Raw genomic sequence first — 57,089 nt, forward strand, 5'->3', positions numbered from 1 at the left:
AACTTCAGCTGGTCTACAACAAGGCCCGTCAGGCTGCGATTACCCAAGAGATCTCGGAAATCGTCGGCGGCGCTGCCGCGGTTTAAGAACGGTTCAAATATTCAGAGGACCAAATGATGAGTAGCGGACGTATCGTTCAAATCATCGGCGCCGTCATCGACGTGGAATTCCCGCGTGACCAGGTACCGAACGTCTACGAGGCGCTGAAAGTTCAAGGCGCCGAAACCACCCTCGAAGTTCAGCAGCAGCTGGGCGACGGCGTGGTACGTACCATTGCGATGGGTTCGACCGAAGGCCTGAAACGTGGCCTGGACGTCGGCAGCACTGGCAAGGCCATCTCCGTACCGGTGGGCAAAGCGACCCTCGGCCGGATCATGGACGTGCTGGGCAACCCGATCGACGAAGCCGGCCCCATCGGCGAAGAAGAGCAGTGGGAAATCCACCGCCCCGCGCCGTCCTACGCCGAGCAGGCTGGCTCCAACGAGCTGCTGGAAACCGGCATCAAGGTAATCGACCTGGTCTGCCCGTTCGCCAAGGGCGGCAAGGTCGGCCTGTTCGGTGGTGCCGGTGTCGGCAAGACCGTGAACATGATGGAACTGATCCGTAACATCGCCATCGAGCACAGCGGTTATTCCGTGTTCGCCGGTGTGGGTGAGCGTACCCGTGAGGGCAACGACTTCTACCACGAGATGAAGGACTCCAACGTTCTGGACAAAGTGGCGCTGGTATACGGCCAGATGAACGAGCCGCCGGGCAACCGTCTGCGCGTTGCACTGACCGGCCTGACCATGGCCGAGAAGTTCCGCGACGAAGGCCGTGACGTTCTGCTGTTCGTGGACAACATCTACCGCTACACCCTGGCCGGTACCGAAGTATCCGCGCTGCTGGGTCGTATGCCGTCCGCGGTGGGTTACCAGCCGACCCTGGCCGAGGAAATGGGCGTTCTGCAAGAGCGCATCACCTCCACCAAGACCGGTTCGATCACCTCGATCCAGGCCGTATACGTTCCTGCGGACGACCTGACCGACCCGTCCCCGGCGACCACCTTCGCCCACCTGGACGCCACCGTCGTTCTGTCCCGTGACATCGCCTCCCTGGGTATCTACCCGGCGGTCGACCCGCTGGACTCCACCTCTCGCCAGCTCGACCCGCTGGTGATCGGTCAGGACCACTACGACACCGCTCGCGGCGTCCAGTACGTCCTGCAGCGCTACAAGGAACTGAAGGACATCATCGCGATCCTGGGTATGGACGAACTGTCCGAAGCGGACAAGCAGCTCGTATCCCGTGCTCGTAAGATCCAGCGCTTCCTGTCCCAGCCGTTCTTCGTGGCCGAAGTATTCACCGGTTCGCCCGGCAAGTACGTCTCCCTGAAGGACACCATCGCTGGCTTCAAAGGCATCCTCAACGGCGACTACGATCACCTGCCCGAGCAGGCGTTCTACATGGTCGGCGGCATCGAAGAAGCCATCGAGAAAGCGAAGAAACTGTAACCCCCTGGGCGCCCGGCAACGGGCGCTTACGTGAGGCAAGCGTATGGCTATTACTGTCCATTGCGATATCGTCAGCGCCGAAGCGGAGATCTTCTCCGGTCTGGTGGAGATGGTGATTGCGCACGGCAACCTCGGCGATCTGGGTATCGCGCCGGGCCACGCCCCGCTGATCACCGACCTCAAGCCGGGCCCGATCCGCGTGGTGAAGCAGGGTGGCGAGGAGGAGGTGTACTACATCTCCGGTGGTTTCCTCGAAGTTCAGCCGAACATGGTGAAGGTCCTGGCCGACACCGTTCTGCGCGCTGGCGACCTGGACGAAGCGGCTGCTCAGGAGTCCCTCAAGGCTGCTGAGAAGGCCCTGCACGAGCAGGGCGCGGAGTTCGATTACTCCGCTGCTGCTGCTCGTCTGGCCGAGGCTGCAGCCCAGCTGCGCACCGTCCAGCAGATCCGCAAGAAGTTCGGCGGCTGATCCCGCGCTCTTCATCGCAAGCGAGTAAAAGGGTAGCCTTGGCTACCCTTTTTCTTTTCCGGCTCAGCCGGTTATCCACAGGCTCGGAAGCACCCTCCATGTCGCTCGATATCGTCATCCTCGCCGCCGGCCAGGGCACCCGCATGCGCTCGGCCCTGCCCAAGGTCCTCCACCCCGTCGCGGGCAAGCCGATGCTCGGCCATGTCATCGACAGCGCCCGCAAGCTTCAGCCCCAGGGCATCCACGTGGTGATCGGACACGGTGCCGACAGGGTCAAGGAGCGTTTGGCGGCCGACGACCTCGGTTTCGTGATCCAGGCCCAGCAACTGGGCACGGGCCATGCCGTGGCCCAGGCCTTGCCGCATGTCAGCGCCGAGCGCGTGCTGATCCTCTATGGCGACGTGCCGCTGATCGAAGTGGAAACCCTGGAGCGCCTGCTGCAGAAAGTCGGCCCCGAGCAACTGGCACTGCTCACCGTCGAGCTGGACGACCCCACCGGCTACGGCCGCATCGTGCGGGACGAGCAGGGCGTGGTGAAGGCCATCGTCGAGCACAAGGACGCCAGCCCCGAGCAGCGTGCGATCCGCGAAGGCAACACCGGCATCCTCGCCGTGCCCGGCAAGCGCCTGGCCGACTGGCTGGGGCGTCTCTCCAACGACAACGCCCAGGGCGAGTACTACCTGACCGACGTCATCGCCATGGCGGTCGCCGACGGCCTGGTGGTGGCCACCGAGCAGCCCCAGGACGCCATGGAAGTGCAGGGCGCCAACGACCGCATCCAGCTTTCCGACCTCGAACGGCACTACCAGAAGCGTGCCGCCCGCCGCCTGATGGCTCAGGGCGTGACCCTGCTGGACCCGGCGCGCTTCGACCTGCGTGGCGAGGCCATCGTGGGCCGCGACGTGCTGATCGATGTGAACGTGATCCTCGAAGGCCGTGTGGTGATCGAAGACGATGTCCAGATCGGCCCCAACTGCGTCATCAAGGACAGCACCCTGCGCCGTGGCGCCATCGTCAAGGCCAACAGCCACCTGGATAGCGCCGAGCTGGGCGAAGGCGCCGACTGCGGCCCGTTCGCCCGCCTGCGTCCTGGTGCCGTACTGGGCGCCAAGGCCCATGTGGGTAACTTCGTCGAACTGAAGAACGCCGTGATGGGCGAGGGCGCCAAGGCTGGCCACCTGAGCTACCTGGGCGATGCCGAGATCGGCGCGCGCACCAACATCGGTGCAGGCACCATCACCTGCAACTACGACGGCGCCAACAAGTCCCGCACCGTCATGGGCGAGGACGTCTTCATCGGCTCCAACAGCGCCCTGGTCGCGCCTGTGAGCCTCGGTGCCGGCGCCACCACCGGTGCCGGCTCCGTCATCACCCAGGACGTGCCCGCTCACGCCCTGGCCGTGGGCCGCGCCAAGCAGCGCAACATCGAAGGCTGGAAGCGGCCCGTGAAGAAGAAGTGAGCTGTGGATAACCAGCCTGTGGATAACCGGCAGGCCCTACGGAAGGCGACCCAGGTCGCCTTCCGTCGTTTCCGGGGTTGACGCAAAAGCTTCGTTGAGTTTTGATTCGCACACTTTTTCTTTCGAATCGAAACTTACGAGATGTCGAAGCGCAATACGCCCCAGCGCCGCCATGCCATCCTCGCCCTGCTCGCCGAACAGGGCGAAGTCAGTGTCGATGCGCTCGCCAAGGGCTTCGCCACCTCGGAAGTCACCATCCGCAAGGACCTCGCCGCCCTAGAAGCCAATGGCCTGCTCCTGCGTCGCTATGGCGGCGCCGTGCCCGTGCCCCAGGAGTTCATCGTCGAGGCCAGCCAGCCGGTGTCCCGGTACAAGCAGGCCATCGCCCGCGCCGCTGCCGCCCGCATCCGCGAGCATGCACGGATCATCGTCGACAGCGGCAGTACCACCGCCGCGCTGATTCCCGAACTGGGTCATCGCCCCGGCCTGGTGGTGATGACCAACTCTCTGAACGTCGCCACGGCCCTGCGCGACCTGGAACAGGAACCGGTGCTGTTGATGACCGGCGGCACCTGGGACCCGCATTCCGAGTCCTTCCAGGGCCAGGTGGCCGAGCAGGTGCTGCGCTCCTACGACTTCGACCAGCTGTTCATCGGTGCCGACGGCATCGACCTGGCCCGTGGCACCACCACCTTCAACGAGCTGCTGGGCCTGTCCCGGGTCATGGCCGAGGTCGCTCGCGAGGTGATCGTCATGGTCGAGGCGGACAAGGTCGGCCGGCGCATTCCCAACCTGGAGCTGCCCTGGAGCAGCGTCCATACCCTGATCACCGACGAGCGCCTGCCCCAGGACGCTCGGCAACAGATAGAGGCGCGGGGCATCACCCTGGTCTGCGCGCCTGTGGATAACTGAGGAGACAACATCATGTGTGGCATCGTCGGCGCAGTGGCTGAACGGAACATCACCGCCATCCTCGTGGAAGGCCTCAAGCGACTCGAATACCGCGGCTACGACAGCGCAGGCGTCGCCGTGCTGGACAACGAAGGCGTGCTCCAGCGTCGCCGCCGCGTCGGCAAGGTCAGCGAGCTGGAACAGGCCCTGACCGAACAGCCCCTGGCCGGCCGCCTGGGCATCGCCCACACCCGCTGGGCCACCCACGGCGCGCCCACCGAGCACAACGCCCACCCGCACTTCTCCGGCGACCTGGCCCTGGTGCACAACGGCATCATCGAGAACCACGAAGCCTTGCGAGCTCGCCTCAAGGGCCTTGGCTACGCGTTCACCTCCGACACCGACACCGAAGTCATCGTCCACCTGCTGCACCACACCCTCCAGGAGACCGGCGACCTGGCCTCCGCTCTCAAGACCGTAGTCCCGCAGCTACACGGCGCCTACGGCCTGGCGGTGATCAACCGTGCCCAACCCGACCGCCTGCTCGCCGCCCGCAGCGGCAGTCCCCTGGTCATCGGCCTCGGCCTGGGCGAGAACTTCCTCGCCTCCGACCAGTTGGCCCTGCGCCAGGTGACCGACCGCTTCATGTACCTGGAGGAGGGCGACATCGCCGAAATCCGCCGCGACAGCGTCCAGGTCTGGGACCTGCAGGGCAACGCCGTGCAACGCGAGGCCGTGCAGTACCACGAAGGCGCCGAGGCCGCCGACAAGGGCGAGTACCGCCACTTCATGCTCAAGGAAATCCACGAGCAGCCCAAGGTCGTGCAACGCACCCTCGAAGGCCGCCTGGGTACCGACCATGTGCTGGTCCAGGCCTTCGGCCCGCAGGCCGCCGAACTGTTCGCCAAGGTGCGCAACGTGCAGATCGTCGCCTGCGGCACCAGCTACCACGCCGGCATGGTCACCCGTTACTGGCTGGAAGACCTGGCCGGCATCCCCTGCCAGGTGGAAGTGGCCAGCGAGTTCCGCTACCGCAAGGTCGTGGTGCAGCCCGACACCCTGTTCGTCACCATCTCCCAGTCCGGCGAGACCGCCGACACCCTGGCCGCCCTGCGCAATGCCAACGCGTTGGGCTACCTCGCCAGCCTGGCCATCTGCAACGTCGGCACCAGCTCCCTGGTGCGCGAGTCCGACCTCACCCTGCTGACGCTGGCCGGCCCGGAGATCGGCGTCGCCTCCACCAAGGCCTTCACCACCCAGCTGGTGTCCCTGCTGCTGCTCACCCTGAGCCTCGGCCAGGTGCGTGGCAGCCTGGACAAGGCCCGTGAGGCGGAGCTGGTGGAAGCCCTGCGTCGCCTGCCGACCCACCTGGGCGAAGCCCTGGCCATGGACAAGACCGTGGAGAAGGTCGCCGAACTGTTCGCCGAGAAACACCACACCCTGTTCCTCGGTCGTGGCGCCCAGTACCCGGTGGCCATGGAAGGTGCGCTGAAGCTCAAGGAGATCTCCTACATCCACGCCGAGGCCTACCCGGCCGGTGAGCTCAAGCACGGCCCCTTGGCCCTGGTGGACAGCGACATGCCGGTGGTTACCGTCGCGCCGAACAACGAACTGGTGGAGAAGCTCAAGTCCAACCTCCAGGAAGTCCGCGCCCGGGGCGGCCAACTGATCGTCTTCGCCGACCGTGAGGCCGGCATCGACAATGGCGAGGGCACCCATGTGGTGGCCATGCCGCACATCCTCGATGCCCTGGCACCGATCCTCTACACCCTGCCGCTGCAACTGCTGTCCTACTACGTCGCCGTGCTCAAGGGCACCGACGTCGACCAGCCGCGCAACCTGGCCAAGTCCGTCACCGTGGAGTGACGGGCGGCCCGCAAGGCGCCAGCGGCGGGTTTCCGGTCGCGGGTGCCTTGGCGGGGCGAGGCACGTACCTCGGTTTCCCAGGGGCGGGCAAGCCGATCGGAACGCCCTGTGCCTTGGGCGGTGCACACCCTTCGGGACTGCATCACATCCTGTTCGATGGCGGTTGACCCGAGGGGGGCGTCACTTTCTAATCCGCAGCTCAATCTTGAACATGGACCGTTTATGTCTTCCGGCGACGCCGCCTCGGCCCCTGCTGCCGCCTCTTCCGCCCCTGTACCTGCCTCCGTCCGCCGGCAGAAGCGCGCCGGCTTGCTCACCCTCAGCCTCATGGGCGCCACTCCCCTCGTCCTGCTGGCCTGGGACCCGATGTACCGTGACGTGCGGGTCTTCGACAGCCTGGCGGTCTGCGAACAGGGCACCACCCTGACCGCCGAGCAATGCCTGCGGCTGCGCGACGAGGCGTTCCGGCGCACCGTCCTGATGGCGCCGGTCTACACCAGCTTCCTGGCCTGTGAGCGCGACTTCATTCGCATCAATGCCGACTGCAAGGTTGGCGAGTGGTGCGAGGCCGACGCCGTGCAGAGCTGCACACAGGGCGTCGATGGCCTGGCCCGCCCCCAGCCGGTGGCGTTCCTGGTCAGCGATGCCCTGGTCAGGCGCCTGCGCAGTGGTGAACCGGAGGATTGGAGCGAGGTCGGCCTCGATGAACTGCAGCCGGTCTTCGGCATGAGCGAAGACACCCTCTATGGCAGCGGCAGTAGCACCAGTGGCCATTACGGTGGCTACTACGGCGGTGGCGGCCGCAACCTGCACCTGTTCACCAGCCAGGGCCAATACCTGGGGGATGAGCGCACCCGCCAGGCCAGCGTGCATCGCAGCCAGTTGCAGGCGTCCGGTTATGCCCAGCAGTTCCAGAGCGGGCAATTGCCGACGCGCCTTCAGGGCGTTGCCAGTCGCGGCGGGTTCGGCTCGACGGCCCGCAGCAGCCTGGCCATGGCCAGCGGGTAACCGATCATGTGGATACGGATTGGCCTAGTGCTTGGCTGTCTCTTCGGCAACTCGATTGCCCAGGCAGCAGGCCTGGATAGCAGCATTGGCGAGGCCGATGCGCGTCTCAAGGAACTGCGCCGGCTCATCGCCGAAAAGCCCGACCGGCTGCGGGTGCGCCTGCCGAACAGTCGCGAATGGCAGAGCCTGGAGTCCCTCGGTCTTGCCCCTACCTGCCGGGCGCCCGTGCTGGTGCGTCTTGCGGCCCCTTTACGGGCGTTTACGCAGTGCGGCGGCATAGAGGTGACCGAGGAAGGCGTGAGGTGGATGACGACCTCGATCTTCTGGACCCATGACCGTACCTGGGAGCATGGGCGGATGCTGCACATGCAGGTCAGGAGTTTCGCCCGTCAGGGCAGACCCACCGATGACGTCGACCTGCGCGCCGAGTCGCCACTGGTCAAGGCCCTGGTGGACGCCAGGCCGCTCGAACTGGAAAAGCTCGCCGAGCTCTGGGCGACCCTGCGGCAGCAACCGTTGCCGGCCCGACCGGATGGCCAGTGGGGGGCCAGCGAGTCCTGGCCCACCGGCCTGCTGGCGTTGCATACCGATGGGCGGATCAAGCTGGCCGGCTCGAACCTGGCGGGCTTGCATGCCTGGCAGGCCTGGTGGGCGAGCCAGCCTCGGACCGATAACGTCGCTGCCCTGGTGGGGGTCGACCTGCAGCTGGGAGGCAAGTCCCCGGCCTTGCAGTTGGGCGAGTTCACGCTGGGCCAGACGCCCTTTGCGGTGGTGGTGTTGCCGGCTGACCAGCAGCCCCGCGATGAGCCTGCGCTGTGGCGTGATGACAGTTGGCAATTGCTGATGGTGCGCACCGATGGCAAATGAATACCTGAAAGCAACCCTGGTGACCGAAAATGGCGGCCCGCTCGACGTGTCGGAGCCTCGCATCGTGCGCGTCGACCCGGCCAGCGGCAGTGCCATGCTGATCGGCGCCACCCATGGGTTGACCCTGATGCTGGGCTGTATGACGCCGCTGGTGATCGGCCTGATGTTCGCCGCGCAGCTGGCCTGTGACCTGCCGCCCTGGCCCGTGGGCAACTACGAGCTGACGTTGCTGGCCTGGACCGTCCTCTGGTTGGCTTTCCTGGGCTACAGCCTGTGTGGCGGCAGCTACATGGAGACCTACCTGTTCAACCCGCAGCAGCGGCGGCTGTGGCACCTGAACAGTGGCGAGGTGCTCGACCTGAAGGCACTGGCCGAGCTGGCACGCGCCCGCCAGAAGCCAGCAGATGCCGCCGTGACCGACGCGTCACCGCAGGAGCGCCTGTTGCCCATGGCCGCCGAGCGACTGCTGGGGATCAACTGGCAACGGCTGCAAAAGCTTCAGCCCTACAGACCCAGCCCATTGCGCGCCTACTTGCGCAGTTTCTGGCCCGTGGACGCCTGGTGGATCGCGGGGGTAACGGTAGGCACCTGCCTGCTGGTCATCCTGCTGGTCGTTGGCTCGCTCGCCGGCCTGCTCCTCGCTGTAATGGCGCTGGCTGCCGCCTGGCTGGCCAGCGCCCTGGCCGGTTTCTGCCTGCAGCATCAGGCACCGAGGCGGGCCGAGGCCCTGCTGCGCGGGCGTTCAATCGAGGATGTAGTGCGGAACGAAGCGTGAGCTGTCCTGGGTGATGGCGCTGCGGTCCTCGCGAATGCCCATGCCCACGGGCCGGCCGCCGACCAGCCAGCTGCCGATGATGGGGTGCTCCCCGCCCATGCAGGGCGGCGGGCACCAGCTCTGCAGAATCGCCGGCCCCTGCTCGTAGGGGCCGGGCGTCGCCAGCTCCACACCGCCCTCGCTTTCCACCTGGATGTTCGCCCCCTCGCGGGAGAAGAACGGCTTGCGCACCCAGCGCGGGCCCAGCAGGGCCGCATCCGGCTCATCGGCGAAGCAGGCCGGGATCAGGTTGGGGTGGCCGCGATGACGCTGCCAGAGCAGCGGCAAGATCGCCTTGTTCGACAGCAGGGTCTTCCAGGCGGGCTCGATGAAGCGCGTCCGGCTGTGGGCCAGGTGGTGGGCGAAGTCCTCCTCCAGCAGCCACTCCCAGGGGTAGAGCTTGAACAGCTGGATGATCGGCTGGTCGTGCAGGTCGACGAAGCCCTTGCCGGGTACGTGGCCGATGTCGTCGATGTACAGCAGATGGGGCAGCAGGCCAGCCTGGTTGGCACAGTCGGCCAGGTAGGTGACGGTGCCCTCGTCCTCGATGTGGTCGCGGCAGCAGGCCAGGTGGAAGGGCTCACCCGCCAGGCCGATGCGCTGCAGGCGCTCGACCAGCGCATCTTGGATGAGGTTGAACTGATCGGCCCGCTCCGGCAGCACGCCACGTTCGCGGCACTGCTCCAGCCATACCCACTGGAAGAAGGCCGCCTCGTAGAGGCCGGTCGGGGTATCGGCGTTGTACTCGTAGAAACGCGCCGGGCCCTGGCCGTCGTAGGTCAGGTCCATGCGCCCGTACAGCGCCGGCTCGCGTGTACGCCAGCTGTCGCGGATCAGCGTCCAGTGCGCCTCGGGCACCGCCATGCGCCGCAACAGGGCTTCGCTCTCCACAGCATCTTCCACCAGGGCCAGGCACATGGCCTCCAGCTCGGCGCTGGGTGCCTCGATGTCGTCCTCGATCTGCTGCAGGCTGAAGCGGTAGCAGACGCTTTCATCCCAGTAGGGTTCGCCGCCGATGGAGTGGAAGTGGAAGCCGAGTGCCGCAGCTTGTTCGCACCAGTCGTGGCGCGGCGTGATGGGGTGCCTATGCATGGAACGTCCGTGTACCGCCAGGAAAATGGAGCGCCATTCTAGCGGCCAGCCAGGGCCTTGGTTGTTGATGGAGGCAGCAACCCGGTGAGGCATCCTTGTCGGCGTGCCTGCCGCAGGCTTCACCGCCGAGCTCGCCAGCGTCGGATGACCCGCAAATGGGGCGCTCATTGGGATGTCAGTCGGATGGCGTCGCGAGGCCAGGCGCCGGGCGGGGAAGGGGGCTCAGGTCCAGAGCCAGTGGATTTCCGCCACTGCGTCGTGGGCGTGCAGGCTTTCCTCGTGCTCCACGCGGACCTTGAACGCGGCCAGGCCCGGTAGCGCCCGCAGGGGCTCGGCCAGGCGCCGCGCGGCGTCCTCGCAGAACATCAGGTTGTGGCCATTGGCCAGCGCGAATGCCTGCTCGTCGGCACGCTTCACGGCTGTCTGCAGGGCCGTGCCCAGGGCGGCTTCGCAGCGGTCCACCAGCTCGATCCAGCCCGGCGCCCGCAACGGGTCCGCTGGGCGCAGCCAAAGCCGCGCCTTGCTGCGCTGGCTGTGGGGAGTGGCGGGCATGGCGGCTTCGCTGCCCAGCCATTCATGCAGTGCTTCCCAGGTGGGTGCTTGCCCGGCGAAACGTTCACTGAAGGCGCGCTGGGCCATCTGCCGTGACAGCGCCGCCGAGCACGGGCAGGTGGAGGAGTAGCCCAGTTCCAGCATGAGTTCCACGTGAAACCCCCTTGGATAGAGGCTGAGCGCGATTTCGAAGGGGTAGGCCTTGTGCCCCGACAGTGGGCTGACCAGTGCCACGCGCCTGAGCAACAGCTCGCCCGCCACCCGTAGATGCGCGGAGAGGGAGAGATTCTGGTGGCTGTCGAGGAAGCCCTGAAGCAGCGCCTGCAGGGCCGGGAGGGTCAGTTCCTCGCCGGCCAGGGCTTCCAGCGCCAGGTACAGCCGTGACATGTGGATGCCGCGTACGCCCGGGGTGTCGAGGCTGACACTGGCCTCCACTCGCGCTTGCACGGCTTGCCCGGCCACCTGCAATGGGAGACGGATGCCGGCCATGCCGACGCGGTCCAGCGGTGCGAGGGTCGCGTGGGTCTGGCTGGCCACGTCGGGTAGGGAGAGGTCGTTCATCGTCGGGCTCAGCTTGCGGAGAAAGTGATATGTTATGTTATAACACTTTAAAATCAAGCCGCCCTTGCCAAAGCCATGCACCTCATCACCAGCGAAGACGACCTGCTCAGCCAACCGGCCGAGCAGTACATGGACGACGCCCAGCAAGCTTTCTTCCAGCGCCTGCTGGAGGCCCAGCGGGACGACCTGCGCACGCGTGTCGACAACGAAATGATCGAGCTGCGGGAGATCGAGCCCGCCAGCGACGACGTCGACGTGGCCTCCCTAGAAGAACAGCGCCAGTGGCAACTGCGGCGCCTGGAGCGGGAAAAGAAGCTGCTGGACAAGATCGACAGCGCCCTGGGCCGCCTGGCCCGTGGCGAATACGGCTGGTGCCGGGAGACCGGCGAGCCCATCGGCCTGCGCCGCCTGCTGCTGCGGCCTACCGCCGAGCTGTGCATCGAGGCCAAGGAGCGCCAGGAACAACGCGAGCGCCACCGGCGCGACGCCTGATATCCCCAGAGCGGCCGCCCGAGCCGCCCAGCCTGAACCGGAGAATCCCATGACCGCCCGACTCCCCGTCACCCTGCTTTCCGGCTTCCTCGGCGCCGGCAAGAGCACCCTGCTCAACCACGTGCTGAAGAACCGCGAGAACCTGCGCGTCGCCGTGATCGTCAACGACATGAGCGAAATCAACATCGATGCCAGCGAAGTACAGCGCGACGTCAGCCTCAACCGCGCCGAAGAACGCCTGGTGGAGATGAGCAACGGCTGCATCTGCTGCACCCTGCGCGAAGACCTGCTGGAAGAAGTCAGTCGCCTGGCCGGCGAAGGGCGCTTCGACTACCTGCTGATCGAGTCCACCGGCATCTCCGAACCGCTGCCGGTGGCAGAGACCTTCACCTTCCGTGACGAGCAGGGCCAGAGCCTGTCCGATCTGGCGCGGCTGGATACGCTGGTCACCGTGGTCGACGGCGTGAACTTCCTGCGCGACTTCCACGAGGCGCAAAGCCTGGCCAGCCGCGGCGAGACATTGGGCGAGGAGGACGAGCGCTCCATCACCGACCTGCTGATCGAACAGGTGGAGTTCGCCGACGTCATCCTCATCAGCAAGATCGACCTGATCAGCCAGGCCGAGCGCGAGGAGCTCACGGCCATCCTCGCGCGCCTCAATACCCAGGCCGAGATCCTGCCCATGAGCATGGGCCGGGTGCCGCTGGAGAAGATCCTCGACACCGGCCGCTTCGACTTCGACCGCGCCGCCGAGGCGCCGGGCTGGCTCAAGGAACTGCGCGGCGAGCACGTGCCGGAAACCGAGGCCTACGGCATCGCCTCCACCGCCTACCGGGCGCGGCGGCCCTTCCACCCCGAGCGCTTCCACGCATTCCTCAATCGTGAATGGACCAACGGCCGGCTGCTGCGCTCCAAGGGCTTCTTCTGGCTGGCCAGCGCCTGGCGTGAGGCGGGCAACTGGTCCCAGGCCGGCGGCCTGATGCGTTACGGGCATGCCGGGCGCTGGTGGCGCTTCGTGCCGCGCGAGCAGTGGCCCACCGACGAAGACGGCCTGCGCGCGGTGATGAAGCATTGGGACACGGAGGTGGGCGATTGCCGCCAGGAGCTGGTGTTCATCGGCCAGGGCATCGACTTCGAGCGCCTGCATGCCGAACTGGACGCCTGCCTGCTGGATGCTGCAGAGATGGCCGTGGGGGTCGAGGGCTGGGCGCACCTGCCCGACCCCTTCGGCGGCCTGGTCGGTGAGGCGGCGTGATGGAAGCCCTGGCCCTGCGCCCGCCGCCCCGGGTGGCGATCAGCGACAACCTGGCGGTATTGGGCGAAGCACTGCGTGATGAGGTCAACCTCGCCGTGTGGGAGCGCCGTCTGCCCTTGCACATCACCGACTACGCCCAGTGCCTGCTGGGGCTCGAGGAGCCGCTTAGCGAGTCCCTGACCCTGGAGCTGGCGGACCCCGAGGCCCCCCTCGACCTGGGCAGCCTGGCCCGACGCTTCTCCGACATCGACGGGCATGCCGCCTTCCTCGCCGACGTGGCCTGGCTGGTGCGTGCCTTCGCCTGCCTGCTGGATGCCCGCCGCATCGGCCTGCGCCTGCGTCGCCTGGACCGCGCCATGTGCCCGCGCTATCACGTCGACCATGTACCGCTGCGGCTGATCACCACCTATGCCGGTGTGGGCAGCCACTGGCTGCAGGAAGGGCAGATGCCACGCAGCCGCCTGGGCGACCCCGCCGCCGAGCCGACGGCCGTGCCGGCCGGGCAGACCCTGGCGCCGGGTCATGTGGCGTTGTTCAAGGGCGAGAAGTGGCTGGGCAACGAGGGGCGAGGGGTTATCCACAGGTCGCCCGAGGTCATGCCGGGGGATGCGCGCCTGCTACTGACTCTGGACTGGCTGGCTTGACCGGCATGAAACGGGCGAAGCCATCGCGAAGCTTGGGCCGCGCAAAAAAAGGGCCACCCGAAGGCGGCCCTGTATCACCGAGGCCCTACCGGCTGTGCCGGTACGGGCGAGGTACCCAAGGCTATTGGACACCCTGGCTGTTACCGGCTGATGACGACGGGCTTTCCCAGGTGCCCTGGCTCTGCCCCTCGCAGAAGGGCTTCAGATAGCGCGCGTCGGTGGCCACGCCGTAATAGTGGATGTCCTGGCGGTAGGCGATGTTGCTCACCTGGGCGTTGCTGCACACACCGAAGGCGCCGGCCGGGCACTGGTCGGCGTAGCTCACCTCCACCTTCTGCCCAGGCATCTGCGGCTTGCAGAAGCCGTCGCGGAACAGCTGCGGCGGGATGCTGCGGTTCTGCTGGCAGACCTTCACATCGAGCTTGTCGCTCTGGCTGTGGACGATGCAGGCCTCGGCCAGCGCATCGGCGGACAGGACCAGCAGCAAGGGCAGTAGGCAGAGACGCATGAATGCAGGACCTCGGGAAAATAATGGGCGCGACTCTAGCACGAGGCTTTATTCCGAACCCGTGACGCAGCACCATAGCGCGATGCTTGCCCATATCCCCACCCACCTGGTGGCCGGCCCCCTCGGCGCCGGCAAGACCAGCCTCATCCGCCACCTCCTGGCGCAGCGCCCGAACGACGAGCGCTGGGCGGTGCTGATCAACGAATTCGGCCTGGTCGGCCTGGATGCCGCGCTGCTGGAGACCGGCGACGACGGCATCGCCCTGGCCGAGGTGGCCGGTGGCTGCCTGTGCTGCGTCAACGGCGCGCCCTTCCAGGTCGGCCTCGGCCGCCTGCTGCGCAAGGCGCGGCCGGACCGGCTGTTCATCGAGCCCTCCGGCCTCGGCCACCCCGCCGAGCTGCTGCGCCAGCTGCGCGAGCCGCCCTGGGAAGGCGTGTTGGCCCTGCAGCCGAGCCTGCTGGTGCTGGACGCCGCTGCTCTGGCCCGCGGCGATGCCCTGCCCGACAGCCAGCGCGACGCCCTCGAGGGCGCTGGCCTGCTGGTGCTGAACAAGGCCGAGAACCTCGACGCCGATAGCCGCCAGCGAGTGGCCGAGCAACTGCCCCGGTTGCCACTGAGCTGGACGGTGCAGGGCCGCCTGTCCCTGGCCGAGCTGCCGGGGCTCCATGCCAAGGCCGGCGCAGCTGTGGATAACCCGGCCTTGGCCACTGGTCAGGCGGCTCCGCCCGCGCTGTGGATAAACCCTGGGCAGCCCATTATCCAGGCACAGGGTGCGGCGGATGGCTGGACCATCGGCTGGCGCTGGCACCCCTCGCAGGCCTTCGAGCTGATGCGCGTGCAGCTGTGGCTGGCGAGCCTGCCCTGGCGCCGCGCCAAGCTGGTTATCCACAGCAACGCGGGCTGGCTCTCCGGCAATGCCCTGGACGGCGCCCCCTTCCACTGGCAGGCCAGCGAGTGGCGCAAGGACTCGCGGCTGGAACTGATCTTTGCCACGCCTCAGGACGAGGAAGCGATCAAGGCTGGATTCGAAGCCTGCCGCCTTTTCTGATCCACGAACGAAAACGGGCCCTCGCGGGCCCGTCGTCGGGAACAAAACGGCTACGGGTTAGCGCAGCCAGAGCCACGGGGGCTCAAGGGATCAATCCTGGTTCATCCGCGAGTGGGTGCGGGTGTCCTTCATGAAGACGTACACCAGCAGCGAGCAGGCGATGCAGCCGGTCACGTACCAGTAGAAGCCGCTCTCCATGCCGACGCTCTTGAACCACAGCGCCACGTACTCGGCGGTGCCGCCGAAGATGGACACGGTCAGCGCGTAGGGCAGGCCCACGCCCAGGGCGCGGATCTCGGTGGGGAACAGCTCGGCCTTCACCACGGCGTTGATCGAGGTGTAGCCGCTGACGATGATCAGCGCCGCCATGATCAGGAAGAACGCGCCCCACCAGGTCTCGATGCTGTGCAGGGTGCTGAGGATCGGGTAGGTGAACAGGGTGCCCATCACCCCGAAGGCGATCAGGATCGGACGGCGGCCGATCTTGTCCGAGAGCGCGCCCACCAGGGGCTGCAGCAGCATGAACAGGAACAGGGTGGCGGCCGAGATCATGGTCGAGTCGTTCTTGCTCATGCCGACCGTGTTGACCAGGTATTTCTGCATGTAGGTGGTGTAGGTGTAGAAGGCCAGGGTGCCGCCCATGGTCAGGCCGATCACGGTGAACACTTCCTTGGGGTGGCGCATCAGCGTGCGCAGCAGGCTTTCCTTGGGCTTGTCCTTCTTCTTGGTGAAGGACTCGGTCTCTTCCATGCCGCGTCGCAGGAACATCGCCACCACCGCGCACAGTGCGCCGATGAAGAAAGGCACGCGCCAGCCCCAGCTTTCCAGCTGTTCGGTGGACAGGGTCTGCTGCAGCAGGATCAGCACCGCCAGCGCGATGAGCTGGCCGGAGATCAGGGTCACGTACTGGAAGCTGGAGAAGAACCCGCGACGCTCCTTGGTCGCCATCTCCGACAGGTAGGTGGCCGAGGTGCCGTATTCGCCACCGACCGACAGCCCCTGCAGCAGGCGGGCGACCACCAGCAGGACGGGCGCGGCGATGCCGATGGTTTCATAGCTGGGGGTCAGCGCGATGATCAGCGAGCCGAAGCACATCAGCAGGACCGAGGCCAGCAGGGCGGCCTTGCGCCCCTTGCGGTCGGCGTAGATGCCCATCAGCCAGCCGCCGATCGGGCGCATCAGGAAGCCTACGGCGAAGATCGCGGCGGTGTTCAGGAGCTGGGCGGTCAAATCGCCCTGGGGGAAGAAGGCCTTGGCGAAGTACAGCGAGAAGGCGGCATAGACGTACCAGTCGTACCACTCGACCAGGTTGCCGACCGAGCCGCTGAAAATGGATTTGATGCGTTGGGATGTCGTGCGGGGTGCCGCTGAGGCAGTCAGGGTGCTGGTGCTTTCCATCGTGTTTCCTCGATTCATAGTTGTTGTTGTTAGGCACGGCTGTCGCCGCGCTTGGGGTGCGGGCACATAGCAGGAGCTGTGCCAGCGCCGCAAAGCGCCGGAATAGAAGGCTCGGAGGGATTTCACAGGGCATTTGTGCGCGGATTGGCGCTTATCGCGAAGGGGCCATAAGCGGGATTCCGCCTATCCGTCGATGGCCAGGTAGGGGCGAATTCATTCGTCAAGCGGTGCGCCGTGCCGCCGCCCCAACCGAGCTATCCACAATGACTTTTCTGGACAAATGAATTCGCCCCTGCATTGCCCACAATTACTGTGGAGCCAACTGTTGGCGGGCTGTGGATAAAGCGCTAATGGCCAGGTATGGCGGTGCTTTCATGGCTGTGCTCAGATATTGAGCAGTGCCACCTATTCGCGGTTGAAACCGCTCCCACAGACTGGCGCGCGCCGGTGGGAGCGAATCTACTCGCGAAGAAATCCCCAGGTGAACGGATCAGCCCCCAGTTGCCCACAATAGCTGTGGAGCCAACTGTTGGCGGGCTGTGGATAGATCGCTTGGTGCCAATGACGGCGGGGCTTGTGAGCTTGTGCTCAGATTTCGACCAGTGCCGCCCATTCGCGGTTGAAACCGCTCCTACAGGCAGGCGGGCACCCGTGGGAACGAATTCATCCGCGAAGAAATCCCCAGGCGAGCGGATCAGTCCCCAGTTGCCCACAATAGCTGTGGAGCCAACTGTTGGTTGGCTGTGGATAGATTGCTTAGGGCCAGTAACAGCGATGCTTTCAAGCTTGTGCTCAGACTTTGACCAGAGCCGCCCATTCGCGGTTGAAACCGCTCCTACAGGCAGGCGGGCACCCGTGGGAACGAATTCATCCGCGAAGAAATCCCCAGGCGAACGGATCAGTCCCCAGTTGCCCACAATAGTTGTGGAGCCAACTGTTGGTTGGCTGTGGATAGATTGCTTAGGGCCAGTAACAGCGCTGCTTTCAAGCTTGTGCTCAGATTTCGACCAGTGCCGCCTATTCGCGGTCCAGAACGCTCCTACAGGCAGCCGAGCACCCGTGGGATCGAATTCATTCGCGAAGAAATCCCCAGGCGGGCGCATTCATCCCCAGTTGCCCACAATTGCTGTGGAGCCAACTGTGAGCGGCTTGTGGATAGTTTTCTGTGCGCCAGTCGCTACGGCGCTTTCAGGGCTGTGCTCAGCTTTTGACCGCCTTCAGTCCTCATCCCCCGGCAGGAACTCGCCCCGGGCCAGGCCGTGGCGCTGCATCTTCTCGTTGAGGGTGCGGCGGGGCAGCTGCAGCAGCGCCATCACCGCCTTGATGTCGCCCTTGCAGCGGGCCAGGGCCTGGCGCAGGCACTGGGCCTCGTAGGCTTCCATCAGTTCGGCGAGGGAAGGGTCGGCGCCGTCCGGGTTCCGGACCGCTGTGGATAACCCCAGGACGTGGCGCTCTGCGGCATTGACCAGTTCACGCACGTTGCCCGGCCAATCGTGGGCCAGCAGCTGCGCCAGCTCGGCGGGGGTAAGGCTCGGAACGGGGCGGCCGAGGCGTTCGCCGGCCAGGGTGGCGAAATGCTCGAACAGCAGCGGTACGTCCTCGCGGCGTTCACGCAGGGCGGGCAGCTGCAGCTCGGCGACGTTAAGGCGGTAGAGCAGGTCCTCGCGGAAGCGCCCGGCGCGCACTTCTTCCTTGAGGTCCGGCTTGGTGGCGGCGATCACCCGCAGGTCGACGCGGATGCTCTGGTTCGAACCCAGGCGCTCCAGTTGCTGCTCCTGCAGTACGCGCAGCAGCTTCACCTGCTGGGCCAGGGGCATGCTCTCGATCTCGTCGAGGAACAGGGTGCCGCCGTCGGCGTGTTCCAGCTTGCCGATGCGCTTGCCCTGGGCGCCGGTGAAGGCGCCGCTTTCGTGGCCGAACAGTTCGCTCTCGAACAGGTTCTCCGGGATGGCCGCGCAGTTCAGCGCCACGAAGGGTTTGCCGGCGCGCGGGCCGAAGTCGTGCAGGCAGCGGGCGACCAGCTCCTTGCCGCTACCCGTGTCGCCACGCAGGAGGATGTTCACCGGCGTCTGCGCCAGGTCCAGCACCTGGCGGCGCAGGTTTTCGATGGGGCGGGAGAAACCCATCAGCCGCGCATCGAGGCGGGCGCGGTCGTCCACCTGGCGGCGCAGGCGGCGGTTCTCCTGGGTCAGGCGGCGCTTGTCCAGGGCCCGGCGCAGGCTGCCCAGCAGGCGTTCGGGGGTGAAGGGCTTCTCGATGAAGTCATAGGCACCCAGGCGCATGGCCTCCACCGCCTGGGGCACATCGCCGTGGCCGGTGACCAGCAGGAAGGGCAGCTCGCGGTCCAGCGCCTGCACCGCTTCCAGCAGCGCCATGCCATCCATGCCGGGCATGCGCAGGTCGCTGATCACCACGCCCTCGAAGTCGGCGTCGAGCCCGTCCAGGCATTCCGCCGCGCTGGCGCACAGGCGCACGGTGAAGCCCGAGAGCTCCAGCCACTCGCGCACCGCTTCGCGGATCGCGGCCTCGTCGTCGACAAAGATCAGGTTCGGGGTCATGGCTGCTCCTCGGCAGGCTCGAAGATGGGCAGGCACAGGCGGAACACCGCGCCGGCGCCGCGGTTGCCGGCGCTCAGCCGGCCACCCAGTTCATGGACGATGGCATAGGAAACCGCCAGGCCGAGGCCGAGCCCTTCGCCCACCGGCTTGGTGGTGAAGAAGGGGTCGAACACCTGGGCCAGGGTGTCGTCGGGGATGCCGCCGCCGTTGTCGGCGACTTCCAGGCACCAGTGCCCGTCCTCACGCAGCAGGGCGATCTCGATGCGTGGCTGGGCCTGGCCGGCGACCGCGTCCAGGGCGTTGCGCAGCAGGTTGACCAGCACCTGTTCCAGGCGGATGGCGTCGCCGCGCACCCAGGCCGGTTGGCGCGGGTGCTGCTCGATGTGCACGGCGCCGTCGCGCAGGCGCGGCGCCAGCAGTTGCAGGGCCTTGTCCACCACGCTGCCCAGTTCCAGGGTCTCGCGCAGGCCGCCAGGGCTCTGCCGGGCGTAGGTCTTCAAGTGGGTGGTGAGGGCGGCCATGCGTTGCAGCAGTTCGTCATGACGGCCGAGGGCATTGCGCGCCTGCTCCAGCTGCCCGCTGTCGAGCATCAGGCGCAGGCTGCCCAGGTGCATGTGCAGGGCGGTCAGCGGCTGGTTGATCTCGTGGGCGAGGGCGGCGGACATCTGCCCCAGGGCCGCCAGCTTGGCCGCCTGCACCAGGCCGTCCTGGGCGGTGCGCAGGGCGGCGGTACGCTGTTCCACCAGGCGTTCGAGTTCGTCGTGGCTCTGCCGGCGCAGGCGTGCCAGGCGCCAGCGCTGGTGCAGGAACAGGGCGAGGAAGAACAGCGCCAGCCACAGCCCGCCAGCGGCCAGGCTGGCGTCGCGGGCGGTGCCGGCGACGTTCTGTGGGCGATGCAGCAGGTGCAGGGTCCAGCCTTCGCTTGGCAGTGCCTGGGATTCCCACAGGTAGTCGGCCTCGCCGTCGGGCCCCTGCACCCGGACCAGGCGGCTGCCGTCGCCGAAGTCGTCGAGGGTTCGGTGCACCAGCGGCGTCAGCGGCTTCTTGTCGTACTGGCGGGTGGAGGCCAGCTCGGCGCGCTGCGTGGCGTCGATCGGTGCCAGTTCGCGGTAGCGCCATTGCGGCTGGTTGGCGATGAAGACGATGCCCTTGGCGTCGCTGACCAGGATGGTGTCCGGGCGCTCGCGCCACTGCTGCTCGATCTCGGGGAATTCCAGCTTCACCACGATGGCGCCGAGGAAGTGGCCGGCTGCGTCGTGGATGGCGTGGGAGAGGAAGTAGCCGGGGATGCCGCTGACCACGCCCACGGCGTAGAAGCGCCCGGTGCCGTGGGTGCGGGTCTGCAGGAAGTAGGGGCGGAAGCCGTAGTTGTGGCCCACGTAGCTGGTGGGCAGGCGCCAGTTGCTGGCGGCGATGGCCAGGCCGTCGCTGCGCATCAGCTCGAGGGTGGAGGAGTGGGCGGCGCCATTGATGCGCTCCAGCTTGAGGTTGAGGCGCTGCTGCAGCTCGGGCGTCAGCGGTTGCTGCAGGGCCTCGCGCAGTTCCGGGTCCAGGGCGAGCACGGCGGGCAGGGCACGGTAGCGGTCGATGAGGGTACTCAGCGCGTCGGCGTAGAGGCCGAGCTGGGCGCCGGCCTGCTGGCCTTCCTCGCGCAGCGCCTGGCGCTCGGCGTGGCGGCCGGCCAGGTGCATCGTCAGCAGCAGGCCGGCGAAGAGCAGCAGGGTCAGCAGGGCGATGCGCAGGGAACGGGGCAGCACGGGCGGGGTCCGGGGGTCGCGACAGGCGGCGACGATAGCATGACCCGGCCCGGGCTGCGTCCGCGGTGGATCAGGGGTGGGCGTTGAACCAGGCGAGCACCTTGGACGGCGAGGCGGCGAACCATTCGTGGCCGCCCAAAGGCTCGGTGTAGCGCGCGGTCTCGATGCCCTGGTGGAGCAGGCGGTCGTAGTAAAGGTCCATGCTCCACCAGGGCACCACGGCGTCGACGAAGCCGTGCAGGAACAGCGTCGGCGGGTGGTCGGCGGGGAGCTGGTCGGGCACCACGCAGAGCGGCCCGCTGCAGGTGGCGTAGGAGCCGGACTGCACCGCCAGGGCGCGGAACCTGCCGGGGAAGGACACGGCCATGCGGCTGGTGTTGTAGCCGCCGCTGGAGATGCCGGTGGCGTACTGGCGCTGGGCGTTGAGCGGGCCGAAGTGGCCACTGGCGATGGCGGCGAGGACATTGCCGAGGAAGTCGTAGTCGGTGCTCAGCTCATAGGCCTGGGCGAGGCCGGGAATGTTGGTCTGCCAGAACAGGTCCGCCGGCGCGCTGGGGGCGATCACCGCATAGCCATTGTCCAGCAGGGCCTGTACCAGCTTGCCCTCGTAGTAGCCACCGAAGGGCAGGTTGCCGTGGTAGCTGAAGTCGTTGAGGGGGAAGAACGAGCCCTGGTAGACCAGCACCACCGGCCAGCCGCCGGCCGGCGGGGTGCCCAGGGGCGTCTGGTAGATGATCTTGCGCTGGCCGACCAGGCCGGAATCCAGCCAGGTGCTCTGGTAGGAGCAACTGACTTCGGCAGGGCGCAGCAGGGTGCGGGGGCGTTCGCTGCAGCGGGAAGCGGCCAGGGCGTGCTCGCCCAGGCAGGCGGCCAGCAGCAGGCCGCAGAGCAGGGTACGAAGGGGCATGACGGGTCTCCTATTTGTTGTTGTTTGACCGCCTTTAAATCGAAACAGAAATTCCGATTCCGTCAATAGGGCTGTTCGATATTCGTCCAGGGCGCTGTGGAGGAGGGCCGTTGCAGAGCCTGTGGACAGGTTCCGCAAGGCGACGGACGGCGTGCGTTGCGCCCGTCCGCCCACAGCCTGGTCCGGCACGCCGCTCGATCCCGGCTGCGGTGCCCGAGCTGTGGATAAAAAATAATGCGGTGGCCGTCTTGCCAGCCGTAAAGCGCCGGATTAGATTATTTCGGAACCGATGTTCCGATTCCGATAAAAACAACAGCTGGAGATCATCGTGGCAAATCAAGGAAGAGGCCTGGCAGCCGCCGGCCTGGCGTTGCTCGGCGCGTTGCCCCTGGGCGGCGCACAGGCGTTTCAGGTGCGTTCCGGAGACTGGACCACCTCGCTCGACACCACCCTGTCCTACGGGCTCAGCTACCGCGTGGAGGGGCAGGACAGCAAGCTGATCGCCCGCGCCAATGGCGGTACCGGCGACAACGCCGGGCTGATCAACTCCGATGACGGCGACCTCAACTTCCGCCGTGGCGACCTCTTCTCCGAAGTGGTCAAGGCGGTGTCCGAACTCGACCTGCGCTACCAGGACCGCTTCGGCGTGTTCGTCCGGGGGCGCGCCTTCTATGACTTCGAGCTCAAGGACGACGAGCGCCGCCACCGCCAGATCAGTCATGCCGGCCTCGATGAAGCCGGCTCCAGCGCCGACCTGCTGGACGCCTTCGTCTACGGCAGCTGGACGGTGAATGACCGCGCCCTGAACGCGCGGCTCGGGCGCCAGGTGATCAACTGGGGCGAGGGGCTGTTCTACCAGAACGGCATCGGTGCCACGAACCCCGTGGACATCAATGCCCTGCGCGCGCCGGGCTCGGAGGTGAAGGAGGCGTACATGCCGACCTTCATGGCCTACGCCTCCTTCGAGCTGCGCGACAACCTCAGCGTCGAGGGCTACTGGCAACCGGGCAAGGCGTGGGAAGCCTCGAAGATCGACCCCTGCGGCACCTACTACTCGACCCTCGACGTGATAGGCGAGGGCTGCAACTACCTGTCCGTCTCGCCGCTGCAGGAAGCGGTGGCCGGTGGCCGCGCCTTCGACAACCCGGCCCTGGCCCAGGCCTACGCCGATGCCCTGGCGCCGGGCGGCCTGAACAACCTGCTCAAGGCCTACCTGCCCACCACCTTCATCCCCCGCGCCCAGGACATCGACGGCGATGACGCCGCGCAATACGGCCTCGCCCTGCGTTGGTACGTGCCGGAGCTGAACGACACCGAACTGGGCTTCTACTACCTGCGCTACAACATGCAGGTGCCCATGCTCGGGCTCACCGTCGGCCAGCCGGTGACGCTGCCCATCGTCGGTACCCTGCCCAACGCCAGCAGCTCGCGCTACTACGCCGAGTACCTGGAGAAGCGCGACCTGTTCGGCATCAGCTTCAACACCTCCATCGGCGGCGAAAGCATCTTCAACGGCCTGTCGCTGGCCGGCGAGCTGAGCTACCGCCCGGACACGCCCATCGCCCTCGGCCTCAACGAGTACCTGCCCGACGCGCTGTTCAACCCCAACGGGCTGCCCGTGGGCACGCACCTGGACGGCTACCGCGAGAAGGACATGTACCAGGCCTCGCTCGCTGCCATCTACAACTTCACCGGGGTGCTCGGCGCCGACTCGGCGACCCTGTTCACCGAACTGGTGGCCAGTCGCGTGCAGGGCCTGGAATCCGACATCGACTACTACGAGGCCACCAGCACCGCCACCGGCGCCCAGGCCAGCCTGCAGCTGACCTACACCAACGTGTTCAACCTGGTGAACCTGGTGCCGTCCTTCGGCTACCAGTACAGCATCAACGGCGTCGCGCCCCAGCTCACCAACGGCCTGGACGAAGAGGCGCAGAGCTGGTCCGCCGGGATCGACGCCATCTACAAGGAGTCGTTCACCGTCGGCACCCGCTACGTGGGCTACAGCGGCGGTGGCGTGTCGAACAAGCGCAGCGACCGCGATTTCGTCAGCTTCAACATCAAGTACAGCTTCTGAGAAGGGATTCGACGCCATGCACAGATCAGGACTTATCCACAGCGGCCTGCTCGCCGCCATGCTGCTGGCCGCGCCTCTCGTCCAGGCCCAGGTGGACGCCGACCAGGCTGCGCGCCTGGGGGCCGACCTGACCCCGCTGGGCGCGGAGAAGGCCGGCAACGCCGCCGGCACCATCCCCGCCTGGGACGGCGGCCTGGCCCGCAGCACCAGCGCCTATGACAAGAGCACGGGGTACAAGGACCCCTTCGCCGCCGACCCGCCGCTGTTCAGCATCACCGCGCAGAACGCCGAGCAGTACCGTGCCCATCTCAGCCCCGGCCAACTGGCCATGCTCAAGCGCTACCCGGACAGCTGGAAGCTGGTGGTCTACCCGACCCGGCGCTCGGCCTCCTACCCCGAGGCGGTGTACGCCGCGATCAAGGGCAACGCCACCCGTGCGCGGCTGATCGAGAACGGCAACGGCATCGCCGACTTCAAGGTCGCCACGCCGTTTCCCATCCCCCAGTCGGGGCTGGAGGTCCTGTGGAACCACCTGGTGCGCTTCCGCGGCAACAGCGTCAAGCGCTACTACGCCCAGGCGGTGCCCCACGCCAGCGGCGACTACTTCATGACCCGCATCGAAGACCTGTTCCTGTTCAACCAGGATGCCGGCGACTACAGCAAGGACAACGGCAACGTGCTGTTCTACTTCCGCCAGTCGGTGCTGGCGCCGGCGCGCCTGGCCGGCACCGAGCTGCTGGTGCACGAGACCGTCAACCAGGTGAAGGAGCCGCGCCTGGCCTGGCTCTACGCCGCCGGCCAGCGCCGCGTGCGGCGCACGCCGAACGTGGCCTACGACTCCCCCGGCACCGCTTCGGAGGGCCTGCGCACCACCGACAACTTCGACATGTTCTCCGGTGCACCGGACAAGTACGACTGGAAGCTGGTGGGCAAGGAAGAGCTCTACGTGCCCTACAACAGCTACCGCTTCGCCTCGCGCAGCAGCAAGTACGCGGACATCGTCCAGGCCGGCCACGTCAACCCCGACCTGCTGCGCTACGAGCTGCACCGCGTCTGGCACGTGCGCGCCACCCTCAAGGACGGCCAGCGCCACCAGTACAAGCAGCGCGACTTCTATTTCGACGAGGACAGCTACCAGATCCTCCTGGTGGACCACTACGACAACCGCGACCAGCTGTGGCGGGTCGGCGAGTCCTACACCATCAACCTCTACGACCAGCCGCTGGTATGGACCAAGGGCGACGCCGTATATGACCTGATCGGCGGGCGTTATGTAATCGGCATATTGTCCAACGAAGAACCGGCGGATGAATTCGATATAGCGCTGAAAGCGTCCGACTTCACCCCGGCACAACTAAGGCGGGACAGCCGGCGTTAAACCCGGCGAACTTCCAGGTAATTGCAAACGAGCTGGGAAAGTTCCCCCGGGACAACTTCCCGGGGGGTGACGCCGAGGGTGCCGACCATGGTCAGGTAATTGAGGCTGGCGAGCAGCATGTGGGCCGTCAGGTCGGCGGCCTGTTGCGGTTGCCGATGGCCGATCTGCTGCGGGTGGGCGAGGACGATGCGGCAGAAGGCCTGGCCGATGTAGGCATTGAGCTGGTGGAAGCGCTCGCGGAACTGCACGTCCATCGAGCTGCGCCGGATCAGGGCGCGGAGCAGGCCCTCGCTGCCATCGAAAAGACGCGTCACGCCTTCGATGAAACCCTCGATCTGCGTGGTCAGCGGGAGGCCGTCGAGGTTGGCGATGACGGTGTCGACGGCGTCGCGGCTCTGCTCGACGAAGCGCTCGTGGACGGCATAGAGCAGCACGTCCTTGTCACCGAGCAGGCGATAGAAAGTGCCCACCGAGGACTCGGCGAGCTGGGCGATCTGGGAAATGCCGGTTTCTTCGAAACTGTCGTTGGCGAGCAGTTCGGCGGCGACGTTGAGGTAGCGTTCCAGGGCCTTTCTGCTGCGTGCCTGGGTCGGACTGGCAATGCTGTACATGGTGGTTTCTCGAGTCGGCGCTGGGCGATTCTAGGAGGTTTGGAAGGACAAAGGCAAACACCGGAAACTTGTTCGTCGGGCGCCTCGGAAGTTATCCGATCAACCAACTTTTCATCGGTCCGTTTAATAAGGAACGGCGCCTTTTTATTGGCCGATGATTATTCGAAAGGGAATTAACTCGACCATGGAACAGATCAACTTGTCGGGCGGGCGTTTCAACTATATCCGCCAGGGAGAAGGGGCCGCCGTGCTGCTGGTGCATGGCCTGGGGTCGTCCCTGGAGGACTGGCAGCCCCAGGTCGAGGCGCTGTCGCGGCACTTTCGCGTCTACGCCCTGGACCTGCGCGGCCACGGCGCCAGCGAGCCGCTGCGGGCACCGGTGAGCATGGCCGAGCTGGCGGCCGACGTGGCCGAGTTCATCGTCGCCATGGACCTGGAGCCCTGCATCCTGGTGGGCATCTCCATGGGCGGCATGATCACCTTCCAGCTGCTTGCCGAGCACCCGCACCTGGTGCGCGCGGCGGCGGTCATCAACAGCTCGCCGTGCTTCCCCCTGGACAGCTGGCAGGTGCGTTGGCAGGTGCTGCTGCGCTTCGCCCTGGTGCGGTTGTTCGGCCCGGCGGGGATGGCGCGGCTGCTGGCCGGCAAGCTGTTCCCCAAGCCGGAGCAGGCGGCGCTGCGCCAGCAGGTGATGGCGCGCATCGCCGGCAACGACCGGCGCTCCTACCTGCACGCGATGGGCGCCATCCCGGGTTGGTCGGCGTTGCCCGGGGCCCGCCGGGCGAACACTCCGCTGCTGGTGATCAGCGGTGACCGCGACTACACCCCGGTGGCCGCCAAGGCGGCCTACGTCGCCCAGTTGCGCAACGCACGCCTGGAGGTGATCGCCGACTCCGGCCACGCCACGCCGCTGGACCAGCCCGAGGCACTGAACCGCCTGCTGGACGCCTTCGTCCGCGAACACGCGGCCATCTGAAGGCAACGGCTGCGCCGGAGGCGGCCCGGCGGATAAACTGCGCGTTCTTTCCTTCGAGCGCGTTGCGATGCTGCTGTCCGCCTGGTCCCACCCGAGTTCCGCCGGCTTCACCCTGCGCGGCTGGCACAGCCAGCCCAGCGGCAAGCCGCTGCTGCATTTCCTCCACGGCAATGGTTTCTGCGGTCGTGCCTACACGCCGCTGCTGGAAGCCCTGAGCGAGGACTTCGACCTCTGGCTGTGCGATGTGCAGGGGCATGGCGACAGCGACCACGGCGGGCGTTTCCTCGGCTGGAACCGCAATGCCGAACTGGCGGTGGAAGCCTTCGAGGCCGGGCGCGGCATCTTCGGCGATGCCCCCCGCTTCGCCCTCGGCCACAGCTTCGGCGGCGTGCTCACCAGCCTGGTGCTGGCGCGCCACCCCGGGCTGTTCCAGCGCGCGGTGCTGCTCGACCCGGTGCTCTTCACCCCGGCGATGATCGGGGTCATGGCCTTCTCCGAGGTGCTCGGCCTGCATCGCCGCACCACCATGGCCAAGCGCGCCCGAGCCCGGCGCAACCACTGGACCGATCGCCCGGCCGCCTTCGCCGCGCTGCACGGGCGCGGCATCTTCAAGGGCTGGACGGACACGGCCCTGGGCGCCTACGTGGAGCACGCGCTGAAGGAGGTGGACGGCGGTGTCGAGCTGAAATGCCGACCCAGTCGCGAGGCGGAGATTTTCAGCTCCTGCCCCAAGCGCCTGTGGCCATCGCTGACACGCATCGTCACGCCGACGCGGATCTTCCATGGCCAGGCGAGCTATCCCTTCGTCGCCCGCTCGGTGGCGCGGATCAGCGCCCTCAACCCCCACGTCGGCGCCCAGGTGGTGGAGGGCGGGCACTGCTTCATGCAGGAGTTTCCCGACGCCGCCGCCGAGCGCGCGGCCGATTTCCTCCTGCAGCGATGAGCGACGCGGCGCGGGAGCGGGTCTGGCTGGCGCTGTCCGGGCTGTGGCTGGACACGCAACGGGATGAGGCCGACCTGCGCGTGATCGCCGACACGCTGCGCGCCAGCGCCCTGCCCCCGGCCGAGCTGGAGGCCATCTACCTCTACGAGGTGGCACCGGTGGTCTGGTTGAACGCCTGGAGCGTGGCGGGGGAGTGGATCGGCTTCGATCCCGAATGGCTCTTCGAGCATTGCCGGGTTAACCGGGCGCGACGTGCCAGCCGCTGGTTCCGCTGGCGCTGCCGGCTACTGCGCTGGCCGATGACCTACACCAACCGCGAGCAGTGGCAGCAGGTTATCCACAGGCTGGTCGAAGGCGCCTGATCGCGAGGTTTATCCACAAGCACGCGCTGTGGAAAACCGCAGCGTCATTCGACGTGGCGTTGTTCATCCGGGCGCGGGTGGCTGCGCCGCCAGTCGCTGATCTGGATGACGTTGCCTTCCGAGGCGGCGGGCGGCTGGAAGGGGTGGGCGTCCAGCTCGATGCGGCCACCGTGGTTGCCGAACATCTGGATGGTCCCCGTGAGGCGTTGCTCGCCGGTGACGGTGAATTCGAAACCGTAGATCCGCGCCAGGCGCCGATGGCCCCTGGCGTCGCGGACGATGGCGAGGCGCTGCAGGGCGACGTTGCCGTCGAGCAGCTCCACGTCGAAACGCGTGCAGTATTGCTTCACCAGCGCCAGTGCGCGCTCGCGAATGCCGTGGCCGCGCCAGAGCCAGGCGGCACCGGCGGCGAAGAGCAGGAACAGGAAGACATCGCCCAGACTGATCATGATCACTCCCCTGGAATGCTCAGAAGCTTAACCCATCCTTGGCGATTTCAGCGGGCCAGTTCGACACGGTTGCGACCGTATTGCTTGGCGCGGTAGAGGGCCGCGTCGGCGGCCGCCTGCAAGCGCAGGAGATCGCCGTTCGGCGGGCTGCCGGCCAGGCCGATGCTGACGCTGACGCTCAGGGCGGTGCCGTTGGCGTCGATGCGCAGGTGCTCGACCGCTTCGCGCAGGCGATCGAGGAAGGCGCGGGCGGCCTTGAGGGTCGTGTCGGGCAGCAGGAAGACGAACTCCTCGCCGCCGAAGCGCGCGAACAGGTCGGTGCTGCGTGCCTCGCGCTGGCACAACTGGCTGAACGCGCAAAGCACCAGGTCGCCGGCGGCGTGGCCGTGGGTGTCGTTGATGCGCTTGAAATGGTCGAGGTCGAGCATCGCCAGGCACAGGGGCTGCTCCTGGCGCCGCGCGCGTTGCAGCTCCTGCTCGGCGCGGGCCTGGAAGGCGCGGCGGTTGAGGGCGCCGGTCAGCGGATCGGTGGTGGCCTGCAGGCGCAACTGCTCCTCCAGGGCCTTGCGGTGGCTGACGTCGCGCACCTCCATGAGCTGCTGGCCGCTGCCGTCCAGGTTGGTGACCGCCAGCTCGGCCGGGAAGGTCGAGCCATCACGGCGCAGCGCGAGCGCGTCGGCGGGGGCGCCGTCCCCACGGGCGAGCAACTGGCCGATGCGCGCCCGCTCGGCCTCGACGAACAACTGCTCGGGCGCCTGCCGCTGCAGTGCTTCGCGCGGCTGGTCGAAGAGCGCCTCGAGCGTCGGGTTGCTGTCGAGGATGCGCCCGTCCTGCAGCACCAGGACGCCGGCGCTGGTCACCCCCATCAGCCGTTCGAAACGCTGCGCGCTGGCCTCGGCGTGGCGGGCGTTGCGCTGGCTGTCGAGGAGGATGCGGCGCATGGTCATCAGCGCCAGGCCGAGCAGCGCGATGACCCAGAGCGGGATGCCGAAGTTGTAGGGCAGCAGGTAGGCCATGGAGCGGGTCACGTCGGCGTGCTCGACGGCATTGAGCCAGTCGTGCACGGCGATGGCGCCGCGCAGCAGGGTGACCAAGGCGTAGCCGAGCAGGACGATGCCGACGCAACGGCAGACGACGCGCAGCTCCGCATCGCGCGGGTGGCGCAACAGGGCGCTGGCGGCCTGCAGCGGCAGTAGCCCGCCGATGCCGGCGTAGATGGCGATGAGCAATTCGCTGTTCAGCGGCGCCACCCACCAGTGCCAGCTGTTGGCGGCGGCCATCAGCCCGGCGCTGGCGGGCACCGTCCACCAGGGCAGCGGGCGGCCGAGGAAGCGGAACACCCCGAGCATCAGCACCGCCTCGCCCGCCAGCTGCGTGGCGTTGCCGAGCACGTTCAGCGGGCGGTTGCCGGTGGCGACGAAGACGAAGAAGGCGAGGATGCCGAGGATCAGCAGCCAGGCGCCGGCCATCCACAGGCCCGGGCCTCGGTAGGGCCGCGAGAAGTACCACAGGCCGGTGCAGGCGACGGCGCTGCCGAGCATCAGGTTGAGACCCAGCAGCATCGGCGAAAAATACAGGGATTCCATGGTGGCTCTGGCGGCGGAGGATGGGAGAATCTTGCCATCATGGTAGTGAGCCTGTCGCCGTAAGCCAGGCCCGTCCTCCCACCCGTCGAGCCCAGGGTTCACCCAATGTCGCGAACGCCCCATCTCCTCAGCATCCAGTCCCATGTGGTCTTCGGCCACGCCGGCAACCGCGCGGCGGTGTTTCCCGTCGAGCGTCTCGGGGTCAATGTCTGGCCGCTGAACACCGTGCAGTTCTCCAACCACACCCAGTACGGGCAATGGACGGGCGAGGTGCTGCCGCCGAACCAGGTGCCGACGCTGGTGGAGGGCATCGCCGCCATCGGCGAACTGGGCAATTGCGACGCGGTGCTCTCGGGCTACCTCGGCAGCGCGGCCCAGGGGCGCGAGATCCTCGAGGTGGTGGCGCGCATCAAGCGGGCCAACCCCCGTGCCCTGTATCTTTGCGACCCGGTGATGGGCCACCCGGAGAAAGGCTGCATCGTGGCGCCTGAGGTCAGCAGCTTCCTCCTCGAGGAAGCCGCCGCCGTGGCCGACCTGCTGTGCCCCAACCAGCTGGAGCTGAACAGCTTCGCCGGCCGCCGCCCCACCTCGCTGGAGGATTGCGTGGGCATGGCCCGGGCGCTGCTTGCACGCGGGCCGAAGGCGATCCTGGTCAAGCACCTGGACTACCCGGGCCGCGCCGCCGAGGACTTCGAGATGCTGCTGGCCAGCGCCGAGGGCACCTGGCACCTGCGCCGCCCGCTGCTGGCCTTCCCGCGCCAGCCGGTGGGCGTGGGCGACCTCACCTCCGGGGTGTTCCTGGCGCGCCTGCTGCTGGGTGACGACACGCGCGGCGCCTTCGAATTCAGCGCCGCCGCGGTGCACGAGGTGCTGTTGGAGACCCAGGCATGCGGCAGCTACGAGCTGGAACTGGTGCGCGCCCAGGACCGCATCGCCCACCCCCGGGTGAGGTTCGAGGCCCGGCGCCTGGGCTGAGGGGGAAATTGCCGCCGCCCGCTGCGGCCATCTGACTCAGCCGCTATGCTTCAACCCGTGGCGACGTGCGGCTAGCATGGCGCCCGCTCTTCACCCCCTCGATTCCGGGATGCAGCAGTGGCTCGACACACGACAACCCTTGGCGGCGCCTGGCTTGGCCTTCTGGCCATGCTGCTGGTGTTCGCCGGTCCGTTGCTGTCCCAGGCCCGAGCCATGGATCACCAGGGCGTACCGGCCTGGATGGGCGAGCTGGCCTGTTCCGCCGAGCATGGCACCGCACCGAAGGCGCCGGGCCAGCCCGGCCACGAGGTGGCCTGGGCCAAGTGCGGCTACTGCACCCTGCTGCTCAATTGCCCTGCGCTGAGTTCCGCGCCGCTGGTGGCCGCCGCCCTGGCGGACCTCGCCAGGGCGCCTCGCCTGGCCCCGGTCGACGCCGGCCATGCCGGCTCGGCGGTCTTCCCCGGCTCACGCTCCCGCGCGCCGCCCGTCGCCCTCGCCTGATCCACGTACCGCGCCATCCTTCCCCGCCTGCTTTGGGCGAGTCGGCTGGCGACAAGCCTCCGCCGCGCCAGCCACGTCGCTGCGCGCGAACCCAGAGAGGCGCTTTCTAGGCGAGCACGACCATGAGCAAACCTGCAGTCTCGTTCTACAACCTGGCCTGGCGCTGGCATTTCTATGCCGGCCTCTTCGTCATCCCCTTCATGATCCTGTTGTCGGTCACCGGCAGCATCTACCTGTTCAAGCCGCAGCTCGACGCGCTGATGTACGCCGACCTGCTGCGGGTGCAGCCGGGCCACCACGCGCTGGACGCCGACGCCCAGCTGCAGCGGGTGCGCGAGGCTTATCCACAGGCCAGCGTCAGCCAGTACCTGCCGCCGGTGGATGCCGGGCACAGCGCCCAGTTCGTCATCGCCGACGGCGGCCGCGACCTGAACCTGTTCCTCGACCCCTACAGCGGCAAGGTGCTGGGCACCCAGGACGCCTTCTGGAACCTGCAGGCGGCCACCCGCGCCCTGCACGGCGAGCTGATGATCGGCACGGTCGGCGACCGGCTGATCGAGCTGGCAGCCGGCTGGGGCATCGTCCTGGTGGTGTCGGGGCTGTACCTCTGGTGGCCGCGAGGGCGTTCCGGCGCCGGCGTGCTGTGGCCGCGCCTGTCCGCGCGCGGGCGCCTGTTCTGGCGCGACCTGCACGGCGTCACCGGCTTCTGGGGCAGCCTGCTGCTGCTGTTCATGCTGCTCACCGGCATGACCTGGACCGGTTTCTGGGGGGCGAGCTTCGCCGATGTGTGGAACCGCTTCCCCGCCGCCATGTGGAACGAGGTGCCGAAGTCCGGCGAGCTGGCGCGCAGCCTCAACAGCGCCAGTGACCAGACCGTGCCCTGGGCGGTGGAGAACACGCCGTTGCCCGAATCGGATGCCCATGCCGCCCACCGTGGCCACGCCGGGCAAGACGGGGCACAGGCCGGCGAAGCCCCGAGCATCCCGCTGCAGCGGGTGGTCGACACCGCCCGCGAGCGCGGCGTGGTGCCCGGCTACGGGATCACCCTGCCGACCACGCCCACGGGCGTGTTCAGCATCGCCGTGTTCGCCGACGATCCGCGCCAGGACGCGACCTTGCACCTGGACCGCTACAGCGGCAAGGTGCTGGCCGATGTGCGCTGGAAAGACTATGGCGCTGTGGCCAAGAGCGTGGAGATGGGGGTGATGCTGCACGAGGGCCGCTTCTTTGGCCTGGCCAACCAGCTGCTGATGTTCGCCGTGTGCCTGATGATCCTGCTCAGCGCGATCAGCGGCCTGGTGCTCTGGTGGAAGCGCCGGCCCAGTGGCCGCCTCGGCGTGCCGCCGCTGCCCCATGGCCTGCCCCTGTGGCGTGGCGCGGTGGTGGTCATGCTGGTGCTGGGAGTGGCCTTCCCCCTGGTGGGCCTGTCCCTGGTGCTGGTCTGGGCCCTGGACCGGCTGGTGCTGTCGCGCTTCGGCGGCGACCGGGTGATGGCGGGCTGATCCCGTCACGATTCTTCACGGGCGTTCGCGTGGCGGGCGCCCAATCTGCTTATCGATGGAGTTGAACATGCACAAGACACTGCTGACCCTGATCGCCCTGCTGGGCTTCGTCCCCTTCGCCCAGGCCCACGAATACGAACTGGGCAAGCTGCACATCGAGCATCCCTGGGCCCTGGAGGTGCCGCCGGTCTCGCCCAACGGCGCGGCCTACCTGGTGGTGCACAACGGTGGCGACACGCCGGACCGCCTGCTGGGCGCCGACACCCCGCGCGCGGCCAAGGCCGAGGTCCACGAGCACGCCCACGTCAACGGCATGATGAAGATGCAGCAGGTGCAGGGCGGCCTGGTCATCCCCGCCGGTGGCGAGGTGCGCCTGGAGCAGGGCGGCTACCACCTGATGCTGTTCGGCCTGAAGCAGCCGCTGAAGGACGGCGAGCGTTTCCCGCTGACCCTGCACTTCGAGAAGGCCGGCGACCTGCAGGTGGAGATCGCCGTGCAGAAGGACGCGCCCGCCAAGGCCGACGGGCAGATGCAGCACATGGACCACGGCGCCCACCAGCACGCCGAGTGACGGCCCGCGCCGCCGTCAGGCCGCGACCGGTGCGTCCGGCGTGGCCTGGTCGGCGGCGACGCGATCGATCATGGCGCGGGCGATCTCGCGCTCGCCCATGATCACCAGGTCCGCGCCGTTCTGCTCCAGGTGCTCCACCTCGGCGTCGAAGTGGGCACGGGCGATGATGGTCAGTCGCGGGTTCACCGCACGGGCCTGCTGGGCGATCTGCCCGGCCTCGAAACCATTGGGGATCGCCAGCAGCAGCCAGCGCGCCCGCGCCAGCTGCGCCAGTTCCAGCACCTCGGGTCGCGCCGCGTTGCCCAGCACCGCGCTGATGCCCGACTCGCGCAGCTCATCCAGCCCCGCGCGGCTGTCCTCGATCACCACCAGTGGCGTGCCGGCCTCGCGCAGGCGCAGGGCGATCTTGCGGCCGACGCGGCCGTAGCCGATGAGGATGGCGTGGTCGTGTTCCTCGATGGCGGGCGGTACGTCCTCGACCGGTGCCTGCTCCGGCGGCAGCTCCGCCGCCTTGCGGTCCTGGCGCGCCTGCCAGCGGCCGATGGCGATGAACAGCAGCGGGTTGACCAGGATCGACAGGATGGCGCCGGCCAGCAGCAGGTCGCGGCCGGTCTGCGGCATCAGCTCCAGGTCCAGCCCGAGGCCGATGAGGATGAAGCTGAACTCGCCGATCTGCGCCAGGCTGGCGGAGATGGTCAGGGCGGTGCTCTTGGGGTGGCCGAAGGCGCGCACGATCACATAGGCCGCCACCGACTTGCCGAGCACGATCACCAGGAAGGTGGCCAGCACCGGCAGCGGCTCGCGGATCAGGATCAGCGGGTCGAAGAGCATGCCCACCGAGACGAAGAACAGCACCGCGAAGGCGTCGCGCAGGGGCAGGGTCTTCTCGGCGGCGTCGTGGCTCAGCTCCGACTCGTTGAGCACCATGCCGGCGAAGAAGGCGCCCAGGGCGAAGGACACGTCGAAGAGGATCGCCGAGCCGTAGGCGATGCCCATGGCGATGGCCAGCACGGCGAGGGTGAACAGCTCCCGCGAGCCGGTGCCGGCGACCTTGGCCAGCACCCAGGGGATCAGGCGGCGGCCCACCACCAGCATCAGCACCACGAAAGCGGTGACCTTGCCCAGGGTCAGCAGCAGCTCGACGCCGAGACTGAGTTCGCCACCGCCATGGGCCTTGCCGCCGAGCATGCCGGAGAGCGCCGGCAGCAGCACCAGGGTCAGCACCATCACCAGGTCCTCGACGATCAGCCAGCCCACGGCGATGCGGCCGCGCTGGGTGTCCAGCAGCTGGCGCTCCTCCAGGGCCCGCAGCAGCACCACGGTGCTGGCCACCGACAGCGCCAGGCCGAACACCAGCCCGCCGCCCAGGGGCCAGCCGAGGCCCCAGGCCAGGCCCATGCCCAGCAGGGTGGCGACGGCGATCTGCACCACGGCACCGGGGATGGCGATGTTCTTCACCGACATCAGGTCCTTGAGGGAGAAGTGCAGGCCGACGCCGAACATCAGCAGGATCACCCCCAGCTCGGCGATCTCCTGGGACAGTGCCTGGTCGGCGACGAAGCCCGGGGTGAAGGGGCCGGCCAGTACGCCGGCCAGCAGGTAGCCCACCAGCGGCGAGATGCGCAGGCGGTTGGCCAGGCTGCCGAGCAGGAAGGCCAGCACCAGGCCGGCGGAGAGGGTGGCGATCAGCGGTGTGTGGTGGGGCATGCGGCGGCTCCTTGCACGCAGGGAACGACCCGGCCGCAACGGCGGCTCGCGGCGCTGCGGGGAGTGGTTCGAAGGTGGTTCACGGGGCCTGGCCCGTGGCGAACGCGGCTGCCGCCGCGTGCGTCAGGTTAGCCGTTGGCTGACGGTGATTGTATGAAAAGTCCGTCAGATTATTTTTCAGGATGTAGCGGTGCTCTCGCTGCCGTTCTCGCGCAGCTCGCGGTAGCGGCGCTCCATCTCCTGGCGGATCTGCCGGCGTTGCTGGCCCTGGACGAAACGGCGCTTCTCCTCGGCGGTCTCCGGCTGGCGGGGCGGTACCGGGGCCGCCTTGCGGTCGTCGTCCAGCGCCACCATGGTGAAGAAGCAGCTGTTGGTGTGGCGCACCGAGCGCTCGCGGATGTTCTCGGTCACCACCTTGATGCCGATCTCCATGGACGTGGTGCCGGTGTAGTTCACCGAGGCGAGGAAGGTCACCAGCTCGCCCACGTGCACCGGCTCGCGGAACACCACCTGGTCCACCGAGAGGGTCACCACGTAGCGCCCGGCATAGCGGCTGGCGCAGGCGTAGGCGACCTCGTCGAGGTACTTGAGCAGGGTGCCGCCGTGGACGTTGCCGGAGAAGTTGGCCATGTCCGGGGTCATGAGGACGGTCATCGTCAGTTGCGCGTTGCCGGGTTCCATGGAGGGGCTCTGTCTCGGGGCTGGGAAGTGAAACTGTAGACGCAGCGAGACAGAGACGGAGCACAGGGACAGCGCCTGTGGATAAACACCTGGCCGCACTCCGCCCCGTAGGATGGGTAGAGCCCCGCGAAACCCATGCTGCCCGCCCGACGCCGAAGCCATGCCGGTACTCGGAATTGATGGGTTTCGCTCCGCTCTACCCGTCCTACGAGTTGCGGTTTGCGGCTGGTGGGGCTGTGGATAAGCAACTTGTCCACAACCCCATGTATCAGGCGTGGGTCAGGTACCAGCGCCAGTCCTGCTCGCCCACCTCGCTGACGAACTGGCGGAACTCCTCCCATTTGATGGCGAGGAAGATGTCGAGGAAGTCTTCGCCGAGCGCCTCCTTCGCCCAGGCCGAGCGCTCCAGGGTGCGCAGGGCGGTGAGCCAGTCGGTGGCCAGGGTTTCGCGGGCCTGTTCGTAACCGTTGCCGGTGATGGCCTCGCCCGGGTCGATCTGCTCGCGGATGCCTTTATGGATGCCCGCCAGCAGCGCGGCAGCGGCCAGGTAGGGGTTGGCGTCGGCGCCGCAGATGCGGTGCTCGACGTGGCGGCTCTGGGCCGGGCCACCGGGCACGCGGAAGGACACGGTGCGGTTGTTCACCCCCCAGCTCTTGGCCAGCGGCGCGTAGCTGTTGGCCTGGAAGCGCCGGTAGGAGTTGGCGTTGGGGCAGAAGATCGCCAGGGCGTCGTCGAGGGTCGCCATCATCCCGCCGATGGCGTGGCGCAGCAGCGGGGTGCCGTGCGGGTCCTCGCTGGCCATCAGGTTGTTGCCCGCCTCGTCGGCCAGGCTGACGTGCAGGTGCATGCCGCTGCCGGCCAGGTCGCCGAAGGGCTTGGCCATGAAGCAGGCCACCAGGCCGTGCCTGTTGGCCACGCCCTTGACCAGGCGCTTGTAGCGCACGCCCTCGTCGATGGCCTGGAGTGCGTCGAAGCGGTGTTCCAGGGTCAGTTCCAGTTGGCCGGGGGCGTACTCGGAGATGGCGGTGCGCAGCGGCAGGCCCTGGGCCTCGCAGGCGGCGTAGAGGTCGTCGAGGAAGGGCTGCAGCTGCTCCAGTTCGTACACGCCGTAGACCTGCGGCGCCTGCGGGCGTACGCCATTGGCCTGCAGCGCCGGCTGCGGGCGGCCGCCGGCGTCACGGGCCTTGTCCAGCAGGTAGAACTCCAGTTCCACCGCCATCACCGGGTGGTAGCCGTCGGCCTTGAGCCGGTCGATGGCGCGGGCCAGTACATGGCGCGGGTCGCCGGGCGTGGCCGGCAGGCCCTGGGTCGGGTGCATGCTGACCTGCACCTGGGCGGTGGGGCTGCTGCGCCAGGTTTGCAGGGCCAGGGAGCCGGGCACCGGGTAGGTCCAGCAGTCGGCGTCGGCCACTTCCCAGACCAGGCCACTGGCTTCCACATCCTCGCCCTGGATGGTCAGCGAGAGGATGGAGCTGGGCAGCGGGCGACCGTTCTCGTAGATGGCCAGCAGCTCGTCGCGGTGCAGCAGCTTGCCGCGCGGGATGCCGTTGGCGTCGAACAGCATCAGTTCGATGCTGCGGACCTCGGGGTGGCGTGCGAGGAAGTCACGGGCTTCCTGGGGGTCGGCGAATCGCATGGGGGTTCTCGCGTTCAGAGTCGGGCGCCGGGGATGGCCAGGAGCTCGGCCAGGGCCTGGTCGAGGGTGGTGATCAGGCGGTCGACGTCGGCCTCGGTGGTGGCCGGGCAGCACAGGGTCATGTTGTGGAACGGGGTGATGAGGATGCCCCGGTTGATCAGGTAGAGGTGCAGGGCCATCTGCAGGCTGTCGTGGAAGGCGGCCTCGGCCTCGGCACCGGTGCGCGGCGAGGTGGCGCAGAACTGGAACTCGCAGCGGGCGCCTAGCTCGGTCACCGACCAGGCCAGGCCGTGCTTGTGGATAAGTCCACGGAAGCCTTCGGCCAGGCGCGCCGCCAGGGGCAGCATGTGGTCATAGGCGGCCGGGGTCATCACCTGTTCCAGGTTGGCGCGCATGCAGTGCATGGCCAGGGCGTTGGCCGAGAGGGTGGTGCCCATGCCGCTGTGGCCGTGGCCGCCGGACTGTTCGCTGGCGTGCTTGCGGGCCAGCTTCATGGCCTGGGCCATCTCGGCGGTGCAGCCGTAGACGGAGCAGGGCACACCGCCGGCGATGGGCTTGCCGAGGGTGATGAAGTCCGGCTGCAGGTTCCAGGCGCGGGTGCAGCCGCCGGGGCCGGTGGAGATGGTGTGGGTCTCGTCGATGATCAGCAGGGTGCCGTGGCGGCGGGTCAGCTCGCGGAGCTTCTCCAGGTACCCGGCATCGGGCAGGACCATGCCGATGTTGGTCATCGCCGGTTCGCAGAGCACGGCGGCGACGTCGTTCTGCGCCAGGGCCTGTTCCAGCGCGTCGAGGTCGTTGAAGGGCACGGCGCGGCTGGTCTTGGCCAGGTTGCGCGCCTGGCCGATCAGGCCGCTGCGGTGCACGGTGCGGCCATCGCGGTGGCGCACCATGACGTCGTCGACGGTGCCGTGGTAGCAGCCGTCGAACACCAGCAGCACGTTACGCCCGGTGATGGCGCGCACCCAGCGGATGACGAAGCGGTTGGCGTCGGTGGCGGTGGTCGCCACCTGCCAGTAGGGCAGGCCGAAGCGCTCGGCCAGCAGTTCGCCGGCGACCACGGCGTCCTCGCCCGGGAGCATGGTGGTGAGCCCGCGCGCGCCCTGCTCGGCGATGGCACGGGCGATGGGCTCGGGGGAGTGGCCGAACATGCTGCCGGTGTCGCCCAGGCAGAAGTCCACGTATTCGTGGCCGTCGACGTCATGGAAGCGCGCGCCCTGTGCGCGCTCGACGAAGAGCGGGCAGGGCGTCGACCAGTCGCTCATCCAGTGCATGGGCACGCCGCCGAACAGCGAGTGGCGGGCACGCTCGGCGAGCGCCAGGGATTTGGGGTTGTGGGCGATGAAACGGGCACGCTCGGCGGCGGCGAAGGTTTCAACGGCGGATTCTGCAATGCCACTGGCGGTCATGTTTGAACACCTCGTTCGAATTTCCGCACATCCTGTTTTGTGATCACAGATATGTCAATAGCTGGACTGTTCATGGCAAAAGCCTATGATCGAACTGATTTTGTGATCACACTATCGGCAGGCCTGTCGATCTTGTCCCCAGGCGGTCGCTGCGCTTGCAGTGCGCCCGGGCAGTTATCCATAGGCCTGGCCATCCGTCCATCCAGGAGATCCACCAGCATGCGCAACTGCAGCCTGACCCTTGCCCAACTGCCGGCACCACCGGCCATTCAGGAGTGACCCATGGCCGACAACCTGCAGGAACAGCTTTACCTACGACTGCGTGAAGGCTTGCTGGCGGGGCGTTTCCAGCCCGGCGAGCGCCTCAAGATCCGCGACCTCGCCGCCGAGTGGGGCACCAGCCCGATGCCGGTCCGTGCGGCGTTGCAGCGCCTGGTGGCCGAGGGCGCCCTGGAAGGCGAGCCGCAGCGCTCGCTGCGGGTGCCGATCATGACCCGCGAACGCTTCCAGCAGATCTTCCTGGTGCGCCTGTCCCTGGAGGGACTGGCCGTGGAGACCGCCACGCCGCGGCTCACCGCGCAGGACATCGAGCAGCTGAGGCGCTGCGTCGAGAACATGGAGCGGGCCCTGGAACGGCGCGACGTGCAGGGCTACCTGGACGACAACAGCCTGTTCCACATGACCCTCTACCGCGCCTGCGCCAACCCCACGCTGCTGCGCATGATCGAGTCGCTGTGGCTGCAGGTCGGCCCCTTCTTCAACCAGCTGTTCACCGAGGCCGACCTGTCCCTGCGCCTCAACGATTTCCACGAGGACGCCTTCGAGGCGTTGCTCGCCGGCGATGCCAAGGGCGCGCGGGCGGCGATCGAGCAGGACATGACCTACTTCGGCAATTTCCTCATGAACCTGCTGGAGCTGGAGACTGCCCAGGCGAAGAACGGCAGCTGACCAGCAAAGCTGTTTCGGTTTGTTTCGCCGAAAATGACGGTGCGGTGCCCGGTGTTACTCTGCCGAAAGTTCTGACTAGGAACTTCCCTATTTCATACAGGGGCTCCCAGGAGCCAAGCGAGCAACCCCGGGCGCGGCCTCCGTCCTGCGCACTGATGAGCCAGAAGGAGCCGGTGCGCCATGCATGCCATCAGTTTCATCCAGGACATGGCGGTGATCATGCTGGTGGCCGGCCTGGTCACCATCCTCTGCCACCGTTTCAAGCAACCGGTGGTGCTGGGCTACATCATCGCCGGCTTCCTCATCGGCCCGCATACCCCGCCCTTCGCGCTGATCCACGAAGAAGAGACGATCAAGATCCTCGCCGAGCTCGGGGTGGTCTTCCTGATGTTCTGTCTGGGCCTGGAGTTCAGCCTGCGCAAGCTGTTCAAGGTGGGCGCCACGGCCTTCATCGCCGCCTTCCTGGAAATCGTGCTGATGATCTGGATCGGCTACGAGATCGGCAGCTTCTTCGGTTGGAGCACCATGGATTCGCTGTTCCTCGGCGCGATCCTGGCCATTTCCTCGACCACCATCATCATCAAGGCGCTCAGCGACCTGAAGATGAAGAACGAGCGCTTCGCCCAGCTGATCTTCGGCGTGCTGATAGTCGAAGACATCCTCGGCATCGGCATCATCGCGCTGCTTTCGGGCATCGCCCTGTCCGGCTCGGTGGAGACCGGCCAGGTGTTCGCCACGGTGGGCAAGCTCAGCCTGTTCATGGTCGTCGCGCTGGTCATCGGCATCCTGCTGGTGCCGCGCCTGCTGGCCTACGTGGCGAAGTTCGAGAGCAACGAGATGCTGCTGGTGACGGTGCTGGGGCTGTGCTTCGGCTTCTGCCTGCTGGTGGTGAAGCTGGAATACAGCATGGTGCTGGGCGCCTTCCTGATCGGCGCGATCATCGCCGAGTCGCGCCAGCTGGCGCAGATCGAGCGCCTGGTGGAGCCGGTGCGCGACATGTTCAGCGCCATCTTCTTCGTCGCCATCGGCCTGATGATCGACCCGGGCATCCTGCTCGATTACGCCTGGCCCATCGCGGTCATCACCGTCGCCGTGGTGCTGGGCAAGATGGTCTCCTGCGGCATCGGCGCGTTCATCGCCGGCAATGACGGGCGCACCTCGCTGCGCGTCGGCATGGGCCTTTCGCAGATCGGCGAGTTCTCCTTCATCATCGCCGCGCTGGGCATGACCCTGCAGGTCACCAGCGACTTCCTCTACCCGGTGGCAGTGGCGGTCTCGGCCATCACCACGCTGCTCACCCCCTACCTGATCCGCGCCGCCGACCCGCTGTCGCAGACGCTCGCCGGCATGGTGCCCTTGCGCATCGCGCGCGTGTTCAACCTCTATGGCGACTGGCTACGCAGCATCCAGCCCCAGGGCCAGGGCGCCGTGCTGGCGGGGATGATCCGCAAGATCCTCCTGCAGGTGGGGGTGAACATCGCGCTGGTGGTGGCGATCTTCCTTTCCGGCGCCTATTTCGCCGGCGCCCTGGGCGAGTACCTGAGCGACTGGGTGGCGCAGCGGAACCTGCAGAAGGGCCTGGTCTGGGGCGCTGCGCTCCTGCTGTCGCTGCCCTTCCTGATCGCCGCGTACCGCAAGCTCAAGGCACTGTCGATGCTGCTGGCGGAGATGGGCGTGACGCCGGAGAAGGCCGGGCGGCACACCGCGCGGGTGCGCAAGGTGATCGCCGAGGTGATCCCGGCACTGTCGCTGGGGGTGATCATGCTGCTGCTCATGGCGCTGTCGGCGAGCATCCTGCCGACCCTGGAGCTGCTGGTGCTGATCGCGCTGCTGGCGGCCGGGGTCATCGCGCTGCTGTGGCGCTGGCTGATCCGCGTGCACTCGCGCATGCAGATCGCCTTGCTGGAGACCCTGGAGCAGAGTCGCGACCAGGGCCACCCCTGAGGGGGCGGGCGCTCAGCTCTCCAGCCAGACGTCGCGCGCCCAGTGCCAGACGGAGTCCCAGCTCTCATCGGTCATGTCGCCCTCTTCGCCGGACCAGAGCAGCACTTCGCCCTCCAGGTCGACCACGTAGTAGTCGCGGCCGTCCTGGCAGATCGGTACCAGGTCGCGGGGCACGCCCAGGTCCCAGGCCACCGAGGCCACTTCCGGCAGGTAGGTGTGGGACTGCGGGTCGGTGGCGGTCACCGGTTCCAGGCGGCCGTAGACCACATCGCTGACCTTGAGCAGGAACTCGCGCAGCTCGAAGGGCAGGTTGATCAGCAACTGCTCCTCGATCTCCACCAGCAGCTCGTCGTCCGGCAGCTCCAGCGGGACCGGTACGGGTTCGTTGAGTTCGCGCAGCTGTTCGATGACTTCTTCCACGGCGACAGGTCCTCGTGCATTGGGATGCGCTTTATACAGTAGCTGGCGCCCGGAAGAAAAAAACCGCGAGCGGACCACTCGTCCGGTGGTGGTGCATTGCATACTGCCCCCTTCCCCCGACCACGACGGAGCCCCCATGCCGATCACCTGGACCTGCAGCCACCACAGCGACCTCGACAAGCAGGCGCTCTACGACATCCTCGCCCTGCGCACCCAGGTGTTCGTCGTCGAGCAGAAGTGCCCCTACCTGGAAGTGGACGGCCTGGACCTGGTAGGCGACAGCTGCCACCTCATGGCCCGCGACGGCGATGCGCTGGTGGCCTACCTGCGCCTGCTGGACCCGCAGCGCAACCAGGGCGAGGTGGTGATCGGCCGCGTGGTGATCGCCGAGGCGGCGCGCGGCACCGGCCTGGGCCACCAGCTCATGGAGCGCGCCCTGGAAGACTGCCAGCGGCGCTGGCCGGGGCTGCCGGTGTACCTCTCGGCCCAGGCGCACCTGCAGAAGTACTACGGGCGCTACGGCTTCGTGCCGGTGACCGAGGTCTACCTGGAGGACGACATCCCCCATATCGGTATGCGCAAGGCGGCGGTCTGACGCCGGTGGCTATTACCCTGTAGGGGCGAATTCATTGGCTCTGTCGGCGTTAGCTGTTGTGTTTTTAATGCAGGCGCTCAAGCACGGTACTTTCCGGGCGCTTGAGGGTTTGTGCCACCTTCACCGCATGGGTTTCGCTTCGCTCGCGGAACGCCGCCCGACCCATCCTACGAAAGCCTGTGCGCACCGATGGAGTGAGGGAACCCCGGCGAAGCCGGGGCCGGATGATGGGGCAAGTTTTTTGGTTCCTTTTCACCGGGCTGGCGTTCCAGCGATTGGAAAAGGGACTCGCCCGGGGGGCGAAACCAGAAACATCACCAGAGCTCGGCAATCAGCTGGACTCAAATCCTCTAGCAACACTCAACGCAGACAGAGCCAATTCATTCGCCAAGGACCGCGTAGCGGTCCCTGCTGTGGCCCATGCAGGGTGTTTCCTGTGGCATCGCCTGGTGGATGAAAAGAGTGCCATCCACCCTACATGTCGATCAGCCCAGCGGCTGGTCGAACACACAAAAGAAAACCCCGGGCATGCCCGGGGTTTCTTCATTGCGCGAACGCTGATCAGTTCTGGCGGATGCCCGCCACCAGCCAGGGTTGGTCGTCGCCGTTGGCACGCTCCATGCGCCAGCTTTCGCTGAACACTTCACCCTGGTCGAAGCGCGAGGTCTTCGACACGCCGTTGAAGGTCAGGGTGGCGACGGTCTTGTCGGCCAGCTCGTCGATGCCGTCCAGTTGCACCTGCAGGTTGTCGATGTAGGTGGACTGGAAGCCGTCGCCCAGGCTGGCGCGCTCTTCCTTCAGGAAGCTGAGCATCTGCGGGGTGACGAACTCGGCGATCTTGTCCATCTCGGCCGCGTCCCAGTGCTGCTGCAGGGACATGAAGTGCTCCCGGCCGGCTTCGATGAAACGCTCTTCGTTGAACCAGCTCGGCGCGTTGAACGCGCGCTGTGCCACCGCTGCCGGCGCGGCGCTGCCACCGAAGATCGGCGCCTGCTGCTGCGGCATTTCGCGCTGGAACGGGCCGCCGGCCATGGCGGGCTGATGGCCCTGCTGCTGGCGCTTGCGGGCGGCGATGAAGCGGAAGATGACGAAGGCGATCAGGGCGATGATCAGGAAGTCGAAGATCTGCATGCCCTGGAAGCCGTCGCCCATGAACATGGAGGCGAGCAGGCCACCGGCGGCGAGGCCGGCCAGCGGGCCGAGCCAGCGCGAGGCACCGCTGGCGGCAGCGGGCTGGCGACCGGGTGCGGTCGGGGTGGCGGCAGGGGTGTTGGGCTGCGCCTGGCGGGTCTGGTGGGTCGGCGCGGAGCCGAAGGTCTTGCCACCGCCCATACGCTTGGCGTTGGCATCCAGGCTGAGCGTCAGGCCGACGCAAAGGGCCAGGGCGATACTGAGGAATCGGCGCATCAGAGGCATCTCTTGGTTAGGGGTCCACGCGCGCCATGCTGCCCAGTCGTGCCTGCGATGGCTAGCGGCAGAATGTATCGGGATTTTTTACGGCTGCGCTTCAGGCGCAAGCTCGGCTACCCGTAGGAGCGAATTCATTCGCGATGGAGCTGCCGGCTACGCGGAGCCGGCAGCGAGGCGGCGGGCTTCTTGCGGCCGGAGCCGCTCCCACGGTGAACCCGGATCGATCTACCGTGCGGCGCAGCCCGGGCGGGCGCGCAGCTGGTGGTCGGTGCGCAATCGGATGGCACCCTTGGCGCCGGGCTGGTAGTCGAAGTTGCGGGCGAACCAGGCGGCGGATTGCTCCAGCGTCGCGTTGACCGGTGGCAGGGTGAATTCCCAATAGGGGTCGTCCTCCTGCCGGCATCTGGCGCTCAGTACCAGGCCCGGCAGCGACGAGTCGTCGGCGTAGTCGCTGCCGAAGGCTCGCTGGCCGAGGGTCAGGCGGTCTTTCTCGCTGTCGCCATAGGCGTACAGCAGGGTGTCGCTGCGGATATCCAGCAGGTTCTCGCCGGCCTGCTCATGGGCGAAGGGAGCCAGGCGCACCAGCAGGCCCGGCTTGCGCAGGTAGACCCAGCCTGGGCGGCTGGAATCGAAGGGGCTGGCGGGGTAGGGCAGCATGTCCAGGTACTCCAGGCGCAGCCTGCCGTCGGCCTCGGTCGAGGCGCGCAGCAGTTCGTAGGCGCCGTCGCCGCGGGTCTTCAACAGCGCCTCGCCTTGGCCGGTGGCCAGCACTTCGCGGATCGCCAGGGCCTCGCCATAACCCATGCTGCTGGCGACGTAGCGGTTCACCGCCTGGCCTTCGCGCAGCTGGTAGATCGTCTGCTCGATGGCCGCGCCCTTGCCGCCTGGGCGATACGCATAGCGCACTTCCTCCAGCGACCAGCGCGGACTCCCGGCCAGCACGCGGGTGCGTGCCGGCAGGACGCAGCGCTCCTTGCGCAGGGTGGCGGGCACGCCGGGCAGCGGCTCGCCCAGGCACAGGTCGTCGGTTGGCACATGGCTGCTGGGGTAGGGCGCCCGGTCGGCGTGCAGGGGTGGATTGGGGTTGATGGCCTGGCACTGCGCGGGGACCAGGTCGAGGGTGTCGACGAAGTCGTCGGGCTCGGGGCTGGAGGCGTAGTCGAGGGTCTGCGGCGTGCGGGGCTGCGGGCCGGCGTCCACCTCGCGCAAGGTCACGCCCCAGCGCACCGGGTCGGGGCGCGGCAGTTGCTGGGCCGCGCGCAGGCGCAGGGCCGGTGCGGGGCCGGTGACCAGTTCCAGGTTGCGCTCGAGCCAGGCGGGGCCGTCCTGGAAGCGCAGGCGCTCGGGAGTGGAGGCACCCAGCCCGGAATAGATGAGCGGGTGGCTGAACTCGAAGTCGGGCAGCACGAAGCAGGCGGGGTCCAGCTCCAGGCGGGCGACCTCGCGGCCACGCTGCATGTCCACCGCGCGGAAGGCCGGCGGGCGCTTGTTCCAGCCCGGGTCGGCGAGCACGGCCAGCTCGCCACGCACATCCAGCAGCGCGCCGGGGCCTGCATCGACGATGCGCAGCGGCTGCAGTTGCACCAGGTACAGGCGGTCCGCGCCGCCCACGCTCACCCAGCCTTTGCGGCGGGCGTCGTTGAACCAGTTGTAAGGCAGGTCGCGCAGCAACACCTCGGCCTGCGGCTTGCCGCCGTTCTTGCGGTACAGGCGGGCCAGCTCGAAGTCCTGGCCGCTGCCACGGTTGAAGAGGATCAGCGCCTGGTCGGGGCCGCTCACGCGGGCGTCCCAGAGGGTCGGGTAGATGGGCTTGCCGTCGGTCGCCAGCAGCTGTGCGAGCGCCTTCATCGACAGGGTGCCGCCGTCCAGGCGCAGGGAGGTTTCGGTGCGCTCGCGGCGCTGTCCGGTGTTCCAGTCGCGGTAGCTGTCGGTTTCGCGCTTCACCTCGAAGCCGGGGGCGGCCTCGATGCTGGTGGCGATGATCAGGCTGAGCAGCAGCAGGGGAAGGCGCACGTCCGTGTTTCCGCAGGAAGGAGGGGAGCGGCCATCCTGCCGTGGCTGTGGATAACTGCCAAGTAGGTGTTGTGCCGGGCTCCGCCAGGGCGGCGGGGCCCGGGGGCGGTCAGAGGGCCTGGAGCTTGGCGTAGGCGAGCATCAGCCACTTGCTGCCTTCGCTTTCGAACTTCACCTGCACCCGCGCCTGGGCGCCGGAGCCCTCGAAGTTGAGGATGGTGCCTTCGCCGAACAGTGCGTGCTGCACGCGCTGGCCGAGGTTGAAGTCGGTCTGCGGGATCTCCGCGCCGGAGAACATCGAGCCGCCGCTGCGCGCACCGCCGGCCACCGGGCGGCTGATGCTGTTGCCCAGGCGCACTTCGCGGATCAGTTGCGGGGGGATCTCGCGGACGAAGCGCGAGACCTTGTTGTAGGTCTCGCTGCCATAGAGGCGGCGGGTTTCCGCGTAGGTCAGCACCAGGCGTTGCATCGCGCGGGTGACGCCGACGTAGGCCAGACGGCGCTCCTCTTCCAGGCGGCCGGATTCCTCCAGGCTCATCTTGTGCGGGAACAGGCCTTCTTCCATGCCCACCAGGAACACCAGGGGGAACTCCAGGCCCTTGGCGCTGTGCAGGGTCATCAGTTGCACGCTGTCCTCGAAGGCGTCGGCCTGGGTGTCGCCGGCTTCCAGCGAGGCATGGCTGAGGAAGGCCTGCAGCGGGGTGAGTTCGACGTCGTCCTCGCCGTTCTCGAACGCACGGGCAGCGCTGACCAGTTCCTCCAGGTTCTCCACCCGGGCCTGGCCTTTCTCGCCCTTCTCTTCCTTGTGGTAGGTGATCAGCCCGGTCTGCTCGATGACGGTCTGGGTCATCAGGTGCAGGGGCATCTCCATGACCTTGGCGGCGAGGTTCTCGATCAGCTCGATGAACACCGCCAGGGCGCCGGACGCGCGGCCCGGCAGGCCCTTGTTGGCCACCAGCAGGCGGATCGCCTCCCACATGGAGACGTCCTGGCCGCGGGCGAATTCGCGGATGCTTTCCACCGTCTTCTCGCCGATGCCGCGGGCGGGGACGTTGATCACCCGCTCCAGGGCGGCGTCGTTGCCACGGCCGTCGAGCAGGCGCAGGTAGGCCATGGCGTTCTTGATCTCGGCGCGCTCGAAGAAGCGCTGGCCGCCATAGATGCGGTAGGGGATCTTCTCCCGCAGCAGCGCCTCTTCCAGCACCCGCGACTGGGCGTTGGAGCGGTAGAGGATGGCGATCTCGCTACGCGCCATGCCGTCCTTCAGGGCGCTCTCGATGCTTTCCACCACGTAGCGGGCTTCGTCGTGCTCGTTGAAGGCGGCGTACAGGCCCAGCGGCTCGCCGTCCTCGCCGTCGGTCCACAGCTCCTTGCCCAGGCGCCCCTGGTTGTTGGCGATCAGGGCGTTGGCGGCCTTGAGGATGCCGGCGGTGGAGCGGTAGTTCTGCTCCAGGCGGATGGTCTCGGCGTCGGCGAAGTCGCTGGAGAACTGCTGGATGTTCTCGATGCGCGCGCCGCGCCAGCCGTAGATCGACTGGTCGTCGTCACCCACCACCATGAGGCTGTCGCCGCCCTGGGCGAGCAGGCGCAGCCAGGCGTACTGCACGGCGTTGGTGTCCTGGAACTCGTCCACCAGGATATGGCGGAAGCGCCGCTGGTAGTGGGCCAGCAGGCCGGGCTTGTCGCGCCACAGGTCGAGGGCGCGCAGCAGCAGCTCGGAGAAGTCGATGACCCCGGTGCGCGCACAGGCGGCCTCGTAGGCTTCGTAGATCTTCAGCATGGTGCCGAGGAACAGGTCGCCCCCGGCCTGGATGTGCTGCGGGCGCAGGCCTTCGTCCTTCTGCCCGTTGATGAACCACTGCGCCTGGCGCGCCGGCCAGCGCTGCTCGTCCAGGCCCAGCTCGCGGATCACCCGCTTGACCAGGCGCTGCTGGTCGTCGCTGTCGAGGATCTGGAAGTTCTCGGCCAGGCCGGCCTCCTGCCAGTGCGCGCGCAGCAGGCGGTGGGCCAGGCCGTGGAAGGTGCCGACCCACATGCCCGCCGGGTTGATGCCCAGGAGCTGCTCGATGCGGTGGCGCATCTCGGCGGCGGCCTTGTTGGTGAAGGTCACCGACAGGATCGAGTGCGGCGAGGCCTGCTCCACCTGGATCAGCCAGGCGATGCGGTGAACCAGCACGCGGGTCTTGCCCGAGCCGGCACCGGCGAGGACCAGTTGACGCCCCAGCGAGGCCGCTACGGCCTGGCGTTGAGCGTCGTTCAGGGAGTTCAGGAGGAGAGAGAGATCGTCATGCATCGCGGCATTCTATTGACCGGCCCAGGCGAGGGCAAACCGATGACCGGATGGTCAGCCAGACGGTGCGGGCGCTGCATCCAAAAGGCCCGCCGAAAGTTAGGCGGCGCGCTGTCAAAACCGGGCACATAAAGCTTTGGCGGCACGTTCCGCTCGGGTAAGCTCCGCCGACGCCTAGGCAACCATTACAAGAAAATCGCCTATGACCGCGACACCCAACGAAGCCCAGATCGACCTGCCCGGCGGTGACAGCCGCGCCCTCAGCCAGCACTTCGCAACGGACCTGGCCGTGGAGCGCACGCGCCTGCTCTACCAGGGCTCGCAAACCCCCACATTGTTCATGCTGCTCAACGGCCTGGCCTGCGCCTACCTGCTGTGGGAGCCCGCCAACGGCCTGCTGCTGGGCGGCTGGCTGGTGTGGCTGGTGCTGCTGGCGGTGCTGCGCCTGACCCAGGTGGCCGCCTTCAAGGCCGCGCTGCCCTCGCGCCAGGCCCAGCCCCAGTGGCACCGCACCTTCCTTCTCGGCGCCGCCGCCTCCGGCCTGACCCTGGCCTTCCCGGTGATCTTCCTGGTACCGGGCGATGCCTTCCTGCAGCAGGCGCTGGTCTATGGCCTGATCGCCGCCGCCATCCTCTCCGCCAGCGTCGCCTATGCGGTGAGCCTGCAGGCCTTCCTCACCTTCGCCCTGCCGTGCCTGGTGCCCACCGTGTCCTGGCTGCTGGCCAGCGGCGAGCCGTTGCAGCGTGGCTGGGGCCTGCTCAGCTTGATCCTCCTGGCCGCGCTGATGGTGGTGGCCTGGCAGGTCAACCGCCTGGTGCAGCGCAGCCTGATCCAGCGTTTCCACAACCAGGCGCTGATCGACAACCTGGAGCACGCCAAGGTCCGCGCCGAGGGGCTCAACAGCGAGCTGGCGCGGGAGGTGGAGCAGCGCCGGCGCGCCGAGCGCGAGCTGCGCGCCGCTCACAACGACCTGGAGATCCGCGTCGCCCAGCGCACCCTGGAACTGGCCGACGCCAGCCACGCCCTGGCCAAGAGCGAGGCGCGCCTGGCCCTGGCCCTGGAGGCCAGCGAGCTGGGGCTGTGGGACTGGAACCTGGAGACCGACGAAGTCCACCACTCGCACCTGAAGGAGATCTTCGGCATCGAGATGGACGACGTCACCCGCGTGCTCAGCGACCTCAAGCCGCGCCTGCACCCGGACGACCTGCCGCTGCTGCGCCGTGCCCTGGTCGACCACCTCAAGGGCCGCAGCGACGGCTATGCCATCGACTACCGGGTGCGCCACAGCGACGGCCGCTGGCTCTGGGTCGAGGATCGCGGACGGGTGGTGGAGCGCAACGAGCAGGGCAAGGTGCTGCGCATGCTCGGCACCCGCCGCGACGTCACCGAGCGCAAGCAGGCCGAGGAGCAGCAGCGCCTCTCGGCCATGGTCTTCGAGGCGGCCAGCGAGGGCATCGTCATCCTCGACCCGCATTACCGCCTGCTGGCGGTCAACCAGGCCTTCAGCGAAGTCACCGGCTACCGTCGCGACGAGGTGCTCGGCCGCACGGTGGTGGAGATCAACAGCACCCGCGAGAGCCGCCGCCAGTACCACCTGATCCGCCAGGAGCTGGAGCAGAGCGGCAGCTGGCAGGGCGAACTGGTGGACACCCGCAAGAACGGCGAGCTCTACCCGCAGTGGCTGCAGCTCAACGTGGTGCGTGATGCCCGGGGCAATGCCAGCCACATCGTCGGCTTCTTCGCCGACCTCTCCGCACGCCGCGATGCCGAGGAGCGCCTGCGCTACCTCTCGCACTACGACGAGCTCACCGGCCTGGCCAACCGCACCCTGTTCAAGGACCGCCTGCACGAGGCCAGCCAGCGCGCGCGCCAGAGCGGCCGCAGCCTGGCCCTGCTGCACATCGACCTGGATCGCTTCAAGGTGCTCAACGACAGCCTCGGCCATGAAGTGGCCGACCAGCTGCTGCGGCAGATGAGCCGGCGCCTGGCCCAGGCCGCGCCCGAGGCGGACACCATCGCCCGGCTGTCCGGCGACGAATTCGCGGTGATCCTCGACGCCTACGGCAGCCTCTCCAGCCTGGCGCGCACCGCCAGCCGCCTGCTGACCAAGCTGCGCACGCCGATGACGGTGGGCGGCGAGGAACTGGTGGTCAGCGCCTCCCTGGGCATCAGCCTGCTGCCGGACAACGCCCGCGAGATCTCCACGCTGATCAGCCAGGCCAACATGGCCATGCAGCATGCCAAGCACCTGGGCGGCAACACCTTCCAGTTCTTCACCGACAACCTCCAGGCCTGCACCCTCGAACGCCTGCAGATGGAGACCCAGCTGCGCAAGGCCATCGATGAAGGCCAGCTGGAGGTCTTCTACCAGCCCAAGCTGTGTCTGGCCGACGACAGCCTCAACGCCGCCGAGGCGCTGGTGCGCTGGCGCCATCCGCAACTGGGGCTGGTGCCGCCGGGGGACTTCATCGGCCTGGCCGAGGAGACCGGGCTGATCGCGCCCATCGGCGAATTCGTGCTGCGCCAGGCCTGCTTGCAGGCGCGTGAGTGGCAGCGCCAGGGGCTGGCGGACATCCGCGTCTCGGTCAACCTCTCCGGCCACCAGCTGCGCCAGGGCAACCTCACCAGCCTGGTGCGCCAGGTGCTCGACGAAACCGGCCTGTCGCCGCGCCTGCTGGAACTGGAGCTGACCGAGAGCCACCTGCTGGAGAACGTCGAGCACGTCATCGCCACCTTCCGCCAGCTGCGCGAGCTGGGGGTGAAGCTGGCCATCGACGACTTCGGCACCGGCTACTCGTCCCTGAGCTACCTCAAGCGCTTCCCGGTGGACTACGTGAAGATCGACCAGACCTTCATCCGCGACCTGTCCTCCGGGGGCGAGGACGCCGCCATCACCCGCGCCATCATCGCCATGGCCCACGGCCTGGAGCTCAAGGTGGTGGCCGAGGGCGTGGAGACCCAGGCGCAGATGGACTTCCTCAAGACCCAGGGCTGCGACGAGATCCAGGGCTACCTGATCAGCCCGCCGGTGGAGGCGCCGGTGTTCGCCGCGCTGCTCAAGGAGCAGGCGACGGCGCTGTGGCGCTGACCGGCTCCGGCAGGTCGCGCAGCAGCAGGGCGTATTCCAGGTCGAGGTCCGCGGGCAGCGGGATGTAAAGCAGGTGGCCGTCGCCGGGCGCCACCTGGCGGCTCTCGCCGTTGGCGCCTTCCAGGCCATGGAGGATGAAGCCCAGGTTGCCCGTCGGGGTCATCAGCTCCAGGCGGTCGCCCACCTCGAAGCGGTTCTTCACCCGTACTTCCGCCAGCTCGCCCCGGCGCACGCCGGTCAGCTCGCCGACGAACTGCTGACGCGAGGGCCGCGAGCTGCCGTGCGCGTAGTTCTGGTAGTGGTCGTGGGTGTGGCGCCGCAGGAAGCCCTCGGTGTAGCCGCGGTTGGCCAGTGAATCCAGGCGCTCCAGCAGGCGCGGCTCGAAGGGGCGGCCGGCGAGGGCGTCGTCGATGGCCTGGCGATAGGCCTGGGCGGTACGCGCCACGTAGAAGTGCGACTTGGTGCGGCCCTCGATCTTCAGCGAATGCACGCCCATCTCCAGCAGGCGGCCCACGTGCTGCACGGCACGCAGGTCCTTGGAATTCATGATGTAGGTGCCGTGCTCGTCCTCGAAGGCGGGCATGTACTCGCCCGGGCGGCTGCCGTCCTCCAGCAGGAACAGGCGCTCGCTGGGTGCGCCCTCGCCCAGGGTTGGCTGCGTCGTGCAGGCGTGCACCACATCGCCCAGCGCGTCCTCGCGGGCTTCCCCGGCCTTGTACTGCCAGCGGCAGGCATTGGTGCAGGTGCCCTGGTTGGGATCGCGGTGGTTGATGTAGCCGGACAACAGGCAACGGCCGGAGTAGGCCATGCACAGGGCGCCGTGGACGAACACCTCCAGCTCCATCTCCGGCACCTCGTGGCGGATCTCGCCGATCTCCTCCAGCGACAGCTCGCGGGAGAGGATCACCCGGGTCAGCCCCTGGGCCTGCCAGAACTTCACGCTGGCCCAGTTCACCGCATTGGCCTGCACCGAGAGGTGCACCGGCATCTGCGGGAAGTGCTCGCGCACCAGCATGATCAGCCCCGGGTCGGACATGATCAGCGCGTCCGGCGCCATCGCCACCACCGGCGCGAGGTCCTTGAGGAAGGTTTTCAGCTTGGCGTTGTGCGGGGCGATGTTGACCACCACGTAGAAGCGCTTGCCCCGGGCGTGGGCCTCGGCGATGCCTGCGGCCAGGGTGGCGTGGTCGAACTCGTTGTTGCGCACCCGCAGGCTGTAGCGCGGCTGGCCGGCGTACACCGCGTCGGCGCCGTAGGCGAAGGCGTGGCGCATGGCCTTGAGGGTGCCGGCGGGGCAGAGCAGTTCGGGGGCTTGGCGGCTGGACATGGGCGGGGCTCGTTGCGCGAAAAGCCGCGGATTCTAGGCAAGCCGCCCGGACCGGGTATTGCGCTGGAGCAATGCCGGCGCGGAGTGAATTCGTTCGCGAAGGATGGCCGTCGCTGCGTTGGGCCTCGCTGTGCTCGGCGCCAACCTACGGGTGCTTGGGTACCGTGGATGTAGCGTGGACTCCGCTTCATCGGTCCACCAGCGGTGTCGGGCCGTGCTCAGCCGGTGGACGTAAAGAGCGACGTCCACCCCGCAGCGGTCCGGCTTTTTTGAGGAGCGAATTCATTCGCGAAGGGGCGGGCGTTGCTGTGTTGGGCCTCGCTGCGCTCGGCGCCAACCTACGGGGGCTTGGGTGCCGTGGATGTAGGGTGGACCCCGCTTCATCGGTCCACCAGCGGTGTCGTGCCGTGCTCAGCCGGTGGACCTAAAGAGCGACGTCCACCCTACTTAGCGGTTCGGCTTTTTTTGAGGAGCGAATTCATTCGCGATCGGCGGGGCAGGGCGCTTCAGTCATTCCACGCCCGCCCCTGCAGCTCCAGCAGGCTGTGGGCCTGCTCGGGGCCGGTGGAGCCGGCGGGGTAACTGCGTGGGCTCTGGTAGTACTCGTGCCAGCCTTCGAGGATCGGGTCGACCCAGCGCCAGGCGGCTTCCACCTCGTCGCGGCGCATGAACAGCGTCGAGTCGCCCTCGATCACGTCCAGCAGCAGGCGCTCGTAGGCATCCCAGCGCCGCTGGGTGAAGGCCTGGGCGAGGTTGAGGTCCAGCTCCACCGGTTCCAGGCGCATGCCCTTGCCGGGGTTCTTGGCCATCAGTTGCAGGCTGATGCGCTCCTCGGGCTGCAGGCGGATCAGCAGGCGGTTGGCCTCGCCGCCGTTGAACAGGCGGTGCGGCACCGGCTTGAACTGGATGACGATCTCCGAGTACTTGCGCGCCAGGCGCTTGCCGGTGCGCAGGTAGAAGGGCACGCCGGCCCAGCGCCAGTTGTCGATCTCCGCCTGCACGGCGACGAAGGTCTCGGTGTCGCTGTCGTTGTCGACGTTCTTCTCGAAGTAGTAGGCGGGTACTTCCTGGCCGCCGATCTTGCCGGCGGCGTACTGGCCGCGCACGGTCTTGTCCTGCACGTCGAGCCCGGAGATGGGCTTGAGGGCTTCGAGGATCTTCACCTTCTCGTTGCGCACCGCGTCGGCGTCGAAGCGCACCGGCGCCTCCATGGCCACCAGGCAGAGCAGCTGCAGCAGGTGGTTCTGCACCATGTCGCGCATGGCGCCGGCGTGGTCGTAGTAGCTGCCGCGGTTCTCCACGCCCAGGGTCTCGCACACGCTGATCTGCACATGGTCGATGTGCCCGGCGCGCCACACCGGCTCGAACAGGGCGTTGGCGAAGCGCAGGGCCATGAGGTTCTGCACCGTCTCCTTGCCCAGGTAGTGGTCGATGCGGAACACCTGGCGCTCGTCGAACACCGCGCCGATGGCGGCGTTGATCGCCAGGGCCGATTCCAGGGAGTGGCCGATGGGTTTCTCCAGCACGATGCGCGCCTGGGGCCCGGCGAGGCCGGCGATCTGCAGGTGCCGGGCGATGTCCTCGAACAGGCGCGGGGCGATGGCCAGGTAGTAGACGCGGCCGCGATCCTCGCCTGGCCCCAGGTGGCGGGCCAGGCGCCCGAAGTCGGCGCTCTGCGAGACATCCATGACGAAGTAGTCGAGCCGCGCGGCGAACCCCGCCCAGGCCTCGTTGGTGAAATCGGCGCGAGCCACCTGGGCGCGGCAGTGGCGCTCGGCGAGGGCCCGGTACTGCTGGGCATCGAGGGGATTGCGGGCGATGGCGAGGATGCGCAGCTGCGGATGCAGGCGCCCGTCGCGATGCAGGTGGTAGAGCGCCGGAAGCAGTTTGTGCAGGGCGAGGTCGCCGGTACCGCCGAAGACCAACATGTCACAGGGCTGGGTCAAGGGTGCACTCCTGCGTGGTTTACCTGGGCGGAAAAGCGGGTCATGTAGTATAACTACAAGGTCACTACAGCCCGACGGCCGTCGATCATAACCGAGTTGTCCCCACGCGTTGATCGAGCCGTGAAGCGTATCCCCCACTTCGAAGAGCCTGCCCTGTGAATCTGCTGCAACACATCGCCCAGTCGCGCCACCTGCTGCGCAAGTCGGAACTGAAGGTCGCCGACCACGTCCTGCTCGATCCCGCTGCAGTCATGCACAGTTCCATGGCGGACCTCGCGCAGAGCGTCGGCGTCAGCGAACCCACCATCGTGCGTTTCTGCCGCGCCATCGGCTGCGGGGGCTTCCAGGACCTCAAGCTGAAACTGGCGCAGAGCCTGGCTGCCGGCGCCAGCTTCGGCCAGTTCGCGATCCACGAGGACGACTCGGTCGCCGACTTCAGCCTGAAGATCTTCGACACCACCCTGCACACCCTGATGGACGTGCGCGAGAAGCTCGACCCCCAGGCCCTGCAACGTGCCATCGCCGCCTGCGCCCAGGCCCAGCGCGTGGAGTTCTACGGCTTCGGTGCCTCCGGCGCGGTGGCCGCCGATGCCCAGCACAAGTTCTTCCGCCTGCTGCTGACTGCTGCCGCCTATTCCGACCCGCACATGCAGGCGATGTCGGCGGTGACGCTCAAGCCCACCGACGTGGCCATCTGCATCTCCCAGTCGGGCCGCTCCAAGGACCTGCTGATCACCGCCAACCTGGTGCGCGAGGCCGGCGCCACGCTGATCACCCTGTGCCCGAGCCAGACGCCGCTGGCGGACCTGGCCACGGTGAACCTGGCCATCGACGTGCAGGAAGACACCGAGATCTACACCCCGCTGACCTCGCGCATCGCCCACCTGGTGGTGATCGACGTGCTGGCGATGGGCGTGGCCATGGCCCGTGGCCCGAGCCTGGTCAACCACCTCAAGAGCGTGAAGCGCAGCTTGCGCAGCCTGCGCCTGTCGCCCAAGTCGATCAAGGCGATGGAAGACTGATCGACGTCCCCCGCCCCGGGCGCCACGCGCCGTTCAGAGGGTCCTGATCGAGGTGCGGATCGCCCGCGCGCACTCGATCACCGCAGGTGCCAGCTTGCGTTCCGCTTCCTCCAGGCTCCAGCGGCTGGTCGGCGCCACCACGTGCACGGCGGCCACCGGCTGGCCCTGGCTGCCGAGGATGGGCGCGGCGATGGTCATGTCGCCGAGAAACAGCTCCTCGTTGTTGATCGCATAGCCCTTGCGCCGGGTCGCCTCGATCTGCGCGAAGATTTCCTCCGGGCCGGTCAGGGTCTGCTGGGTGTGGCGCTTCAGTTCGCTGGCGGCCAGTGCCGCATGCACCGCTTCATCGTCCAGGGCGCTGAGGTAGGCGCGGCCGGAGCCGGTGCAGTACATGGGGATGCGGCTGCCGATGGGCATGTGGATGGGGATGAACTTGGGCGCCACGAAACGCGCCACGTAGACCATCTCCAGGCCGTCGGGCTCGGTGAGGTTGGTGGTTTCCCCGGTGATCTGCGCCAGTTCGGCGAGGAAGGGGTTGGCCACGTCCACCAGGGTGTCGGCGGCCAGGTAGTTGTAGCCGATCTCCATCACCCGCGGCGTGAGCTGGAAGCGCTTGGTCTGCGGGTGCTTGCGCACGTAGCCGAGCTCTTCGAGGGTGTGGATCATGCGCTGCGCCGAGCTCTTGTTGATGCCCGCCGCCTCGGCCACTTCGGCCAGGTTCATGGTGCGCTGCCGGGCGTTGAAGGCACGCAGCACGGCCAGGCCTTTCTCCAGCGACTGGTTGAACAGTGAATTGTTGTTATCGCTCATGTCGCGTCCTTTCAGCGGGTTTTCTGCTGTTTTGAATATCGATATTCGATATTTATAAATCTCTTTACGATTCTTGTAAATTGTTTATAGTCGATAAAACGCCCCCTGCCGATTCAGAAGGGGCTATCCATAGCGCACAACGACAATAAACAGCGTCCAATGGGAGACTCGCCATGCATCCTCGCCTTCGTGCCCTCACCTGTGCCTGCGTCCTCGTCGCCGGCCTCGCCACGTCCGTCGCCGCCAGCGCCGAGAGCTACCGGGTCGGCGCCACC

General features: G+C 67.5%; 49 protein-coding genes (2 of these 49 running past the window's edge). 28 read left to right on the forward strand and 21 right to left on the reverse strand.

The window, feature by feature from the left end:
* From atpG to ACYJSS_RS23980, 9 genes are all read left to right on the forward strand, one after another.
* On the forward strand, positions 1-86 hold the final stretch of the coding sequence (gene atpG / locus ACYJSS_RS23940) for a F0F1 ATP synthase subunit gamma (RefSeq protein ID WP_111259221.1). The gene continues 775 nt to the left of window position 1, outside the view; the window shows 86 of its 861 coding nt (coding positions 776-861); its start codon lies off the left edge, out of view; it ends in the stop codon at positions 84-86.
* Positions 87-116: 30 nt separating this feature from the next.
* Positions 117-1,493: a F0F1 ATP synthase subunit beta gene (gene atpD, locus ACYJSS_RS23945; protein WP_111259220.1), complete on the forward strand. Its 1,377-nt coding sequence runs from the start codon at positions 117-119 to the stop codon at positions 1,491-1,493.
* A gap of 43 nt (positions 1,494-1,536) precedes the next feature.
* Positions 1,537-1,962, forward strand: coding sequence for a F0F1 ATP synthase subunit epsilon (locus ACYJSS_RS23950; RefSeq protein ID WP_111259219.1), 426 nt, complete (start codon positions 1,537-1,539; stop codon positions 1,960-1,962).
* Positions 1,963-2,060: 98 nt separating this feature from the next.
* On the forward strand, positions 2,061-3,422 hold the full coding sequence (glmU, locus tag ACYJSS_RS23955; protein WP_111259218.1) for a bifunctional UDP-N-acetylglucosamine diphosphorylase/glucosamine-1-phosphate N-acetyltransferase GlmU: 1,362 nt from the start codon (positions 2,061-2,063) through the stop codon (positions 3,420-3,422).
* 141 nt (positions 3,423-3,563) lie between these two features.
* On the forward strand, positions 3,564-4,334 hold the full coding sequence (locus tag ACYJSS_RS23960) for a DeoR family transcriptional regulator (RefSeq protein WP_111259217.1): 771 nt from the start codon (positions 3,564-3,566) through the stop codon (positions 4,332-4,334).
* Positions 4,335-4,346: 12 nt separating this feature from the next.
* Entirely contained in the window at positions 4,347-6,179 is a 1,833-nt protein-coding gene (gene glmS / locus ACYJSS_RS23965; RefSeq protein WP_111259216.1) for a glutamine--fructose-6-phosphate transaminase (isomerizing), read from the forward strand.
* Positions 6,180-6,488: 309 nt separating this feature from the next.
* Positions 6,489-7,187 (forward strand): DUF1190 domain-containing protein, encoded by a 699-nt coding sequence (locus tag ACYJSS_RS23970; RefSeq protein ID WP_158545558.1) that lies wholly within the window; start codon positions 6,489-6,491, stop codon positions 7,185-7,187.
* Between the two features lie 27 nt (positions 7,188-7,214).
* Positions 7,215-8,054: a hypothetical protein gene (locus tag ACYJSS_RS23975; protein WP_111259214.1), complete on the forward strand. Its 840-nt coding sequence runs from the start codon at positions 7,215-7,217 to the stop codon at positions 8,052-8,054.
* A complete protein-coding gene (locus tag ACYJSS_RS23980) occupies positions 8,044-8,829 on the forward strand; it encodes a hypothetical protein (RefSeq protein ID WP_111259213.1) in 786 nt (261 codons plus the stop codon). The genes ACYJSS_RS23975 and ACYJSS_RS23980 overlap by 11 nt, the downstream gene beginning before the upstream one ends.
* On the opposite strand, the gene ACYJSS_RS23985 is transcribed toward ACYJSS_RS23980, so the two are convergent.
* Positions 8,797-9,960, reverse strand: a complete 1,164-nt coding sequence (locus ACYJSS_RS23985; RefSeq protein WP_111259212.1) for a glutathionylspermidine synthase family protein — start codon at positions 9,958-9,960, stop codon at positions 8,797-8,799. The genes ACYJSS_RS23980 and ACYJSS_RS23985 overlap by 33 nt on opposite strands.
* A gap of 222 nt (positions 9,961-10,182) precedes the next feature.
* Entirely contained in the window at positions 10,183-11,073 is an 891-nt protein-coding gene (gene folE2 / locus ACYJSS_RS23990; RefSeq protein ID WP_111259211.1) for a GTP cyclohydrolase FolE2, read from the reverse strand.
* A gap of 75 nt (positions 11,074-11,148) precedes the next feature.
* On the opposite strand from folE2, the gene dksA reads away from it, so the two are divergent.
* From dksA to ACYJSS_RS24005, 3 genes are read left to right on the forward strand one after another with little or no spacing between them, the layout of a single operon-like run.
* Entirely contained in the window at positions 11,149-11,565 is a 417-nt protein-coding gene (gene dksA, locus ACYJSS_RS23995) for an RNA polymerase-binding protein DksA (protein WP_111259210.1), read from the forward strand.
* A gap of 49 nt (positions 11,566-11,614) precedes the next feature.
* Positions 11,615-12,820 carry a zinc metallochaperone GTPase ZigA gene (gene zigA, locus ACYJSS_RS24000; protein WP_111259209.1) on the forward strand — a complete coding sequence of 402 codons (1,206 nt, stop codon included), beginning with the start codon at positions 11,615-11,617 and terminating at the stop codon, positions 12,818-12,820.
* Positions 12,820-13,464, forward strand: a complete 645-nt coding sequence (locus ACYJSS_RS24005) for a DUF1826 domain-containing protein (protein WP_111259208.1) — start codon at positions 12,820-12,822, stop codon at positions 13,462-13,464. The genes zigA and ACYJSS_RS24005 overlap by 1 nt, the downstream gene beginning before the upstream one ends.
* Positions 13,465-13,585: 121 nt before the next feature.
* Here the strand turns inward: ACYJSS_RS24005 and ACYJSS_RS24010 are convergent, their stop codons facing one another.
* Entirely contained in the window at positions 13,586-13,972 is a 387-nt protein-coding gene (locus ACYJSS_RS24010) for an NADH:ubiquinone oxidoreductase (protein ID WP_111259207.1), read from the reverse strand.
* Positions 13,973-14,054: 82 nt separating this feature from the next.
* On the opposite strand from ACYJSS_RS24010, the gene ACYJSS_RS24015 reads away from it, so the two are divergent.
* On the forward strand, positions 14,055-15,020 hold the full coding sequence (locus tag ACYJSS_RS24015; protein ID WP_236205105.1) for a CobW family GTP-binding protein: 966 nt from the start codon (positions 14,055-14,057) through the stop codon (positions 15,018-15,020).
* 90 nt (positions 15,021-15,110) lie between these two features.
* Here the strand turns inward: ACYJSS_RS24015 and ACYJSS_RS24020 are convergent, their stop codons facing one another.
* The 4 genes from ACYJSS_RS24020 to ACYJSS_RS24035 form a co-directional block, all read right to left on the reverse strand.
* Positions 15,111-16,418: an MFS transporter gene (locus ACYJSS_RS24020; RefSeq protein ID WP_111259205.1), complete on the reverse strand. Its 1,308-nt coding sequence runs from the start codon at positions 16,416-16,418 to the stop codon at positions 15,111-15,113.
* A gap of 1,217 nt (positions 16,419-17,635) precedes the next feature.
* Positions 17,636-18,976 (reverse strand): sigma-54-dependent transcriptional regulator, encoded by a 1,341-nt coding sequence (locus tag ACYJSS_RS24025; protein ID WP_236205106.1) that lies wholly within the window; start codon positions 18,974-18,976, stop codon positions 17,636-17,638.
* Complete coding sequence (locus ACYJSS_RS24030) at positions 18,973-20,733, reverse strand: ATP-binding protein (RefSeq protein ID WP_236205107.1); 1,761 nt, start codon at positions 20,731-20,733, stop codon at positions 18,973-18,975. The genes ACYJSS_RS24025 and ACYJSS_RS24030 overlap by 4 nt, the downstream gene beginning before the upstream one ends.
* A 70-nt stretch (positions 20,734-20,803) precedes the next feature.
* Positions 20,804-21,640 (reverse strand): extracellular medium-chain-length polyhydroxyalkanoate depolymerase, encoded by an 837-nt coding sequence (locus tag ACYJSS_RS24035; RefSeq protein WP_236205108.1) that lies wholly within the window; start codon positions 21,638-21,640, stop codon positions 20,804-20,806.
* Between the two features lie 328 nt (positions 21,641-21,968).
* Between ACYJSS_RS24035 and ACYJSS_RS24040 the strand changes: the two genes are divergently transcribed.
* The gene (locus ACYJSS_RS24040; protein WP_236205109.1) at positions 21,969-23,717 is read left to right on the forward strand and encodes a DUF1302 domain-containing protein; all 1,749 of its coding nucleotides are present in this window, start codon (positions 21,969-21,971) and stop codon (positions 23,715-23,717) included.
* Positions 23,718-23,733: 16 nt separating this feature from the next.
* Positions 23,734-25,095 carry a DUF1329 domain-containing protein gene (locus ACYJSS_RS24045; RefSeq protein WP_111259201.1) on the forward strand — a complete coding sequence of 454 codons (1,362 nt, stop codon included), beginning with the start codon at positions 23,734-23,736 and terminating at the stop codon, positions 25,093-25,095.
* Here the strand turns inward: ACYJSS_RS24045 and ACYJSS_RS24050 are convergent.
* Positions 25,092-25,706 carry a TetR/AcrR family transcriptional regulator gene (locus ACYJSS_RS24050; RefSeq protein ID WP_111259200.1) on the reverse strand — a complete coding sequence of 205 codons (615 nt, stop codon included), beginning with the start codon at positions 25,704-25,706 and terminating at the stop codon, positions 25,092-25,094. The two genes, ACYJSS_RS24045 and ACYJSS_RS24050, sit on opposite strands and share 4 nt — an antisense overlap.
* A gap of 184 nt (positions 25,707-25,890) precedes the next feature.
* Between ACYJSS_RS24050 and ACYJSS_RS24055 the strand changes: the two genes are divergently transcribed.
* The 3 genes from ACYJSS_RS24055 to ACYJSS_RS24065 all read left to right on the forward strand — a co-directional run bounded on the left by ACYJSS_RS24055 (position 25,891) and on the right by ACYJSS_RS24065 (position 27,987).
* Positions 25,891-26,682 (forward strand): alpha/beta fold hydrolase, encoded by a 792-nt coding sequence (locus ACYJSS_RS24055; RefSeq protein ID WP_111259199.1) that lies wholly within the window; start codon positions 25,891-25,893, stop codon positions 26,680-26,682.
* 67 nt (positions 26,683-26,749) lie between these two features.
* Positions 26,750-27,625 carry an alpha/beta fold hydrolase gene (locus tag ACYJSS_RS24060; RefSeq protein WP_236205110.1) on the forward strand — a complete coding sequence of 292 codons (876 nt, stop codon included), beginning with the start codon at positions 26,750-26,752 and terminating at the stop codon, positions 27,623-27,625.
* Entirely contained in the window at positions 27,622-27,987 is a 366-nt protein-coding gene (locus tag ACYJSS_RS24065; RefSeq protein WP_111259197.1) for a DUF7079 family protein, read from the forward strand. Before ACYJSS_RS24060 ends, ACYJSS_RS24065 begins: the two co-directional genes overlap by 4 nt.
* A 44-nt stretch (positions 27,988-28,031) precedes the next feature.
* Here the strand turns inward: ACYJSS_RS24065 and ACYJSS_RS24070 are convergent, their stop codons facing one another.
* Both ACYJSS_RS24070 and ACYJSS_RS24075 read right to left on the reverse strand, forming a co-directional pair.
* Entirely contained in the window at positions 28,032-28,436 is a 405-nt protein-coding gene (locus ACYJSS_RS24070) for a DUF3301 domain-containing protein (RefSeq protein WP_236205111.1), read from the reverse strand.
* A 47-nt stretch (positions 28,437-28,483) separates the two neighbouring features.
* Positions 28,484-30,022 (reverse strand): sensor domain-containing diguanylate cyclase, encoded by a 1,539-nt coding sequence (locus tag ACYJSS_RS24075; RefSeq protein WP_236205112.1) that lies wholly within the window; start codon positions 30,020-30,022, stop codon positions 28,484-28,486.
* Between the two features lie 105 nt (positions 30,023-30,127).
* Here ACYJSS_RS24075 and pdxY point away from each other — a divergent pair, with 105 nt between their 5' ends.
* The 4 genes from pdxY to ACYJSS_RS24095 all read left to right on the forward strand — a co-directional run bounded on the left by pdxY (position 30,128) and on the right by ACYJSS_RS24095 (position 33,571).
* On the forward strand, positions 30,128-30,997 hold the full coding sequence (gene pdxY, locus ACYJSS_RS24080) for a pyridoxal kinase PdxY (protein WP_111259195.1): 870 nt from the start codon (positions 30,128-30,130) through the stop codon (positions 30,995-30,997).
* Between the two features lie 117 nt (positions 30,998-31,114).
* Positions 31,115-31,498 (forward strand): DUF2946 domain-containing protein, encoded by a 384-nt coding sequence (locus ACYJSS_RS24085; protein ID WP_236205113.1) that lies wholly within the window; start codon positions 31,115-31,117, stop codon positions 31,496-31,498.
* A 122-nt stretch (positions 31,499-31,620) separates the two neighbouring features.
* Positions 31,621-33,000 (forward strand): PepSY-associated TM helix domain-containing protein, encoded by a 1,380-nt coding sequence (locus tag ACYJSS_RS24090; protein ID WP_236205114.1) that lies wholly within the window; start codon positions 31,621-31,623, stop codon positions 32,998-33,000.
* Positions 33,001-33,067: 67 nt separating this feature from the next.
* Entirely contained in the window at positions 33,068-33,571 is a 504-nt protein-coding gene (locus ACYJSS_RS24095; protein ID WP_111259192.1) for a copper chaperone PCu(A)C, read from the forward strand.
* Between the two features lie 15 nt (positions 33,572-33,586).
* Here the strand turns inward: ACYJSS_RS24095 and ybaL are convergent, their stop codons facing one another.
* The 4 genes from ybaL to ACYJSS_RS24115 form a co-directional block, all read right to left on the reverse strand.
* A complete protein-coding gene (ybaL, locus tag ACYJSS_RS24100) occupies positions 33,587-35,278 on the reverse strand; it encodes a YbaL family putative K(+) efflux transporter (protein WP_236205115.1) in 1,692 nt (563 codons plus the stop codon).
* 177 nt (positions 35,279-35,455) lie between these two features.
* On the reverse strand, positions 35,456-35,959 hold the full coding sequence (locus ACYJSS_RS24105; protein ID WP_111259190.1) for an acyl-CoA thioesterase: 504 nt from the start codon (positions 35,957-35,959) through the stop codon (positions 35,456-35,458).
* A gap of 268 nt (positions 35,960-36,227) precedes the next feature.
* Positions 36,228-37,595 (reverse strand): glutamine synthetase family protein, encoded by a 1,368-nt coding sequence (locus ACYJSS_RS24110; RefSeq protein WP_111259189.1) that lies wholly within the window; start codon positions 37,593-37,595, stop codon positions 36,228-36,230.
* A gap of 14 nt (positions 37,596-37,609) precedes the next feature.
* Positions 37,610-39,001 (reverse strand): aspartate aminotransferase family protein, encoded by a 1,392-nt coding sequence (locus ACYJSS_RS24115; RefSeq protein ID WP_111259188.1) that lies wholly within the window; start codon positions 38,999-39,001, stop codon positions 37,610-37,612.
* 282 nt (positions 39,002-39,283) lie between these two features.
* Here ACYJSS_RS24115 and ACYJSS_RS24120 point away from each other — a divergent pair, with 282 nt between their 5' ends.
* Positions 39,284-39,949, forward strand: coding sequence for a GntR family transcriptional regulator (locus tag ACYJSS_RS24120; RefSeq protein WP_111259187.1), 666 nt, complete (start codon positions 39,284-39,286; stop codon positions 39,947-39,949).
* A gap of 180 nt (positions 39,950-40,129) precedes the next feature.
* Positions 40,130-41,893 (forward strand): cation:proton antiporter, encoded by a 1,764-nt coding sequence (locus ACYJSS_RS24125; RefSeq protein ID WP_111259186.1) that lies wholly within the window; start codon positions 40,130-40,132, stop codon positions 41,891-41,893.
* Between the two features lie 12 nt (positions 41,894-41,905).
* Here the strand turns inward: ACYJSS_RS24125 and ACYJSS_RS24130 are convergent, their stop codons facing one another.
* Positions 41,906-42,313 carry an SMI1/KNR4 family protein gene (locus tag ACYJSS_RS24130; RefSeq protein WP_111259185.1) on the reverse strand — a complete coding sequence of 136 codons (408 nt, stop codon included), beginning with the start codon at positions 42,311-42,313 and terminating at the stop codon, positions 41,906-41,908.
* Positions 42,314-42,449: 136 nt separating this feature from the next.
* Here ACYJSS_RS24130 and ACYJSS_RS24135 point away from each other — a divergent pair, with 136 nt between their 5' ends.
* Entirely contained in the window at positions 42,450-42,908 is a 459-nt protein-coding gene (locus ACYJSS_RS24135) for a GNAT family N-acetyltransferase (protein ID WP_111259184.1), read from the forward strand.
* Positions 42,909-43,469: 561 nt separating this feature from the next.
* On the opposite strand, the gene ACYJSS_RS24140 is transcribed toward ACYJSS_RS24135, so the two are convergent.
* From ACYJSS_RS24140 to uvrD, 3 genes are all read right to left on the reverse strand, one after another.
* Complete coding sequence (locus ACYJSS_RS24140) at positions 43,470-44,315, reverse strand: Tim44 domain-containing protein (RefSeq protein WP_111259183.1); 846 nt, start codon at positions 44,313-44,315, stop codon at positions 43,470-43,472.
* 228 nt (positions 44,316-44,543) lie between these two features.
* Complete coding sequence (locus tag ACYJSS_RS24145) at positions 44,544-46,331, reverse strand: hypothetical protein (RefSeq protein ID WP_111259182.1); 1,788 nt, start codon at positions 46,329-46,331, stop codon at positions 44,544-44,546.
* Positions 46,332-46,440: 109 nt separating this feature from the next.
* Positions 46,441-48,624: a DNA helicase II gene (gene uvrD / locus ACYJSS_RS24150; RefSeq protein ID WP_111259181.1), complete on the reverse strand. Its 2,184-nt coding sequence runs from the start codon at positions 48,622-48,624 to the stop codon at positions 46,441-46,443.
* 199 nt (positions 48,625-48,823) lie between these two features.
* On the opposite strand from uvrD, the gene ACYJSS_RS24155 reads away from it, so the two are divergent.
* Entirely contained in the window at positions 48,824-51,709 is a 2,886-nt protein-coding gene (locus ACYJSS_RS24155; RefSeq protein WP_111259180.1) for an EAL domain-containing protein, read from the forward strand.
* On the opposite strand, the gene trhP is transcribed toward ACYJSS_RS24155, so the two are convergent.
* Both trhP and zwf read right to left on the reverse strand, forming a co-directional pair.
* A complete protein-coding gene (gene trhP, locus ACYJSS_RS24160; protein ID WP_111259179.1) occupies positions 51,678-53,036 on the reverse strand; it encodes a prephenate-dependent tRNA uridine(34) hydroxylase TrhP in 1,359 nt (452 codons plus the stop codon). The two genes, ACYJSS_RS24155 and trhP, sit on opposite strands and share 32 nt — an antisense overlap.
* Positions 53,037-53,542: 506 nt before the next feature.
* Positions 53,543-54,964 (reverse strand): glucose-6-phosphate dehydrogenase, encoded by a 1,422-nt coding sequence (gene zwf, locus ACYJSS_RS24165; protein ID WP_218281303.1) that lies wholly within the window; start codon positions 54,962-54,964, stop codon positions 53,543-53,545.
* A gap of 173 nt (positions 54,965-55,137) precedes the next feature.
* Here zwf and hexR point away from each other — a divergent pair, with 173 nt between their 5' ends.
* Entirely contained in the window at positions 55,138-56,004 is an 867-nt protein-coding gene (hexR, locus tag ACYJSS_RS24170; protein ID WP_111259177.1) for a transcriptional regulator HexR, read from the forward strand.
* Positions 56,005-56,037: 33 nt separating this feature from the next.
* Here the strand turns inward: hexR and ACYJSS_RS24175 are convergent, their stop codons facing one another.
* Positions 56,038-56,814, reverse strand: a complete 777-nt coding sequence (locus tag ACYJSS_RS24175) for an IclR family transcriptional regulator (protein ID WP_111259176.1) — start codon at positions 56,812-56,814, stop codon at positions 56,038-56,040.
* A gap of 173 nt (positions 56,815-56,987) precedes the next feature.
* Between ACYJSS_RS24175 and ACYJSS_RS24180 the strand changes: the two genes are divergently transcribed.
* Positions 56,988-57,089, forward strand: the start of a protein-coding gene (locus ACYJSS_RS24180) for an ABC transporter substrate-binding protein (RefSeq protein ID WP_236205116.1). It continues 657 nt past the right edge of the window; the window shows 102 of its 759 coding nt (coding positions 1-102); its start codon is at positions 56,988-56,990; its stop codon lies off the right edge, out of view.

The organism is Pseudomonas sp. No.21 (assembly GCF_054558415.1).

Coding starts and splice junctions, on each gene's coding strand:
- trhP (WP_111259179.1), bottom strand. CDS start 53,036: ATGTCCAGCCGCCAAGCCCCCGAACTGCTCTGCCCCGCCGGCACCCTC.
- ACYJSS_RS24140 (WP_111259183.1), bottom strand. CDS start 44,315: ATGCGCCGATTCCTCAGTATCGCCCTGGCCCTTTGCGTCGGCCTGACG.
- ACYJSS_RS24060 (WP_236205110.1), top strand. CDS start 26,750: ATGCTGCTGTCCGCCTGGTCCCACCCGAGTTCCGCCGGCTTCACCCTG.
- ACYJSS_RS24155 (WP_111259180.1), top strand. CDS start 48,824: ATGACCGCGACACCCAACGAAGCCCAGATCGACCTGCCCGGCGGTGAC.
- folE2 (WP_111259211.1), bottom strand. CDS start 11,073: ATGAACGACCTCTCCCTACCCGACGTGGCCAGCCAGACCCACGCGACC.
- ACYJSS_RS23950 (WP_111259219.1), top strand. CDS start 1,537: ATGGCTATTACTGTCCATTGCGATATCGTCAGCGCCGAAGCGGAGATC.
- ACYJSS_RS24090 (WP_236205114.1), top strand. CDS start 31,621: ATGAGCAAACCTGCAGTCTCGTTCTACAACCTGGCCTGGCGCTGGCAT.
- ACYJSS_RS23960 (WP_111259217.1), top strand. CDS start 3,564: ATGTCGAAGCGCAATACGCCCCAGCGCCGCCATGCCATCCTCGCCCTG.
- zwf (WP_218281303.1), bottom strand. CDS start 54,964: ATGTTGGTCTTCGGCGGTACCGGCGACCTCGCCCTGCACAAACTGCTT.
- ACYJSS_RS24055 (WP_111259199.1), top strand. CDS start 25,891: ATGGAACAGATCAACTTGTCGGGCGGGCGTTTCAACTATATCCGCCAG.
- ACYJSS_RS24050 (WP_111259200.1), bottom strand. CDS start 25,706: ATGTACAGCATTGCCAGTCCGACCCAGGCACGCAGCAGAAAGGCCCTG.
- ACYJSS_RS24020 (WP_111259205.1), bottom strand. CDS start 16,418: ATGGAAAGCACCAGCACCCTGACTGCCTCAGCGGCACCCCGCACGACA.
- ACYJSS_RS24035 (WP_236205108.1), bottom strand. CDS start 21,640: ATGCCCCTTCGTACCCTGCTCTGCGGCCTGCTGCTGGCCGCCTGCCTG.
- ACYJSS_RS24135 (WP_111259184.1), top strand. CDS start 42,450: ATGCCGATCACCTGGACCTGCAGCCACCACAGCGACCTCGACAAGCAG.
- uvrD (WP_111259181.1), bottom strand. CDS start 48,624: ATGCATGACGATCTCTCTCTCCTCCTGAACTCCCTGAACGACGCTCAA.
- ACYJSS_RS23985 (WP_111259212.1), bottom strand. CDS start 9,960: ATGCATAGGCACCCCATCACGCCGCGCCACGACTGGTGCGAACAAGCT.
- ACYJSS_RS24015 (WP_236205105.1), top strand. CDS start 14,055: ATGCTTGCCCATATCCCCACCCACCTGGTGGCCGGCCCCCTCGGCGCC.
- ACYJSS_RS24120 (WP_111259187.1), top strand. CDS start 39,284: ATGGCCGACAACCTGCAGGAACAGCTTTACCTACGACTGCGTGAAGGC.
- atpD (WP_111259220.1), top strand. CDS start 117: ATGAGTAGCGGACGTATCGTTCAAATCATCGGCGCCGTCATCGACGTG.
- glmS (WP_111259216.1), top strand. CDS start 4,347: ATGTGTGGCATCGTCGGCGCAGTGGCTGAACGGAACATCACCGCCATC.
- ACYJSS_RS23980 (WP_111259213.1), top strand. CDS start 8,044: ATGGCAAATGAATACCTGAAAGCAACCCTGGTGACCGAAAATGGCGGC.
- dksA (WP_111259210.1), top strand. CDS start 11,149: ATGCACCTCATCACCAGCGAAGACGACCTGCTCAGCCAACCGGCCGAG.
- ybaL (WP_236205115.1), bottom strand. CDS start 35,278: ATGCCCCACCACACACCGCTGATCGCCACCCTCTCCGCCGGCCTGGTG.
- ACYJSS_RS24010 (WP_111259207.1), bottom strand. CDS start 13,972: ATGCGTCTCTGCCTACTGCCCTTGCTGCTGGTCCTGTCCGCCGATGCG.
- ACYJSS_RS24095 (WP_111259192.1), top strand. CDS start 33,068: ATGCACAAGACACTGCTGACCCTGATCGCCCTGCTGGGCTTCGTCCCC.
- ACYJSS_RS24105 (WP_111259190.1), bottom strand. CDS start 35,959: ATGGAACCCGGCAACGCGCAACTGACGATGACCGTCCTCATGACCCCG.
- zigA (WP_111259209.1), top strand. CDS start 11,615: ATGACCGCCCGACTCCCCGTCACCCTGCTTTCCGGCTTCCTCGGCGCC.
- pdxY (WP_111259195.1), top strand. CDS start 30,128: ATGTCGCGAACGCCCCATCTCCTCAGCATCCAGTCCCATGTGGTCTTC.
- ACYJSS_RS24070 (WP_236205111.1), bottom strand. CDS start 28,436: ATGATCAGTCTGGGCGATGTCTTCCTGTTCCTGCTCTTCGCCGCCGGT.
- ACYJSS_RS24065 (WP_111259197.1), top strand. CDS start 27,622: ATGAGCGACGCGGCGCGGGAGCGGGTCTGGCTGGCGCTGTCCGGGCTG.
- ACYJSS_RS24025 (WP_236205106.1), bottom strand. CDS start 18,976: ATGACCCCGAACCTGATCTTTGTCGACGACGAGGCCGCGATCCGCGAA.
- ACYJSS_RS24075 (WP_236205112.1), bottom strand. CDS start 30,022: ATGGAATCCCTGTATTTTTCGCCGATGCTGCTGGGTCTCAACCTGATG.
- ACYJSS_RS24045 (WP_111259201.1), top strand. CDS start 23,734: ATGCACAGATCAGGACTTATCCACAGCGGCCTGCTCGCCGCCATGCTG.
- ACYJSS_RS24125 (WP_111259186.1), top strand. CDS start 40,130: ATGCATGCCATCAGTTTCATCCAGGACATGGCGGTGATCATGCTGGTG.
- ACYJSS_RS24115 (WP_111259188.1), bottom strand. CDS start 39,001: ATGACCGCCAGTGGCATTGCAGAATCCGCCGTTGAAACCTTCGCCGCC.
- ACYJSS_RS24175 (WP_111259176.1), bottom strand. CDS start 56,814: ATGAGCGATAACAACAATTCACTGTTCAACCAGTCGCTGGAGAAAGGC.
- ACYJSS_RS24005 (WP_111259208.1), top strand. CDS start 12,820: ATGGAAGCCCTGGCCCTGCGCCCGCCGCCCCGGGTGGCGATCAGCGAC.
- ACYJSS_RS24110 (WP_111259189.1), bottom strand. CDS start 37,595: ATGCGATTCGCCGACCCCCAGGAAGCCCGTGACTTCCTCGCACGCCAC.
- glmU (WP_111259218.1), top strand. CDS start 2,061: ATGTCGCTCGATATCGTCATCCTCGCCGCCGGCCAGGGCACCCGCATG.